This window comes from Tenacibaculum piscium (assembly GCF_021390755.1).
GTDB classification, from domain to species: Bacteria; Bacteroidota; Bacteroidia; order Flavobacteriales; family Flavobacteriaceae; genus Polaribacter; species Polaribacter piscius.
On record NZ_JAJGWR010000001.1, the window covers coordinates 172,652 to 230,322 of the forward strand.

Consider the following 57,671-nt stretch of genomic DNA (forward strand, 5'->3'; position numbering starts at 1 on the left):
ATTGTTGGAATTTTACTCGCCGTTTTAACCATCGTAACGCTAAAATTAAGATAGAAAATCAATAATGAAATCAAAAAAAATAAGTCAAAAAATAAGTCAAAAAATAAAATAAAATGAAAAGGTTGGTAATTCTTGGCGGTGGAGAAAGTGGCGTGGGAACAGCGTTGTTAGGCAAACAAAAAGGCTTCGATGTTTTTGTGTCTGATAAAGGAATTATTGCTCCAAAATATCAAAAAATATTGCTCGAAAATAACATCAATTTTGAGCAAAATAAACATACCGATTCTCTTATCTTTTCAGCGGATATTGTTATGAAAAGCCCTGGAATCCCCGATAATATAAGCTTAATACAAGCGTTAATTTCAAAAGAAATAAAAATAGTTTCTGAAATTGAATTTGCTAGTGAATTTACCAAAGCTAAAATAATAGGAATCACAGGTTCTAACGGGAAAACCACCACCACATTATTAATGGGACATCTACTGAAAAAAGCAGGTTTTGATGTCGGTATTGGTGGAAATATTGGCGATAGTTTTGCTCAATTAGTTGCCGAAAAATCACATGAAAATTATGTGTTGGAATTAAGTAGTTTTCAATTAGATGGAATTGTTGATTTTAAACCAAATATTGCCGTTATTACCAACATATCGCCAGATCATTTAGATAGATATCAATATAATTATGACAATTATATAAACTCAAAATTTCGCATCACAAAAAATCAAACAGCAACCGATTTTTTACTATACGATGCCGATGATAAAGCTATCGAAAATTGGCTGGATAATAACATTACAAAGGCTCAAAAAATTCCGTTTTCTATTCAAAAAGAATTGAAATATGGTGCTTTTTTAAGAGAAAATAAGATTATCTTAAAGCTAACTTCAGAAGAAGTTTTAATGACTGTTTCTGAACTGGCTCTAAAAGGAAAACATAATATCAAAAATGCCATGGCAGTAGCGATAACCGCAAAATTATTCGCCATAGCATCAAAAAATATAGCACAAAGTTTAGCGGATTTTAAACCCGTAGAACATCGCTTGGAATATGTGCGAAAAATTAATGGTGTACAATTTATTAACGATAGTAAAGCCACGAATATTGATGCCGTTTTTTATGCCTTAGATGCTATGGATAGCCCAACAATTTGGGTAGTAGGTGGTGTTGATAAAGGAAATGACTATCAAGTTTTAATGCCTTTGGTAAAAGAAAAAGTCAAAGCAATTGTTTGTTTAGGAATCGATAATGAAAAAATTATAGCAACTTTTGGAAACGTTGTACCTGTTTTAGTCGCAACAAACACAGCAAAAAAAGCGGTAAATATCGCCAATAAACTCGCCGAAAAAGGAGATACCGTATTGTTATCACCAGCTTGTGCTAGTTTCGATTTGTTTAAAAATTATCAGGATAGAGGTATTCAATTTAAAAAAGCAATTCAAGAGTTATAATAAAGTTTATAAAAATAAATAAAAAATAATCGAATTAATGAAAGTTATCTTTCAATATATAAAAGGAGATAAAGCTATTTGGGCTATCGTTACCATTTTGGCAATATTTTCATTTATGCCCATATATAGCGCAAGTACCAACCTAGTATATGTAGTTGGTAACGGCTCTACAATTGGACATTTAATAAAACACATGGTGTTGCTAATAACTGGTTTTGGAGTAATTTATGGCGTACATAAAGTTCCGTATAAATATTTTAGCGGTATGACGATTATTATGTTTCCAATCGTAGCGATATTGTTAGTTGTTACTCTAGCACAAGGTAGAGAAATAGGAGGTGCAAATGCAAGTAGATGGCTTAATATTCCATTTGTAGGGATTGGTTTTCAGACATCTACGTTGGCGGGTTTAGTTTTGATGGTTTTTGTATCGAGTTATTTAGCGAGAAATCAGCATGTGAAAAAAAACTTTAAACAAAGTCTGGTGAAATTATGGTTGCCAGTCTCTATTATATTATTATTGGTACTTCCTGCCAATTTTTCGACAACAGCTATTATTTTTTTAATGGTTTTACTACTTACTTTTATCGGTGGATATCCTGTGAAATATCTGAGTTATATTCTGGGAATTGGTGTTTTTTTACTCTTGTTTTTTGTACTGATAACAAAAGCTTTTCCTGAATTAATGCCCAACCGTGTAAGTACTTGGAAAAGTCGAATTGAAGGTTTTTCAAAATCAAACGGAACAGAAAATTATCAAGTAGAAAAAGCTAAAATAGCCATTGTAACAGGTGGAATGCTAGGAAGAGGTCCTGGTAAAAGTGTACAAAAAAACTTTTTACCACAATCTTCTTCGGATTTTATATATGCCATTATTATTGAAGAATATGGTCTTCTAGGTGCTGTTTTAGTTGCCTTTATTTATTTTTTCTTATTATTAAGAATTTTAGTTACAGCCAAGAAAGCAACTACTGTTTTTGGAACTTTATTGGTCATTGGTGTTGGAGTTCCAATTGTCTTTCAAGCCATGATAAACATGGCAGTAGCCGTAAATATATTACCCGTAACTGGGCAAACACTTCCCTTAATTAGTAGTGGTGGTACTTCTATTTGGATGACTTGTTTTGCTTTAGGAATTATATTAAGTGTGAGTGCTTCTGCAAATGAAGCATCAAAAACATTAGCGGTATTAGAAGATGAATTAGAAAACGAAATATCAGGAGAAATGACAGGCGAAATGCCAACAGATATAGAAGAAAACCCCTTAAATAAACTAGATGAAACCAACAATTAAGGTAATTATAAGTGGTGGCGGAACTGGTGGACATATTTATCCTGCTATCGCTATTGCAAACGAACTAAAAAACAGATATCCATTGGCAAGTATCTTGTTTGTAGGCGCAAAAGATAAAATGGAAATGGAAAAAGTTCCGCAAGCAGGATACCCAATTAAAGGTTTGTGGATTTCAGGAATCCAACGAAAAATAACCCTTAAAAATATGCTGTTTCCTATAAAATTAGTACACAGTTTATACAAAGCACACGTTATTATTAAAAATTTTAAGCCAGATGTCGCAATCGGTACAGGTGGGTTTGCTAGCGGACCAACCTTAATGATCGCTAATCAAAAAAAAATACCAACACTTATACAAGAACAAAATTCATATCCTGGAATTACTAATAAATTATTAAGCAAAAAAGCCAGCAAAATATGTGTCGCTTACGATAATTTAACACGCTTTTTTCCGAAAGATAAAATTATAAAAACAGGAAATCCTGTTCGCCAAGATTTATTGAATATTCAAACTAAAATATCCGAAGGAAAAACCTTTTTTAAACTAGATACAACTAAAAAAACAATCCTGATTTTAGGCGGAAGTTTAGGTGCCAGAAAAATAAATCAATTAATTGAAACAAATCTAGAACTCTTTGAACAAGAAAATGTTCAATTAATCTGGCAATGCGGTAAATTATATTTTGAAGAATATCAAAAATATAACCAAAAAATAAACGTACAAGTTTATCCCTTTATTACTAAAATGGACTTAGCATACGCATCCGCAGATTTTATAGTATCAAGAGCCGGAGCAAGTTCTGTGTCAGAATTGTGTATCGTAGGAAAACCAACCATTTTTATACCATCGCCAAATGTATCCGAAGATCATCAAACAAAAAATGCAACAGCAATCGTTGAAAAAAATGGCGCAATTCTAATCAAAGAAAATGAACTCGAAACTTTTCAAACAGTAATAAAAAAACTACTCAAAGACACCGAAAAACAAAAAAGTTTAAGCAAAAATATAAAAGCATTGGCATTGCCAAACGCAACAAAAGAAATCGTTAACGAAATAGCACAATTAATTAGTGAACTTAAAAGCAATACATAACGTCTATTTTATAGGAATTGGAGGAATCGGAATGAGTGCTATTGCACAATATTTTGCCGTAAACGGAAAAAACGTATTTGGATACGATAAAACACCAAGCCCAATAACACAAAAATTAGAAAATATTGGAGTGAAAATTCACTTTGAAGATGCCGTAGAAAATATCGAAACTTCTTGCTTAAATAAACAAGAAACATTCGTGGTGTACACTCCCGCAATACCTAAAACGCATCAAGAATTAAATTATTTTATTAATAATGGCTTCAAAGTGCTAAAAAGAGCCGAAATTTTAGGGGAAATAACCAAAAATACCAAATGTTTGGCTGTGGCAGGAACGCACGGAAAAACAACGACTTCTGCAATTTTAGGGCATATTATGCAACCTGTAAAAGCAACTTCTTTTTTAGGAGGAATCGCTGAAAATTATAACTCAAACCTGATTTTAGGTGAAGACAAAATTTCGGTCGTAGAAGCAGATGAATTTGATAGATCTTTCTTGAAATTATCACCAAATATCGCCTGTATTACTTCCATGGATGCCGATCATTTAGACATCTATGGTGAAAATGAAATGTTACAAGCCTCTTTTAACGAATTTGCAAATAAAGTTACCGATACACTAATTATCGCCAAAGGATTGCCTTTAAAAGGACTTACATACGCCATTGATGAAACTGCCGATTATCAGGCATATAATGTTAAAATAGGTACAGGAAATTATATATTTGATGTGAAAACGCCAACATCAGAAATAAAAAATATTGAATTTAATTTACCCGGAAAACACAACATGATGAATGCCTTAGCTGCATTAGCAATGGCAGATGTTTACGGGATTTCATTAGAAAATATTAAACATCAACTCAAAACTTTTAAAGGCGTTCAACGTAGGTTTTCCTACAAAATTAAAACCGAAAAAATAGTCCTGATTGATGATTATGCACATCATCCAACAGAAATAAATGCCGTGATTAATTCAGTACGAGAAATGTATCCGAATAAAAAAGTATTAGGCGTGTTTCAACCACACTTATTTACCAGAACAAAAGATTTTGTAGATGATTTTGCAAACGCACTTTCTAAATTCGATTCGCTGTTATTGTTAGACATTTATCCAGCAAGAGAATTGCCCATAAAAGGTGTCAATTCAACTTGGCTATTAGACAAAGTAATCATGGAAAATAAAATGTTGGTTGCTAAGGAGAATTTAAGTGACGAAATCTTGAAAAATGGGTCTAATATTGTAATAATGATTGGGGCAGGAGATATCGGGCTATTAGTGCCTCAAATAAAAGAAGATTTGAATAAAAAATACCAGTGTTAAAATGAAAACAATAACTACATATCTGTCTTTTTTGTTGTTGTTGCTTTTTTTTGCTTTTTTATACGGATTTACAACCAATAAAAATGGCACGAAAATCATTGAAAATACTGTCGTAGAATTCGAAGAAGGAGATAATAACTTCTTGACACACAGTATGGTTGATAAAATGTTAAGACAAAATAATGAATTTGTTAAAAATCAACCAAAAAGAATAGTAAATTTACATTTTCTGGAGAAAAATGTTTCCGAAAATCCGTATGTGGAAAAAGCAACCGTCTATTTAACCATTAACGGAGTGCTCAAAACATTGATAAAACAACGTACACCAATTGCCAGAATTGTAAATAAAAATGAATCATATTATATTGATAAATTTGGAGTAGAAATCCCGTTATCACAAAATTTTTCAGCAAGAGTGCCGTTTGTATCAGGAATTAAAAACCAAAAAGATATCAACGAATTACTAATTTTAATCAACAAAATTGAAGAATATAATTTTTTTAGTAAAGAAATTATAGGAATTCAAAAAAATATTGAAAATCAATATATATTTACAGTTCGTAGCGGAACATATCAAATTCTTTTTGGAAAACTAGAAAATGTATCCGTAAAGTTTAAAAAATTAATCGCATTTTATAATAAAGCATTAATTGATAAAACAATTAAAAATTATAAGACAATAAATGTAAAATACCACAATCAAGTTGTGTGCACAAAACAAAAGCAAGATGAAGAAAAATAAAATTGCAGTTGGTTTAGATATCGGTACTACCAAAATTGTTGCTATGATCGGACGTGAAAACGAACAAGGCAAATTAGAGGTTTTGGGTATTGGTAGAGCTAAAAGTTTAGGTGTAAAACGGGGTGTGGTAAATAATATTACCCAAACAATTATGTCCATTCAACAAGCTATTGAAGAGGCACAAAGTGTATCGGGACAATCCGTAGAAAATGTAGTCGTAGGCATTGCAGGACAACATATTAGAAGCCTACATCATAGCGATTATATTACACGTCAAAAATCAGATATCGTAATTAATGAACAAGATATTGAAAGCCTTGTTGGACAAGTACATAAATTAGGAATGCAACCCGGTGAAGAAATTATTCACGTCTTACCGCAAGAATATAAAGTAGATAGCCAATCCGATATTAAAGAACCTATCGGAATGTATGGTGGAAGATTAGAAGCCAATTTTCACGTAGTTGTTGGACAAGTTTCTTCTATCAGAAATATAACCAGATGTGTAAACAGCGCAGGATTAAACCTAGCAAGCATCACCCTAGAACCCTTATCTTCGGCATTAGCCGTATTAAGCCAAGAAGAAAAAGAAGCTGGAGTCGCTTTAATTGATATCGGAGGCGGTACAACCGATTTAGCAATATTTAAAGACGGCGTTATTAGACATACAGCCGTAATCCCATTTGGTGGAAATATTATTACAGAAGATATCAAAGAAGGATGCTCTATTATCGAAAAACAAGCGGAATTACTCAAAGTAAAATTCGGATCGGCATGGCCTGGAGAAAATACAGAAACTGAAATAGTTTCTATCCCCGGATTAAGAGGTAGAGAACCTAAAGAAATTAGCCTTAAAAATTTATCAAAAATAATTCATGCCAGAGTACAAGAAATTGTAAATCATGTGTATTTAGAAATAAAAAAATATGGGCATGAAACTCAAAAAGGAAAGCTAATTGCAGGAATCGTATTAACAGGTGGAGGGGCACAATTAAAACATTTACGACAATTAGTAGAATATATAACTGGAATGGACGTTCGTATAGGGTATCCTAATGAACATTTATCTGGAGATTCTTCAGATGCCTTAGCAAGCCCAGAATATGCAACCGCTGTAGGTTTATTAATGGAAGGTTTATACAAAGATGTAAAAACAATTCCTGTAGCTCCAAAAGTTGTTGCTAAAGAATCCGAAGAAAAAATAATTTTAGAAGCTCAAGCTGATAGCGATATCCAAAAAGAAGCGTTTCTGAAAGAACAAGAAAGAAAAAAAGAGCACGTATCAAAAGCGAATCCGTCTAAATCAAAATCTTTTTTTGATAAATTTGCAGATAGATTTAAAGAGTTTTTAGACAACGTAGAATAAAATAAAAAAGATAAGAAAAAAACAAGATATTACCGCTATTAATCCCCCGATAAATAAGTCGTGTAATTGAATAAAAATTATAAAAAGGAAAGTTATTATGAGTACAGAATTCAATAACATTTCATTCGACATGCCAAAAACACAATCGAATGCCATTAAAGTAATCGGTGTTGGTGGGGGAGGAAGTAATGCTGTAGATCACATGTTTAGTAAGCAAATTCACGGAGTTGATTTCGTAATTTGTAATACTGATGCACAAGCACTTGAAAGTAGCCCAATTCCTAATAAAATTCAACTAGGAGCACACTTAACCTCTGGATTAGGAGCTGGTGCAAATCCTGAAGTTGGTGCGCAAGCTGCTGCCGAAAGTATTCAAGAAATTCAGCAAATGTTAAGCACACATACTAAAATGGTATTTATTACCGCTGGTATGGGGGGAGGAACAGGTACTGGAGCAGCACCCATTATTGCTAAAATAGCAAAAGATATGGACATTCTAACGGTAGGAATCGTTACAATGCCGTTTCAGTTTGAAGGAAAAAGACGTAGCAAACAAGCACAAGATGGAATCGATGAACTTCGCAGAAATGTAGATTCTCTAATTGTTATCAATAATAATAAATTAAGAGAGGTTTACGGAAACTTAGGGTTTAAAGCTGGTTTCTCCAAAGCTGATGAAGTCTTAGCAACAGCAGCTAAAGGTATTGCTGAGGTTATAACACATCACTATAAACAAAATATTGATTTACACGATGCCAAAACAGTACTGTCCAACAGTGGAACAGCTATTATGGGTTCCGCAAAAGAAACAGGTGATAATCGTGCTAAAAACGCTATTATAAGAGCCTTAGATTCACCATTGTTAAACGATAATAAAATTACAGGTGCTAAAAATGTACTATTATTAATCGTTTCAGGAGTTAAGGAAGTAACACTAGATGAAATTGGAGAAATTAATGACTATATTCAAGATGAAGCTGGTTATGATGCCAATATTATCATGGGGGTTGGTGAAGATGAATCTTTAGAAGATGGTATTGCCGTAACCATTGTTGCTACTGGTTTTACAGCAGATCAACAAGGAACAATTAGCAACACCGAAGTACAAAAAATTATTCATACACTAGAGGATGAAAATAAAATAACAACCAACTTTACAGCTAGAAATATACAAACAGAATCTGCTGTAAATGAACCTATCTCTAAAACAATAACTCCTTTAAATCAGGAAAATCAAGAGCCAACTCTCAATAAAAATACGACAAATCATCATGATAACGTAAATAATAATAATTCAAATAATATTGGTAATATCAATGTTATATACGAGCAAGTTAGCCCAAATGAAAATGCTGATGACGATTTTATTATTACCAATATCTCTGAACAAAATAAAGAGCCTCAACAACCTGTAAATCAAAATATTCAAAACAATCAAAGTAATCAACAGAAACAAACAAACGAAGAACCAAGCATAGAAGCATCTCAAGTTCAAAAACGTCATGTTTTAGAAAATACTGATACGCATATAAATCCTAACAAAAATTCAAGACAAATTGTAAGACAAGAACAAGTCGATGAAGCACTGCAATTTGAACTCAAAACATCAGTAAAACATCAACCTGTTGCTGAAAAAAATGAAAGTAGTGAGGAAATATCGCCAGCAAATATGACCATCGCCGAATTAGAAGCGAGAACCAAAGAAAGACGTGAAAAATTAAAAGGATACAACTATAAATTTAGTAACACCACTAAAAATATAGATGAAATAGAACGTCAGCCAGCTTATAAACGCTTAGGTGTCGATATTAATACCGATACATCAATTAGTAAATCAAACACGATATTAAATACCGATAATAATAATTTATCACGCTCTAATAATTCGTTTTTACACGATAATGTAGATTAACTTAAAAACAAAAAAAATGGGATTGCAAAAACAAGTGATAGAACAAATGAAAGTAGCTATGAAAGCAAAAGATACCGTTGCGTTAACGGCGCTTAGAGCTTTAAAATCTGCTTTTATGATTGCAAATACCCAAACAGGAACAGCAACAGAAATATCCGAAGAAGAAGCGCTTAAAATTATTCAAAAACAAGTGAAACAACGTAAAGATAGTGCCGCTGTTTTTACCGAGCAAAAAAGAGATGATTTAGCAAAACCAGAACTCGAAGAAGCAACAGTTTTAGAACAGTTCTTACCAGAAGCTTTATCCGAAGAAGAAATTGCAAAAGTAGTGGCTGAGGTTATCGCCAAAACAAACGCAACAGGAATGAAAGATATGGGCAAAGTTATGGGAATCGTATCAAAAGAATTAGCAGGAAAAGCCGATGGCGCAACAATATCAACAATTGTTAAAAAAACATTGGCGTAAATTTTATCAATAATAAAATGGCTGCGTAGTTCAACTGGATAGAATATCAGATTTCGGCTCTGACGGTTGGGGGTTCGAATCCCTTCGCAGTCACAAAAAAATCAATAACCTAATTATTAGGTTATTGATTTTTTTTGTTTATTAAAATTATTAATTATTATAACTTTTTTAAATTTTCATTTAAAATTTTTTTAAGGTCAAAATAGTAAGGCAAGCAGGCAAGGGGTTGAAACCCCTTGTTGAAAAAAATAGTATCGAATCCGTCAAAGGGATTTTTATTTCAGTTTCACATCCTGATTTGCCGTAGTTCTTCACTTTGTGCGATACTGAAATAAATTCAGCATGACGAGAATTTAGTCTTATTTAACTTTTAAACAGGCTCTAAAAAAGATTTTAAAGCTCTAATATTTTTATTTGATTTCGATGTAATTCAATTTTTGATTTTTTTTCTAAAGCTTTTAAAAGTCTAGAAATCACGACTCTTGAAGTATGTAAATCGTTTGCTATTTCGAGATGCGTAACATTTAGTACATCATTTCCAACGACCATTGCTTTATCTTTTAGGTATTTAAGTAATCGTTCATTCATGTTTAAAAACGCAATAGAATCGACAGCTTCAATAAATTCATTTAATCGAGAATGATAGCTTTGTAAAATATATTCTTGCCAGCTTTTGTATTTGCTTAACCATTCCGACATTTTATTTTTAGGAATCATAAGTACGGTAACATCAGTTTCGGCAACGGCTTTAATTTTACTTTTGGTTTCTCCCATGCAGCAGGAAAGTGTCATGGCACAGGTATCGCCTTTTTCGATGTAGTATAGCACCAATTCATCACCGTCTTTATCCTCTCTTAAAACTTTAATTGCACCGCTTAAAATTAACGGAATCGAAAACATATAGCTATCGGCATCAATAATTACGGTATTTTCTTTAAATTCCTTATATACGCCTACGTTGGCTATTTCGTTGATTAATTTTTCTTCAAATATATAGCCGTAATGTTGTTGTAGTTCTTCTATCAATTTTTAATGAATTAGTGTAATTTAGTGTGAATATTCAAGGTTTTTTCAGGCGATAATTTACAAAAAAATAAAATAAAAAGAGCTGATTTTAATTAGCTTTTAAGTTGATTTAATTCCTGAAATTTATACTGATAAATCAAAATAGAAAACAAGAAATAACAAGAAATAAGATGAATAAAGATACTAGAGTTTCAGAGATAATGACTAAAAATGTAATAACATTAAAAAGTACTGATGATTTAATGACAGCAGAACGATTATTTAAAAGGGAGAAAATACGCCATATTCCTGTTGTTGCTGGTTCAAAAATTAAGGGAATGTTAAGTTATACGGATTTATTAAGAATCAGTTTTGCAGATGCTATTGATGATGATGAAAATGAGATTGATTCGGTAGTTTATAATATGTTTAGCATCGAGCAAGTGATGGCTAAAAATCTGGTTACCGTTCATGTCGATTCGACTGTAAAAGAGGTGGCAGAAGTTCTGGCAAAAAGAGAGTTTCATGCCTTGCCTGTGGTTGATAAAAATAAGTTAGTCGGAATTGTTACCACTACCGATTTAATAAATTTCTTGATAGCGCAGTTTTAAGGAGATTATTTGAGAAAGCAACAAGGGGTTTCAACCCCTTGTTTTTTTAATTTTTTAAAGATTTCAATAATTTTAGAACATAAAATGATTAATTAATCAAATTCTTTAAATTTTCGATAGTTTCCGTAGGATTTTCACTTTTGAAAATATAACTACCAGCAACTAAAACATCAGCACCAACTTCAATAAGTTGATTCGCATTTTTATCGGTTACGCCACCATCAATTTCAATTTTACATTCTGAATTTGAAAATTCGATTAAATGTCTTAATTGACTTACTTTTTTATAGGTGTTTTCAATAAATGATTGTCCTCCAAAACCAGGATTTACACTCATGATACAAACCATGTCTAAATCTTGAATAACATCTTCTAAAACCGAAATTGGTGTATGTGGGTTTAAGGCAACTCCAGCTTTCATTCCTGCGGCTTTTATTGCTTGAATAGTTCGGTGTAAATGTGGGCAAGCTTCGTAATGTACGGTTAAAATATTCGCTCCTAAATCAGCAAAAGTTTGAATATATTGGTCAGGATTTACAATCATTAAATGTACATCAATTGTTTTTTTAGCGTGTTTTGTAATCGCTTTTAAAACAGGCATTCCAAAAGAAATATTAGGAACAAATACACCATCCATAATATCAATATGAAACCAATCAGCTTCACTATTATTTATCATTTCGATGTCTCTTTGTAGATTCGCAAAATCTGCGGCTAAAACGGAAGGTGCAATTAAATTACTCATTAGTTTGTTGTTGTTTTGTTTGTTTTGTTGTCGCAAAGATAATTAATTCGTGTTTAAAACGGTTCTTACTGATTTTAAAAATGCTGTTGTTTACTAAGAGCCTGTTTAAATTTTATCTAAAAAAGTTTTGTAACGTAAAAATAAGAAATCGAATCCGTTAAACTGAATTTAGTTCAATTTCATATCCTGATTTGCCGTAGTTCTCCTGTTGATGCGATGCTGAAATAAATTCAGCATGACGAGAATTTAGTTTTAATTTAATTTTTAAAAATGCTGTTGTTTAGTAAGTTGTTTTGTTAGAATGTTTAGCCCTGATTGCAGCGGCATCCTTTTTTGAAGTATGAAAAAAAGATATAGCGGAAAGCAGGAATTAGCTCCAAAAAAAACTCTCGAAAATTAATTGGAGAGTTTTATTATTTTATCTAAAAAAAAATCTGTGATTGTTATCCTAAATAGGTCATTAAAATTTTACTACGAGAAGTATGTTTTAATCTGCGGATTGCTTTTTCTTTAATTTGACGAACACGTTCACGCGTTAAATCAAAAGTTTCTCCGATTTCCTCTAAAGTCATAGGTTGTTGTTCGCCCAATCCGAAGTATAATTTTACAACATCTGCCTCACGAGGTGTTAAGGTTTCTAAAGCACGGCTAATTTCGATGCGTAACGATTCGTGTAATAATGTTTTATCAGGATTTGGTGATTCACCAGAGTTTAAAACATCATATAAATTAGAATCTTCTCCTTCAATTAAAGGTGCGTCCATCGATACATGACGACCCGAATTTTTCATTGATTCTTTTACGTCATTTACGGTCATGTCTAACTTTTTGGCAATTTCTTCAGGACTTGGAGGTCTTTCATTTTCTTGCTCTAAAAAGGCGTACATTTTATTTATCTTGTTGATAGAACCAATTTTATTCAACGGTAAACGTACAATACGAGATTGTTCTGCTAACGCCTGTAATATTGATTGACGAATCCACCAAACGGCGTACGAAATGAATTTAAAACCACGAGTTTCATCAAAACGTTTTGCAGCTTTTATAAGTCCTAAATTCCCTTCATTAATTAAATCGGGTAAGGTTAATCCTTGGTTTTGATACTGCTTTGCTACCGAAACAACGAAACGTAAGTTGGCTTTGGTTAATTTCTCTAAAGCTCTTTGATCACCAGCTTTAATTCTTTGAGCTAATTCTACTTCTTCATCCGCAGTAATTAAATCTACTTTTCCTATTTCTTGTAAATATTTATCTAAAGAAGCGGTTTCTCTATTGGTAACCTGTTTGGTAATTTTAAGTTGTCTCATCTTAATTAAGTGGTATTTTTAATTCATCAATCATTCCCTACATTATAGTATACGTACGATGTAGGAGAAATGTTACAAAAAAAATCAAAAATTTTTATTTTGAGTGCAATTTTCGTTAAATTTGAAGAATTTTCGTTAAATTTGGTTGAGACATACTAAATACTTTTTAAGTAATTAGATATTAAACTTGAAATTTCAACTTTAGAAGTAGTATTGTAATTAGAGTTTGTATTAAAATGTGACTTTTTAAAAATAAAAGTGTCTAAAAAGTAGTAAACCTAACTATATTATAAATTAACAACTAAATTTAGCTATTGGAAAGTATTGATATTACAAAACTTAGCGATGAAGAACTGGTTGCTAAAATAGTTGAAAAAAATGATAGTCATTTATTCGCTGTTTTATACGACCGTTATGCTAGCGTTGTGTATAATAAATGTTATGGTTTTTCGAAGAACAAAGAAGAAGCACAAGATTTAACCCACGATGTTTTTATTCGATTATTCGTTAAGTTAAGAACTTTTAAAAATAAGTCCAAATTTTCGACGTGGTTATATTCTTTTACCTATAATTTCTGTGTAAATTATGTGCAGCGAAATAAAGAAAAAAAGAAAGAAAAAGTAACGATTGTAACCGATCAAATAAGAGAGAATAGTGATGAAGATGAAATTGACGATGCGACTTTATTTGAATTAAAATCCGATAAATTAGCCAAAGCACTTGAAATTATATCTGCCCCTGAAAAAATGATTCTATTAATGAAATATCAAGATGATATGACTATTAAAGAAATCTCAGACGTATTAAGCTTAGGGGATAGCGCCGTAAAAATGCGTTTAAAACGAGCAAAAGAAAAAGTTATAAAAGCATACAACGCACTGTAATAATTATGGAGAATCCATTCAAAAAAATGTTACATAATGAAGAATTGCCAGAGGTACTTAAAAATAAAGTACTTAAAGATGTGGCAATGATAAAATTATCAATAGATTTGGCAGATCTATTTATGGTAAAGTACCCGAGTACAATTACAGACCTATTAAGTGGAGGAGTATCTAAAAAAGAAACTGAAAAGAACTAAGTAAAATTTAATAATAAAAGAAAAATGAATGTATTACAAATGGATATTTTAGCACCTTTTAAAGATGTTTTTCAAAATATTATTGATTCGTTGCCAACTGCTTTAGGGTTTGTTGGTTTTGTAATTTTAACTTGGTTGATTGTTAAATTTTTCTTGTATATCGTAAGAAAAGGATTGGCTAAAACCAAGATTGATGAATTATCTAAAAAAATAAGTAAAACACCAATTTTTGGGAATTCGACCATAAAAATTTGCTTATCAACAATAATAACGACACTTTTAAAGTGGTTTTTAATATTAACTTTTGTGATGGCAGGTTCCAATATTTTTGGATTGGAAGTGGTATCCGAAGGAATAAAAACTTTTTTTGCGTATTTACCTAAACTATTAACAGCCGTAGGAATTTTTATAGCAGGTGTTTATTTAGGTACTGTTATTAAAAAATCAACACAAACGATGTTTAAATCGTTAGAGATATCTGGTGGAAATTTAGTCGGAAATATTGCTTTTTATTTAATTGTCGTTTTTTTATCGATAACCGCGCTAGATCAAGCAGGAGTTGATACTTCGATTATCAAAAGTAATTTAACACTTTTAATAGGTTCTATATTATTAGCCTTTACGTTAGCGTTTGGTTTTGGTGCAAAAGAGGTGGTAGTACGTTTATTATATGGATATTATTCAAGAAAAAATATAGGCATCGGTCAAAAAGTTATTATTGATGATGTGAAAGGTGTTGTTACAGCAATTGATAACATTTGTTTAACAGTTACAACAGCAGAAGGAAAAGTTGTTTTTCCTATTAATGATATTGTAAATGGTAAAATAGTTATTGAAAATTAGCAGTTTATCTAATTTTTATTTTATATTTGTCGTCAATTATTTAAAATAATTAAAAAAAATGATAGATTTCGGGGGACTTCTATTTTATAGGTAAAGATTTATCTTTACTATTATGACCACCGAAAGGTGGTCATTTTTTATTATAAGTGACTTTTAATAAAAAAGTGTGTCATAATTGTATGAAGTAGATTTTGGGGGACTTCTATTTCATATTTATAAAAATGACTTTCTTCAATGAAAGTCATTTTTCTATTACTTTAATTTATATACTTGTTTTTACTTTTGATATTTTATTTTTTAGAATTAAATAGTAAGTTTAAAGGTTTTAAATTAGTTGAACTATTCAAGGTAAAAAAGCGACTATTATAGTCGCTTTTTTTGTTGATGTTTTTTATTTTGATACTTTAATTTTTAGATATCTTTTTTTACTCAAAAGACAAGTGCAAAAAGACACCTCTTGTTCCTAAATAATCGATAGGATCTGTCCATTGACTTGGGCTGTTAGTGTCGGGTACTAATTCATTATTAATGGCGAAAACGCCTCTTATTGATGGTGAAAATTTAAAGTAACTTAAATAAAAATCGACACCAATACCAAGTTCATACATAAAGTTATTAGAAGTTGTTCTAAATTCTCCAACAGCATTATCATCTTTATTTTTTTCATTACTCGAAAAATTATAATCATAGGAAATACCGCCTAAAACATAGGGTCTAATATTATTCATTCTATTGGTACTTGCTTTTAAAATAAAGGGCAAGTGTAAATAGGTAGCACCAACTTCTCTGGTATTTAGGTTTTCGGAGCCTTCAATATGCTTAAAATGTAAGGTTTTTGTGTTTGACATTAAGCCAGGTTCAAAGCGTAGATTCAAATTATTATGTAATTTTATATCGGCAATTAACCCCACATTAAATCCAACAGAAGTTGAAACTTCTACTTCCGAATTATCAAAATAACTCGGTTTGTAAGCTACTTTATAGCCGTTATTATTTACGCCTAAGTAGAAACCATAATGAAAAATTGGTTTATCAAAACTAGGTAGATTTAATATTTTTTCGGTTTGTGCTTGTATCGAAATTGAAATCAATCCGAAAAATCCTAAAAAGAAAAGTTTTTTTAACATATTATTTTAAAGCGGTATAAATTGAAGCAACTCCAAAGGTTACTGGTAAATTAGTTACTTCTTTAAACCCATTTTTTTGTAAAATATTGTTAAACGCTTGCCCGAAAGGAAAAGAATTTGCACTTTCTGATAAATAAGAATAGGCAACTTTATCGTTTGAAAATAATTTTCCAATAATAGGAAGTATAAAATTGGTATGAAATTTATAGCCTTGTTTGAACGGAAATTTTGTAGGATTAGACGTTTCTAAGATGACTAATTTTCCGCCAGTTTTTAAAACTCGGCGTATTTCTGTCAATCCTTTGTCTAGGTTTTCAAAATTTCGAACTCCGAAAGAAACGGTAATTGCATCAAAAGTTTCGTTTTCGAAAGGCATATTTTCGCTATCGCCCACAATCATTTCTATTGTGTCGCTTAAATTTTCTTTGGATATTTTCTGTTTACCAACTTCGAGCATTCCTGCTGAAATATCCAAACCAACAATTTTTTGAGGATGTAAACTTGCCATCATTAGGGCTAAATCACCTGTACCTGTTGCGATGTCTAAAATTTGTTGCGGATTATTTTCACCAACTAATTTCACTACTTTTTTTCGCCAACTAACGTCAATTCCTAAAGAAATAACACGGTTTAATCCGTCATAATCTTCCGAAATATTGTCAAACATTTTTACTACTTGTTCTTTTTTTCCTAAGTCAGAATCTTTGTATGGTTTGATTGTTTTTGACATTCTTTTGATGTTGTTTTAGGTGTTGTTTTTGCTATTTATTTTAAAAAATTATCCGTTAATGGCAACGACTTCATTAATTTGATTAGGCAACATTTCTTTCAACATTGTTTCGATACCATTTTTTAAGGTTACTGTTGATGACGGACATCCGCTACATGCTCCTTGCAAAATTACATTGACTCTTTTTGTTTTTTCATCATAGGATTGAAATGCAATATTTCCTCCATCAGAAGCCACGGCAGGTTTAATATATTCGTCTAAAATATCGACAATTTTAGCTTCGGTATCGGTTAAATCTTCCTTTGGAATTTCTACATTTTCCGTTGTTTTTTGCTTAGGAAGTTCTTTGATAATTGTTTTTCCATCTTGAATATAGCTTCTGATAAAAGAGCGTATTTCTTGATGTACTTCATTCCATTCAATCATATCATATTTTGTGATTGACACATAATTTTCAGAAATAAAAATTTCTTTTACGAATGAAAACCCGAATAATTCTTGTGCTAATGGCGAAGATTTGCTTGCTTCTTCAATGTTTTTAAATTCGACATCGGTTTGCGTAAGTGCTTTGTTTGAACCAAATTTCATTACTGCAGGATTTGGTGTTACTTCGGCATATATTTCAACGGCTTCTTTTTTGGTATTTATTTCTTCTACCAATTTATTTCCTTGTTGCAAATAGTTTTCAATTTGCTCACGAAGTTCTTCTTCAACATCTTCCCACTGTACAATTTCATAGCGTTGAATTGCGATGAAATTGGCGGTAATTAATATTTTTTTCACAAATGGAAGGTGAAAAAGTTGTTGTGCTAAGGGCGAATTTTTAGCTTCGTCTATATTGTTAAATTCATAACTTCCACCGTTCACTAAAATTGAATTACTGATAAATTTCAGAATGGTTTCGTTATTTGTTTCTTGTATATTTATTTTGATTACGCTCATAATAAGGTATAAAATAGGGTGTAAAAATGAAGTACAAAATTACGGTAAAAAATTGAGATATGTATATATAATAAAATCCTGCAAAAGCAGGATTTTAGTGTTTAAAATTTGTTACGTTTTTGTTGATTTACAGGCTAAAAGTAATTGTTCCTAAAACGTTAGATGTTTTAGTATTACTATTGATATCTCCTAATTGATATGCGGTATAAAACTGTTTTTTTTCTCGTTTCGTATAGGCGATATCAAAGGTTATATTGCCAAAATTATAGCCTAAACCTGTTGAAAAACCGCTTGTATTATCTTTATTGGTGTTTGCACCTAAAACTAAATTAGGGTTTTTTTCATAATGATATCCTGCACGAATGCTCATTTTATCGACACGCCATTCTGTACCAATATTCAAGGTATGTGTATTTCGATAATCGTTTGCAAAACTGGCATTTTCTTTAGAGAAATCGCCGTCATTAAATTTGGTATTTGTGTAATCTTTGTAAGTGTAATCAATACTGATAAGTCCTTTTTTTCCGAAGATATACGCGCCACTTAGGGTTATTTTGCTGGGCGATTTAAAACGATATACATTCTCTGTAAAAGGATTATCACTTTCGTAATCATTTTCAATAACTGGAGTTGTTACATCAAAATAACCGATATAATTTTGATAAATCACATCATTTTCATCAAAAGGAATTAGGTTACTTTGTTCAAAAACTTCTGAATACCAAGTGGGCGTTTCGTAGGCTAATCCTGCTCGAATATACTGATTAAATTTATAAATAACACCAAAATTTAATGAAAATCCATTGGCATCAAAATAACTGTCTTGCACGTTAAATGCGTCGAGTGTATTTCCATTTTTATCATTATTAAATTCATTTATTTTTAGAAGTTGTTCAAATTCAAGATTATGAAAATTTAAGCTAGCTCCCACAAATAATTTCTGTTGATAGACGCTTGAAAATCCAACGCTAAAAACGCTACTTTTTCCTTTAGTTTTATTCTCGATATATTGTTCTTGTGGCGCATCAAAAATAATAGAAGCATCGTTTATGTGTTCGGTAAAATAAGCGTTATTGCTGTTTCCGTTTGCGGTATAAAGGCTGTTAAAATCTTTTTTAATTCGATAATTAAAGCTTAATGCAAACCGATTCCAATCAGAATCATAGGCGGTATCAAAAGTTAAAATTGCGCCTGCTTGGCTGATGTTAAATTCATTATTTTTAGTGTTATTTTTATTCCCATAATATTGGGTTGCGTAGTTGGTATTTTGATTTTTTAAAGTAGCGGAAAGCACACTTTTTGTACTCACAGATGCTCCTGCAGGATTAATTCCTACGGAAGAAATATCACTACCTAATGCTCCAAAAGCACCGCTCATGGCTTCAAAACGAGCTGTTCCGTAATTGGCATCTTCAGAAAATAAAACGCCTAATTCATTGTAATTTAAAGATTGAGAAAAACCTGTATAAGTGCTAGCGATAAGCATTGCTAAAGTTAAGAATTGTTTCATTTTGATTTTGTTTTTTTAAAATTAGCGTCTAATTAGCGTCTGCTAGAACTTGTATTGTTGCGCTGATTCCTAGAAGAAGAGGGTCTGGTATATGTTTTTGAACTTCTAGTAGCATTTCTTGTTGATGAACTTCTTGTTGATGAATTTCGGGTATTTCTAGATTCTCTAGAAGAATTATATGTTCTTCTAGGAGTACTTCTGTTATTTCTAGTCGATTTATTTCGATTTGAATTAGCGTTTCTTCTTGTTGATGAATTTCTGTTAGAATCTTCGTTATTATAATTTCTAGTGCTTCTTCTTGAGGGAGAATATTGTCTATTAGTACGAGAATTATTTTTTCTGTAGGTTTTGTAATTGTTGTAATTTCGGTTGTTTCTGCTATTTTTCAGTCTATTACCTCTGTAATGATTTCCGCCACTACGAGTTCTTGAATAATTGTTATTGTAGTAATTATTTCTATAATAATATGGTCTATTATAGTAGTGATTTCTGTAATAAGAATTTCCGTAATAGCTGTAATATGGATTATAATAAGGATTGTAATAATTGTTTATTCCAATATAAATTCCACTATTAAAATTGGTATAAACATCGTTGTAAAAACTGTTATTATAATAATTATTATATCGCCAATGATTGTAGTATCCCCAACGTGGTCGGGTGTTTATAACGATTACATTATTTATATTATTGTCGTAATTATCTTGATTGCGATATCCCCAAGGTTCATGGGATGTGTAATTTCTGTTATTTTGTTGATTATGATCGTAATAACGATCTTCAGGAGTATTATTATCATCATTTCTTTTAGAGCTATAATTTTCAATATCTGTAAAAATATCGGTATTATTTAAGTCATCTAAACGATTTATTTCTTTGGTAAAATAATTTTCTTGATTGTTATTTTTGGAAGCAAGTATTTCTCTTTTGCTTTGTTCTAGCTGTTTCTGTTGATATTCTTTTTGTTGTTTCTGACGTACTTCTTTTAAAGTAATATCATCGGCATAAATTCCATCATCATTACTGCTAACATATTGTGTTGTTCCACAGGAAACAAGCGTTATTATCATAAATAATGATGCTATATACATGGGAAGTTTAAATTTTTTATGGAATAACATCATGGTTTAAGTTTTAAGTTGTTTGTTGGGCTTGTCGCCTTTTTTAACGTAATTTTGCAGTGACAATTTACGCATAAAAAATAACAATATTTATGCCAAACTTTTGATTATGAGCAAACATTTAACAAAAAGAGACGAAGATTACTCGAAATGGTATAACGAATTAGTGGTAAAAGCTGATTTAGCTGAAAACTCGGCCGTTAGAGGCTGTATGGTGATTAAACCCTACGGATATGCTATTTGGGAAAATATGCAAAAAGAGTTAGATAGAATGTTTAAAGAAACAGGACATCAGAATGCTTATTTTCCGTTGCTTGTACCCAAAAGTTTATTTGAAGCAGAAGAGAAAAATGCGGAAGGATTTGCGAAAGAATGTGCTGTTGTAACGCATTATCGTTTAGAAAATGATCCTGATAACAAAGGGAAATTACGAGTTGATCCGAACGCAAAATTAGAAGAAGAATTAGTAATTCGTCCAACATCGGAAGCAATTATTTGGAATACTTATAAAGGTTGGATTCAATCACATAGAGATTTACCTTTATTGATAAATCAATGGGCAAATGTGGTTCGTTGGGAAATGCGTACCCGATTATTTTTGCGTACTGCAGAATTTTTATGGCAAGAAGGACATACGGCACACGCAACAAAATCCGAAGCTATTTTTGAAGCAACACAAATGCAAGAAATATATGCAACTTTTGCTGAAGAATTTATGGCGATGCCCGTCATAAAAGGGAAAAAATCGGAAAGTGAACGTTTTGCTGGTGCAGAGGATACGTTAACCATTGAAGCATTAATGCAAGATGGAAAGGCATTACAAGCGGGAACATCGCATTTTTTAGGGCAAAATTTCGCCAAAGCTTTTGATGTAAAATATACGTCAAAAGAAGGGAAAAAAGAATATGTTTGGGCAACTTCTTGGGGAGTTTCTACGCGTTTAATTGGAGGATTAATTATGACGCATTCCGATGATGCAGGTTTAGTTTTACCGCCAAAATTAGCTCCAATTCAGGTTGTAATTGTACCTATTTATAAAGGAGATGACCAATTAGAAGCAATTTCTGAAAAAGTAGACGTAATTGTAAAAGAGTTACGTAAAAAGGGAGTTTCTGTTAAATTTGATACCAGAGATACTTACAGACCAGGTGCTAAATTTGCAGAATACGAATTAAAAGGAGTTCCTGTAAGAGTAGCAATGGGAAATCGTGATTTAGAAAACGGTACGGTTGAAATTGCGCGTCGTGATACTTTTGAGAAACAAACTGTTGCTATTGATGGCGTTGTTGATTTTATCACTAATTTATTAGAAGAAATTCAGGAAAATTTATTTAAAAGAGCTTTAGATTATAGAGCAAATCATACCACGGAGGTTGAAACTTTTGAAGAATTTAAGGATGTTATTGAGCATAAAGGCGGTTTTGTTTTGGCACATTGGGACGGAACGGAAGCTACGGAAGATAAGATAAAAGAACTTACAAAAGCTACGATTAGATGTATTCCTAATGATTCGAAAGAGGAGATAGGGACGTGTATTTTCACGGGAAATCCTTCTACAAAAAGGGTTCTTTTTGCGAAAGCATATTAAATTACGTTTTTAATTTGGTAAGAATATTTTAAAAAATCCTGCATTTGCGGGATTTTTTTTTTGGAGCTATTTCCCGCTTTCCGCACTCGCTCTTTTTTTGAAGAAAAATCAAAAAAAGGAGCTCAAACAATTGCTTCAATCGGGGCTAAGCTTATTTACGATGATTATTTTTAGTTATTAGGTTTCGTTTTTTTTATAAAATTTTTGACAATTTGATTTTGTAGGCGTGAACCTATGTGTTCGCCCTTTTTATAGTAAAGAACCATTCGAATTAACAGGTTCTTTAATTGTTTTTTCGTGAATATTTATACGTAAAGTAATATTGAATAAAATTTTTGTAACATCAAAATAGTATGGCAAGGGGTTAAAATTCCTTGTTTTAAAATAAAAATGCGTCAAACTGAATTTATTTCAGTTTCTCATCCTAATTCGCCACAGTTTTTAGCTTTTTTTGTTATTTTTAGTGCCTTTTAACAAGGGGTTTTAACTCCTTGCGGTCATTTTTTTTAGATGAAATTTAAACAGGCTCTAAGAATATTTTAAAAAATCCTGCATTTGCGGGATTTTTTTTTGGGAGCTATTTCCCGCTTTCCGCACTCGCTCTTTTTTTGAAGAAAAATCAAAAAAAGGAGCTCAAACAATTGCTTCAATCGGGGCTAAGCTTATTTACGATGATTATTTTTAGTTATTACGTTTCGTTTTTTTTATAAAATTTTTGACAATTTTATTTTGTAGGGGCGAACACATAGGTTCGCCCTTTTTATAGTAAAGAACCATTCGAATTAACAGGTTCTTTAATTGTTTTTTCATGAATCTTTATACGTAAAGTAATATTGAATAAAAATTAAATAACTTTTTAGTATTTTTTATTTTAGGGTTTAAGTTGTTTTAAATCAGGTTTTTTTGATGTTTTTTGAGTTCGTTTTTTGAAATTTATAAATAAAAAAATAAAAAATACTTGTGTAAATAAAAAAGAGTTGTATATTTGCACCCGCAATCAGATAAATTGTTTGTCACGGTCCGTTCGTCTAGGGGTTAGGACGCATGGTTTTCATCCATGTAACACGGGTTCGATTCCCGTACGGACTACAATTTTAAACTGAGTTTATAAAAATTCATTGTTGTTTTTTTATTAAAGCAGAAGTTCAAAAATTAAAATTAAATTAATTGTAGATATGTAAAATTATTGTATATTTGCATTCTCAATCAGAAAGATTGTTTTGGTCCGTTCGTCTAGGGGTTAGGACGCATGGTTTTCATCCATGTAACACGGGTTCGATTCCCGTACGGACTACAAAGTTTTTTATAAACCTTTAAGAATTTAGTATAATGGCAAATCACAAGTCAGCAATAAAAAGAATCAGAAGTAACGACGCTAAGCGTTTAAGAAACAAATATCAGCATAAAACAACACGTAATGCTGTTAGGAGATTAAAAGCTTCAGAAGATAAAGCAGAAGCACAAGGGATGTTCTCTACAGTTGTATCTATGTTAGATAAATTAGCTAAGAACAACATTATTCACAAGAATAAAGCTTCTAACTTAAAATCAAAATTAGCTAAACATGTAGCTTCTTTATAAGAATTTAAGTTTTCTTAAAATTTAAAAAAAAACGCTTCGATTTATCGAAGCGTTTTTTCTTTTACAATTGTTTTTTAGAATAGTATAAAATCTTTTAAGAGTGATTTTAGGGATCAAGTATGATATTATTGAATAGTGTTCTTAAATTAGACTCTAAAAGCATCTATTTTCTACGTCTTATGAAGTAAAATTAATTTCCTTTGTAAAGGGAAATTTTTAATGCTTGTTTCGGGTAAAAATCTTTTGATTGTACTACTTCTGATTGATATTCTCTTCTTCTGAATAAAAATGAACTGAATTTATTTTAGTAGCAATACTATTAAAATAATCTAAAATTTCTTCCAGTAAAAAAGACTTGGCTAAAGTTAGAGCCTGTTTAAATTTCATCTAAAAAAATATCACAGAAAAATAAAAAATAGAATCTGTCAACCTGAATTTATTTCAGGTTATCATCCTGATTTGCTATATTTTTAGTTTTTTTTTAAGGAAAAAATCACTCGAACTGACAGTTTATATATTTTTAAACAAGCTCTTAAAATTAGTGCTATAAATTTCAGAAGGATTTCTTTTTAATGTTTTTATATAATTAGTTGTTTTTTACTGTCTTTATTTCAGGAACTATTATTTATGTCAAAATTAATAGTTAATTAACCTACAGATAATGAGCTTGTTCCATTTTTTGTTTTAAATTTAGTGTTTTTTTATTAAAAAAATTTGTGAAATATAAAAATAGCTTCTATATTTGCAACCGCTAAGGAGATAAATAATGACCTGGTAGCTCAGTTGGTAGAGCATCTCCCTTTTAAGGAGAGGGTCCTGGGTTCGAGCCCCAGCCCGGTCACTAAAAAGCTTCTCTTATTAATAAGAGAAGCTTTTATCTTTTTATAGCTTTGGGGAGATACCAAAGCGGCCAACTGGGACGGACTGTAACTCCGTTGTCTTACGACTTCGCAGGTTCGAATCCTGCTCTCCCCACAAAACCTCTATCCTTTTTGATAGAGGTTTTTTTGTGCTTAAAATTTCATCAATAAAACTTTATTTCAAAACTGATATAAATTATCATAAAAAGCTAACTAAAAATTTTGGCTAATAAGAATGCAAAACGGAACTAAATTCAGGTTGACGGATTCGATTTTCTACAATAAAACCGAATTGAATAAAATTTAAACAGTCTCTAAAAAAATAAATAACTTTTATTTGTTTAGTAAGTATAAAAAGATGTATCTTTGCACTCGAAATCGCGGGATAGAGCAGTAGGTAGCTCGTCGGGCTCATAACCCGAAGGTCACTGGTTCGAGTCCAGTTCCCGCTACTAAACAAAGAGTAATCAGAAATGATTACTCTTTTTTTTGTTAAAAAAAGTCTAAAACAGTAAATTTTATTTAATGTAACGTTATTTGATGTAGAAAGATGTTATTTTTACTAAAAATTGAATAAAAACGATTAATCATATAATAATGAGCAAATTAATACTACTATTTACTTTTATAATAAGTGTTACTTGTTATGGACAAATAGAAAATCCTGTAAAATGGAGTACCAAAGTCGAAAAAATTTCTGATAAAGAAAGTGAATTAATAGCCGTGGCAACACTAGAAAATCAATGGTATATTTATTCTCAAAAGATAGATAAAGGAGGACCGATACCAACCTTATTTTCGTTTACAGGAGATAAACGTTACATGAAAAAAGGAAATACTAAAGAAGGAAAAGGACTCGTGGCAAATGATGAAATATTTGAAATGCGTATTAAATATTTTGAAAATAAAGCCATTTTTACACAAAGAGTTCGCTTAAAAACGAATGAAAAATTTACCATAAAAGGTACCGTTGAATATATGGTATGCTCAAAAGAAAGCTGTTTGCCTCCAGAGGAAGTTGCTTTATCTTTTAAAATTAATTAATCAACCAAAAAACTTATTTCAAAATTAAATGAAAAATATATATATCATATTTCTAACGTTATTGATTAACGTATCTGTTTCAGGTCAAATATTTAACCCGATTCAATGGAGTACCAAAGTCGAAAAAATTTCTGATTCAAATTATAAATTAATAACGCAAGCTACCATCAAAGAAGGCTGGAGCTTATATTCGCAAGATGTACCCAAAGGAGGTCCTATTCCAACAACATTTACCTACGATGATAACGGTGGCGATTTAAAAATAATAGGAAATACTAAAGAACCAAAAGGAAAAGTAAAATTTACAAAACTCTTTAGTGACCAAGGAATGAATATTAAATCATTCGCTAATAAGGCTGTTTTCATACAAGAAATAACGATAAACAATGCCAATCAAAAAATAAAAACCGTAAATGCTTTTGTTGAATTTATTGCCTGTACAGACGAGCAATGTTTGCCTCCAAAAGAAATTGATTTAGTTTTTGATATCAGTAAAGCCGTTTTAAAAAAACAAAATACTACCGAAACAACAAAGTCCGTCAATAAAGAGGAAACTAAGAAAGATAAAAGAGGACTAATTGCTATATTTTTTATCGCTTTTTTATCAGGATTTGCCGCCTTATTAACGCCCTGTGTTTTTCCAATGATTCCAATGACCGTTAGTTTTTTTACCAAACAAAGTAAAAATAAAGCAAAAGGAATTAAAAATGCTATTATTTATGGAGTATCAATTATCGCCATATATGTTTTGCTAGGTACTGTTGTTACTTGGGTTTTTGGAGCAGATGCTTTAAATGCATTATCCACTAATGTTTGGTTTAATATTGCTTTCTTTTTAATTTTAGTGATTTTTGCCATTTCTTTTTTAGGTGCTTTTGAAATTACCTTGCCAAGTTCATGGGCAACCAAAGTAGATGCAAAAGCAGATAAAGGTGGTTTAATAGGTATCTTTTTTATGGCATTAGCCTTAGCGATTGTTACTTTTTCTTGCACAGGTCCTATTGTGGGAACATTATTGGTTGAAGCGGCATCAAAAGGAGGTGTAGCACCAATTGTAGGAATGTTAGGTTTTTCATCAGCAATAGCATTACCATTTGCTTTATTTGCCGCATTTCCTGGTTGGTTAAATTCATTGCCAAAATCGGGAGGTTGGTTAAATACCATAAAAGTTGTTTTAGGATTTTTAGAATTAGCCTTAGCTTTTAAATTTTTATCAAATGCCGATTTAGTATTACAAGCACATTTCTTAGAAAGAGAAGTATTTATCGCTATTTGGATTGCTATATTTGGAGCATTAACCTTATACTTATTAGGTAAAATTAAATTACCACACGATAGCCCAGAGCATCATATATCCGTAGGAAGATTGTGTTTTGGTTTGGTTGTAGGAACATTTACCTTATACATGTTGCCTGGTTTATGGGGAGCTCCTCTGAATTTAATAAGTGCTTTTCCACCACCACAATATTATAGTGAATCTCCGTATGGCGTTGGATATACCAAACAAAATGCCTTGATTGTTGGAAATAAAAATACAGATCCTCAACTTGATAAATTAGTTAATTTACCAGAAGGAGCGCATATAATGCCTCCACATGATATCATATCATTTCATGATTATGATACAGGTGTAGCGTATGCTAAAAAAGTAGGAAAACCTATAATGATCGATTTTACAGGACACGCTTGTGTAAACTGTCGCAAAATGGAACAAAATGTTTGGGTACAACCTAAAGTATTGGATATTTTAAAGAATAAAGTAGTGCTAATTTCGCTATATGTCGATGATAAAAGAAAATTAGAAGAAGATGAAATTGTAGTTTCTAAATTAAATCCGAACAAAAAATTAAAATATATCGGGCAAAAATGGAGCGAATTACAAACCATAAAATACAAGGCAAACTCACAACCTTTTTATGTATTGATGGGACACGATGAAGCAAATTTAATCGCTCCAGCATCTTACACACCAGATGCCAATGAATATTTTAATTGGTTAGAAAAAGGAATTTCAAACTTTAAGAAATAGTCAAATTAACGTTAAAAAGTCATGCTAAATTTATTGTAGCATCGCATAAAATAAAAAACACTTTAGATATATCTAAAGTGTTTTTTTGTGAATACTATTGCGTTCTAATTTTATTTATCAATATAAATAAAACACATATATAAGCTGATTTTAATTATTTTAAAGGATATAATTTTACATCCTTTCCTAACCAAGCTTGTAATTTTGCGTAAATTTTTTGTTGATCTTCTTTTGAAAAATCTTTAATTCTAGTCGCATGAGAACCACCTTCTAAAACCATTTTTAACGCATCAACACCTTGTTTTGGTGTTGGTCCACAAGCACCCCAAGGGTCATAAGCTCCCTGAATATATAAGATATTCGTTCCTTTTGTTTCAATATAATTTCTGATTTCTTTAATGTATTCAGGATTATACGTTAAATCTACATTTTTAGGAGCAAATCTACTATTACTAGAACTTTTAACAACTTTTAATAAATCTTTTACAGGTTCTAAATCGAAACCATAATATCCTAATTCTCTAATATGCTGATAAAAAGAAGGCAAAAGTTTATTGAATCCTGCATCATTATAAACATAAAAACCAGAAATTTTATTTAAATAGTTGAATAATTCTTCTGCTGAAGCATCTTTTGAAGGTAGATCTTCACATTTTCCGCTTCCCCATTGCCAGAAAGAAAAAGGAAATTCTAAAACAGCATATTCTAACGCTTCTTCTTGAGAAAGTTCCGTAAAGTTCATTTTTTTAGTTTCAGCATGTGTTGCTAATAAGGCTAAAACTTCTTTTCTGTTATTTAAAACGGCTCTTTGAAAAGTTTTAATATCAGCTCTACATTCGTCGCTACCAACTGAATTGATTAAATCATTGGTTCTTGGGTCTTCTAATCCGTTAATTAACGGTGCAACATACGGCACCGCAACATCAATATCTTTTGGATATTTAGCTTTATAAATTAAGGTCGTTTCTCCTCCTTTACTAATTCCTGATGATAACCATTTACCAGCATATACGCTTTTTAATTTGGTAACAATGTTATGATAATCTTCAATAGCATTGTCGTTGGTTAAATATTTCCAAGGAATAGAATCGGGTCTTGATTTTCCATACATTCTGTATTCTACAATTACTTGATTGGCTTTGAATACTTTACTTAATTCAGTTGTTCTATTTCTAGAATCATATCCATCGGTAATTAAAACCGTTGGACTGTTGTAATCGGCATGTGAAACATACATGTAATGGTCAAAAGTTCCTTCCGAAGGATTTTTAGGATTTAAATGTTGTTTCAAAACAACTCGGTAGGCTTCGGTAAAATGATCTTTGGCTTCAATAGAATCTATTTGAGCTTTTGGAAACGTTGTTTGTAATTGTTGTTTAAATGATACGATTTTTTTTTCTGTAGTTGTTTTACATGATGCAAAAACGACTAAAGATACAAGTAGGAATAATTGTAGTTTTTTCACTTTATTAATATTTTTTGATAAAAATACAGGCTTTATGGTGTTTGCTCTGATATTATTTTAACAAGTATATTGCTTATATTGGTATATATGTAGTTAATATGTGGTGGATTGTTTAAAAATAGCTATTTTTAGAAGATGAAAACAATTATCCAAATAGACAGTAATTTTATCGAAAACAACACTAATTTTTCAGAATTAGTTGCTGAATTAAGAACTTCTTTTTCATCAAAAGATACGATGGTTCCTATGCGTCATCATCATGATTTTGCGAATCCAAAAGTAAATGCGGATTCGACCTTATTATTGATGCCAGCTTGGAATCCGAGTAAAGATGCGGGGGTAAAAATAGTAACGGTAAGTCCAGAAAATCAGCAGTTTGATTTGCCTTCTATTAACGGAACGTATATTTATTTAGATGCCACAAAAGGAACTATCAAAGCAATTTTAGAAGCAAAAAGTTTAACAGCAAAACGTACGGCAGCAGCATCTGCTTTGGCATCTTCTTTTTTATCAAGAGAAAATTCATCATCATTATTGATGTTAGGAACAGGATCTTTATCAATCAACTTAATTAAAGCGCACGCTTCGGTTCGTCCAATTAAAAATGTATTTATTTGGGGACGTAATTTTAGCAAAGCACAAGCAATTTGTGAAACGCTTAAAAATGAAAGTTTTACAATTACTGCTGTTAAAACTATCGAAGAAAAAATATCCGAAGTTGATATTATATCATCTGCAACGTTGTCAAAAACACCGCTAGTTTTAGGGAAATATTTAAAGGCAGGGCAACATGTTGATTTAGTTGGAGCGTATAAAAAAGATATGCGTGAAGCTGATAATGAAGTAATTACGAAAGGTTCAGTTTATATTGATACCTATCAAGGAGGATTAAAAGAAAGTGGCGATATCTTAATTCCGTTACAAACAGGCGTTTTAAAAGAAGAAAACATTAATGCAGATTTATTTGAATTATGTTCTGGTGAAAAAACAGGGCGTAAAAATGAAGAAGAAATTACGGTTTTTAAATCGGTAGGACATGCTTTAGAAGATTTAGTAGCGGCGAGTTATTACTATAAAAAACATAAAAATCAGTAAAAATAGGTTGTCAAAATAAGTTATCAAAATGAGTAAAACATATCAAAATATACTTTCAAATACTGATTTTAAACCCAATAAAGATTGGTTACAAATCAAAACAATTGACATGCATACTGGTGGCGAACCGTTGCGTGTAATTATTGATGGATTTCCTGAGTTAAAAGGGAATTCGGTGTTAGATTATAGACGTTATTGTAAAGATAATTTCGATAATTTACGAACCGCTTTAATGTTTGAACCTCGTGGACATCCTGATATGTATGGTTGTATTTTATTGCCTCCCAATGATGATGAAGGAGATTTTGGAATTATATTTCTTCACAATGAAGGTTATTCGACCATGTGCGGTCATGCGATTATTGCCATTTCAACCTTAGCTGTTGAAATGAATTGGATTGATGCAAGAGAAGGTGAAAATATTTTAAAAATTGATGCTCCTTGCGGACGAATTACATCATTTACGAATGTAAGAGATGGCAAAGTAATAGGGGTTCGTTTTCATTGTGTGCCGAGTTTTGTGGTTGGTTTAGATAGAACAGTGGAAGTTGAAGGATTAGGAACTGTTACCTATGATTTAGCCTACGGAGGTGCTTTTTATGCGTATGTCGATATGGCAAAAAACAATTTTAATTTTGATTTAAGCACTGATTCTTATCGTGATTTAATTACTAACGGAATGAAAATCAAACACGCCGTTATGCAAAATGATACTGAAATTACACATCCTTTAGAACTTGATTTAAGTTTCTTATACGGAACTATTTTTGTTGATAACACCAAACAGCCTTCAGGAAATGATAGTAGAAACGTCTGTATTTTTGCAGAAGGAGAAGTTGATAGGTGTCCAACAGGTTCAGGGGTTTCAGGAAGAATGGCGATTCATAAAAAAAGAAACGAAATTGATTTTAATCAAACAATGAGTATTGAAAGTATTACAGATTCGGTATTTATAGGTTCTGTTGTTTCTGAACAAGATTACGGCTCTTTTAATGCGGTAATTCCGCAAGTAGAAGGTACAGCATATATTACAGGAATGCAAACTTTTGTAATCGACCCGAATGATCCAATGAAAGATGGGTTTATTCTTCGATAATATATTCTAAATAAAAAGGTTGTCAATATTAATTGACAACCTTTTTTGTGCTTTTTTTTAAAAATAATATAGTTTTCCTAAAAAGTGAAGTATATTTATTACTTCACTAAAAAACAATAATTAGCAATTAAAAATAAAATTTTCATCAAAATAAAACAATTAATACGTTGGTATAAATTGGTATAAAATGAATAATTTAAACAAAGTATGATTAAACAAACACAGATATTAGTAGTAAGCTTATTTATTATTTTGTTAAGTTGTAAACAGAAAGAAGATAAAAAACAAGTAGAAACAACTTTATACAGCAATATACTTAATTATGTTTTTACACCTAAACATAAATTTGACAAAAAGGGCCTAATGTTTTCTGACCAAGGAGCTTGGTTTGGATATAGTTTTCCTGAAACTACAAATATTATAGGTTTTTCAGGACCTTTTTTAATGACACAACAAAATGGTGTTTGGAGTAGTGCTTCATTAACGAACTTGATTGTTAAAAATACCGCATGGAAATTAAGCGATACGGAAAGTTACAGCAGTCATTTAGAACAAACTTTTTTATCAGAAAAATTAGAACTAAAACAACAATTGGTTTTTTCTTCTGGACATACAGCAATTATAAAATCAAGATTAAAAAATAAAAGCAATTCAGTACAAACGATTAATTATAGCTTTAAAAATAAAGACTTATTAGCTGACGGATTGAAGTTATCAGTAAAAGAAAATAATTTAACAATTAAATCAGCTTTAACAAATGCTGTAGGTCATATTATTTTTCCTAAAGATATACTTTTAACAGCATCAACAGACAGTATTTACACTTCAAATGAAATAGAAATTGTATTAAAGCCAAATGAAACAAAAGAATTTATAATTTCTCAATCATTTATTTTTAAAGAATATTCTTGGGGTAAAGAACGAAAGAATATCCAAAACATCAATTTTGATACTGTTTTAAAAGATAGAAAATTAGAAAAAAATACCGAATTACAGTCGTTAATAAAAAATAGAAAAACTCAATTTAATGATCATAAATACGCTGAAGTATTAGCAAAAACACAAGTAACTTTACAAAATAATTGGAGAATTCCTGCTGGAGAATTAAAAGATGAAGGTTTATTTCCTAGTTATCATTATAAATGGTTTCACGGTTTTTGGTCTTGGGATTCATGGAAACACGCTGTTGGTTTATCTTATTACAATACTGATTTAGCTAAAAAACAAATCAAAGCAATGTTTAATCTTCAAGGTGAAGATGGTTTTATTGTAGATTGTATTTACAGAGATACTTTAATTGAAAAACATAATTATCGTGATACAAAACCACCATTATCTGCATGGGCAATTACTAAAATTTATAAAAAAGATAAAGATATTTCTTTTGTAAAAGAATTTTATCCGAAGTTAAAAAAATATCATCAATGGTGGTATAATAAGCGTGATCATGATAAAGATGGTTTATGTGAATATGGTTCTACAGATGGAAGTTTAATTGCTGCAAAGTGGGAGAGCGGAATGGATAATGCCATTCGTTTTGACAATTCTGAAATTTTAAAAAATGGAGAAGGAGCTTATTCAATCAATCAAGAATCAGTAGATTTAAATGCTTATTTATATGCTGAGAAATTATTTTTATCAGAATTAGCCACTATTTTAGAAAACAAAAAAGAGGCTGACGATTTTAAAAAAGAAGCTAAAAAGTTGAAATTGATAATTCAATCACAATTTTACGACCCAATAGATGGTTGGTTTTACGATACTACTTTAGACGGAAAAACATTTATTAAAGGTGAAGGAAGTGAAGGATGGACAGCACTTTGGGCAAATGCAGCAACACAAGAACAAGCAAAAGCTGTTAAAAATAAAATGATGAATCCTAAGAAATTTTTCACAAAAGTACCTTTTCAAACTATGAGTGCCGATCATGAAAAATTCAATCCTTTAAAAGGATATTGGCGTGGTCCTAATTGGTTAGATCAGGCTTATTTTGGTGTAAAAGGTTTACGTAATTATGGTTTTGATAAAGAAGCCGATAAAGCAACTATTCAAATTTTAAAAGGAGCTGAAGGTGTACTTGGAAAAGGAAAATCTATTAGAGAAAATTATCATCCTTTAACAGGAGAAGGCTTAAATGCTGAAAATTTTAGCTGGAGTGCTGCACATATAATGATGTTATTACAAAAAGATTAATTTTTATGAAAATAAGACATTCTATTACTGATGATTTAAAAAATATAATGACTATCATTCATTATGCTCAACGATATTTAGCATCTTTAAATATTGATCAATGGCAAGATGGTTATCCTGATAAAGCCCAAATCAATAAGGATATCGAAAATAAAGAGAGCTATGTATTAGAAAATGAACAACAACAAATTGTAGCTACTTTTATGTTTACAAGCTCTAAAGAATCAACTTATAATTCAATTGATGGAACGTGGTTGACCACTACTGATGCTACTTATGGCGTTATTCATCGTGTTGCGGTGGCAGAAAATTGTACTCGTAAAGGAATTGCCGAAATGATTATAACTTATTGTGAAAAATTATTACAAAATCAAGCGATTAATTCAATGCGAATAGATACTCATACAGATAATTTAGGAATGCAATATATTTTAAAAAAATTAAATTACAGTTATTGTGGTATTATTACTTTAGATAGTGGTGCTACTAGACTCGGTTATGAAAAATTATTATCATAAGAAAAAATGGACTATACTCAAATAAAAATATCGACTGAACAAGCAGCGGAAATTCTTTTTAAAACCTATAATATTAAAGGAGTCGCTACAGAATTACCTGGGGAATTAGATTTTAATTTCCGAATAAAAACACCAAATTCAGAAGGATATATTTTAAAAATTTCTCGCCCAAATGAAGAAGAGAATTATTTGGATTTTCAACAGAAATTATTACAATATGTTGCCGAAAATAATGCTGAAATTATTGCTCCAAAAGTTATAAAAGATATTGAAGGAAACGTAATTTCAACGATAATTGACGCTTTCGGAAATGCTCGAAAAGTTCGTTTGTTAAGTTGGATTTCAGGTAGAGTTTGGTCATCTGTAAATCCGCAATTAGATAGTTTACGTTTTAGTTTAGGTGAACAATGCGGATTGTTAACTAAAGCTTTACATGGTTTTGAACATCCACAGGCAAAACGAGAATTTGTGTGGGATGTTGCACAATCACTTTGGACAAAAAAACATATCAATTTATTTGAAAACGAGCAAAAAGAAATTATTAGCTATTTTCAAAATCAGTTTGAAAACAATAAAACTAGCTACGATCTTTTACGTAAATCGGTGGTTCATAATGATGCGAATGATAACAATGTTATTGTATCAAAAGAGCTTGTAAATCCAACAGTAAAAGCAGCAATTGATTACGGCGATGCCATTTATACACAAATAATTAATGATGTTGCCATTGCGTGTGCCTATACGATTATGAATCATAACGAGCCGTTGGAAGCTTCGTTAGATATTGTGAAAGGCTATCATCAAAATTTTCCTTTACAAGAAAAAGAATTGATGCATTTATACGATGCGATTGCCATGCGATTGGTGATTTCGGTTACAAAATCGGCAATTAATAAAATTGAAGAACCGAACAATAAATATCTGCTGATAAGCGAAAAACCTGCTTGGGAAGTGCTTGAAAAATGGCGTGAAATTCATCCAGATTTTGCCGAATATAATTTTAGAATTGCTTGTGGTTTTACAGCGCATCCGAATGAAAAAAAGTTCGAAAATTGGAGTTTACAACATACTTTTTCTTTAAGAAATTTATTTCCAACAGTTCAAAAAAACAATCTTTTTCCAATTGATTTAAGTGTTTCAAGTACTTGGATTGGGCATGAAAAAGAAGCAAATAATCTATCACTTTTTCAGTTTAAAATTGATGAATTACAAAAAGAAAATCCTACAAAAATTATTGGCGGTGGTTATTTAGAACCTCGTATTTTTTATACTGCTGATGCGTATCAAAAAATAGGAAATAACGGAAAAGAAAGCCGAACAATTCATTTAGGAACCGATTTTTGGTTGCCAAAAAACACGCCTGTTCACGCTCTTTTAGATGGAGAAGTTGTTATTTCTTCGGATAATCAAGGCGATAAAAATTACGGTGGATTATTGGTGTTAAAACATCAAGCTGATAATTTTGAATTTTACACTTTATACGGACATAACACGCCCGAAAGTGTGCAAAAACATCAAGTAGGCAACCGAATTTTAAAAGGTGAGAAAATTGCCGAACTTGGAGATTATACAGAAAATGGAAACTGGGTTCCTCATTTACATTTTCAAGTATTATTATCACTTTTTGATTTAAATACAGATTTTCCAGGCGTGGCATATTTAAAAGAAATAGAGGTTTGGAAAAGTGTTTGCCCAAACCCGAATTTGCTTTTTAAATCTGATGAATTAGCCGAAAATAATACGATTTCAAACAACGATTTAATTAAGTATCGAAAACAACATTTAGGGAAAAGTTTAAGTTTGCAATATAAAACACCTATAAAAATGGTGCGTGGAGCGGGGCAATATTTAATCGACCAATTTGGAAATAAATATTTAGATACCGTAAATAATGTTGCGCACGTTGGGCATGAAAATTATAATGTTGTCAAAGCTGGGCAAAATCAGATGAGTTTAATTAACACAAACTCACGTTATTTGCATGAAAATATCAATAATTTAGCTAAAGAACTGATTGAAACTTTACCGCCAGAATTAAATGTGTTACATTTTGTAAACTCAGGAAGTGAAGCAAATGAATTAGCAATTCGAATGGCAAAAGCTGTTACAGGCGAAAAAGATATTATTGCAAGTGAAATCGGTTATCACGGAAACGCTAATATGTGTATTGATATTTCTTCGTATAAATTTGATGGAAAAGGAGGAAGTGGCGCTCCAGAATACACGCAAATATTTCCTTTAGCCGATAGTTTTAGAGGGAAGTATCGAGGTGAAAATACCGCAAAAAAATATGCTGACGAAGTTCAAAAATGTATCGACACGATTCAAGAAAAAGGACGAAATGTAGGTGCTTTTATCATCGAGCCGATTATTAGTTGTGGCGGTCAGGTAGAATTACCAAGAGGTTTTTTATCTGAAGCATATCAAAAAATAAGAAAAGTTGGTGGTGTTTGTATTTCTGATGAAGTTCAAACTGGTTGCGGAAGAATGGGGAAAACTTTTTGGGGTTTTCAATTGCATAATGTCGTTCCTGATATCGTAACGATCGGTAAACCCTTAGGAAATGGGCATCCAATTGCGGCGGTTGCTTGTACTCAAAAAGTTGCTGATGCTTTTGCAAACGGCATGGAATATTTTAATACTTTTGGCGGAAATCCTGTTTCTTGTGCCATTGCAACCGAAGTAATTCGTACGGTAAAGCGTGATAAATTACAAGAAAATGCGTTGGAAGTAGGCGAATATTTAAAATCGGAATTAAAAGAACTCTCTAAAGAATTTCCAATTATTGGCGATGTAAGAGGGCAGGGGCTTTTCTTAGGAATTGAATTTGTAGATTCTGCATTAAATCCGTTGGCTTCTCAAACCGATTATCTCGCAAATAGAATGAAAGATCATGGAATTTTAATGAGTACCGATGGTCCTGATTACAATGTTTTAAAAATTAAACCGCCTATTATTTTTTCTAAAGAAAATGCCGAAGAAGTACTTTTTTATCTGAATAAAATATTAAAAGAAGATTTTATGAAGACTATTTAATGCTCTAAAAACAAGAATTATTTGAAGCTATTTCCCGCTTTCCGCACTCGCTCTTTTTTGAAGAAAAATCAAAAAAGGAGCTCAAACAATTGCTACAATCGGGGCTAAGTCTATTTACTAAATTACTGCTTGTTTTTTAGATAGTTTTTATTTAAATAATTTTTAAAACTGTATAAAATTAAAAAACGCAACTTCTAAAGATAAAGAGTTGCGTTTTTTTTTATAAAATCAGTTAAATATCATTATAAATTTAGTGTAATTTTTTAAAATTTATTTTGAAATTCCAAAAGGATCTTCAATAGTATGCATTGGTTCTGTAAACCATTTTGGACCATTTTTTGTCATATAAATATGGTCTTCATGGCGGATTCCAAATTTATTAGGTACACAAATCATTGGTTCATTACTAAAGGTCATTCTTTCGACTAAAACGGTATTGTCATTTTTAACAATATACGGCCATTCATGAATATTTAAACCAATTCCATGTCCAGTTCTGTGAGGTAAACCTGGTAAAGTATATTTTGGTCCAAGCTGATGACTTTCTAACATTTTTCTGGCAGCAGCATCAATATCAGCACAAACATTCCCTAATTGAGCAGCATCAAAAGCCGCTTGTTGGGTTTCTTTTTCGATATTCCAAATAGATTTTTGTAAATCGTCCGCTTCTCCAAAAATATAGGTTCTTGTAATATCAGAAATATAATTGTGTAATACACAACCTGTATCTACTAATACAATTTCGTTTAATTCTAAATTTTTAGGCGTTTTTACACCATGAGGAAATGAAGAATCGACACCAAATAATACAATACAAAAATATGAACCAGCAGTTGCACCGTAACGAATATGTGCTTCGTGGATAAAATCTTCTACTTCTTTAGCTGAAATTCCGACTCTTAAAATACGTGCTGCTGCTTTTTGAACCTCTAAAGTGATGTTCATAGCATGTTGCATAATAGCAATTTCAGCATCCGATTTTATCATTCTACAACCTGCCGTAATTGGCGTTGCACTTTCTAAAGTAAAAGAAGTATTGCTTTTATTGATACCATCAACAATAAAGAAAGGCGTTGCTTCATCCATCAAAATAATACCTTCGGTTACGTTATTTTGAATTAGAATTTTAGTAAATAATTTATAAGGGCTTTTGTGTTCTTCCCAACAATTTACGTCGCCTTTTATCAGCATGAAATCTAAAATTGTTCCTTTTTCAAACTTTGGCGCGATAAAATGCAAATCGCCATTTTGAAATAAAATTGCACCCACCATTCGTTCGCTTGAACTCCATTTCATTCCTGTGAAATAGAATAAATTTGTTCCAGCGTGTAAATACATTGCTTGCTTATTTTGATCTTTCATCAATTGGCAAGCTTTGTTTATTCTTTCTTGAAATTCTTCTTTTTGAATCGGTTCAACTAAGTGAGCCGTTGGAGTTATTGCATTTAATTCTGCTTCTATGGTAGAACCTCCGATTCCAAATGTATTCATTCTAATTTTTTTTAGTATTCATTAATGCTTCAATATCCTTAATTTCGATAGGCATTTTAGCAGTTAAATTGATGTTTCCATTTTCTGTAATTAGGTAATCATCTTCTAATCGACAACCAATTCCTTCTTCGGCGATATAAATTCCAGGCTCGCAGGTTAAAATCATTCCTGCTTCAAAAGGACGAGAATATAAACCAACATCATGCACATCTAACCCTAAATAATGGGCTGTTCCGTGCATAAAATATTGTTTATATAAAGGTTTTTCAGGATCTTGATTTGCTACTTCATCAGCATTTAATAAGTTTAATTTTATCAATTCTGCTTCTACTAAACTTGCCATATTTTTCTCATAATCGGCAGGTAAAATTCCAGCTTTTAGAAGTTTGCTTCCTTCTTTTAAACAATGTAAAACAGCAGAATAAACAGCAGCTTGTCTTTCTGAAAATTTTCCATTTACAGGAAAACAACGGGTGGTGTCGCTATTGTAATTTGCATAGCAAACGCCAAAGTCAAGTAAAATCATTTCACCGTCTTTACAAACCGAATCATTGGTATTATAATGTAAAGCGCAAGCGTTTTGTCCTGAAGCAACAATCGGTTGAAAAGCGTGATGTGAAGCTCCAGATTTCACTAAATTATAGGTTAATTCTGCTTCTAATTCGTATTCATTTTTGCCAGGTTTACAGGCTTTTAAAATACGAGAAAAAGATTGTACACTAATATCCGCTGCTTTTTGCGTCAATTCGTGTTCTATTGTTGATTTTACAGGACGTAAATCACGGGTGATTTTTGCTGCTCTATAATAAGTGTGTAATGGATATTTTTCTTTACACCATTGAATCATTCTATCCTGTTGGGTTTGTTGATTACTAGTGGCACGTTTATAATGTTCGTTATGTCCTAAGTAAAAGGCATCGGCTTCAAAAGCCATTGCTTGTAAAACGTTTTCAAAATCTTTGTTCCAAATTACTCTTGAAATCCCTGAAATTTCAGTAGCTTTTTCTTGGGTTAATTTTTCACCGTCCCAAATTTTGATAAGTTCACTGGTTTCTTTTATAAATAAAATCGCGCGATTTTCTTTTTTATAAGCATCAGGATAAAGCACTAAAATAGTTTCTTCTTGGTCAATTCCCGAAAGGTAAAAAAGGTCATTATTTTGTGCAAATCCCATTACATCATCGGCATTGTTGTGTTTCACATCGTTTGATGTTAAAATAGCAATGCTGTTGGGTTGCATTTTGGCTGTAAAACGCTTTCTATTTTCTATAAATAACGAGTTATTAATTTGTTCGTAACGCATAGTATTATTGATTCAGGTGCTGTTAATTTATTGTGTAGCGTATTTTACGCGTATCTTTCTGTATGAAACGGGCTTAAATCGAGGCTTGTTTTTTTATCAGAAATTACTTCGGATATTAATTTTCCTGTTGCGGGTCCTAAACTCCATCCCATCATTGCGTGTCCTGTTGCTACGGTTACGTTTTTCACTTTTGATAAACGTCCGATATATGGCAATCCATCAGGCGAACACGGTCTTAATCCAGAGGCTACATCGTCAATTTCTTTTTGGCTAATTTTTAAATTCTGATAAAAGTGTTCACTTGCTTTTGCGATGGCATTTACACGTACTTTATTGATGTTGGTATTAATTTTATCAACTTCCATAGTTCCTGCAAAACGTGTAAAACCGTTCATTGGTGTTACGGCAACTTTTGCTTCCATTAAAATGGCAGGAATGGTAATTCCTGTTTCTTGAGATACATTAATTCGGTATCCTTTTCCAGCTTGAATAGGAATTGTAGTGTTCAATTTTTTCATTAGAATTTGCGACCAAGAGCCAGTTGCAACAACTATTTCATCAGGAGTAAATTCTTGTTTATTTGTTTTTAGAGAGGTTACTTTATCGCCAGTTACGTTGATGTCTAGTACTTCTTCATTGGCTAAAATTGTAACGCCATTTTTCTCTAAATATCGTTTTAATTGTGGCATAAATTCATTTGGAGTCATGTGTGAATCCGTGTGATAATAAATGGCACCTTTAATATTTAAACCTGCATTTGGTTCTAATTTCAGTACTTGTTCTTTGGATAAATTCTCAACATTTAAGCCTTCTTGAATGGCACGTTGTCCTGTAATCCATTCTTCTTCGCCTGTTTTATCGGTTTGATAACACATTAACAATCCTTTATGCTGATAAAAGAAATCAAAATCATTGGAAGCTTTTATTTCTTCGTATAATTCTCTACTTAATAAGTTGATATCTTTTATAGTTTTGATAGAACTTTCTACCTTTTCTTTGGTAGATGCTTTTTTAAAGAGCCATGACCATTTTACAAAGTCATAATCCAATCGAGGTTTTACAGAAAAAGGACTTTCTGAATCAAACATCCATTTAATTCCTTTGTTAATCATTCCTGGAGCCGCCAAAGAGATAATATGACTTGGCGTAATATATCCTGCATTTACATAAGAGGCACCGCTTGAAAAATCAGATTTATCAATAACGGTAACTTTATGTCCTTCCTTTTGAAGGTAATACGCTGAACATAAGCCTATAATTCCTCCACCAATAATTACTACTTCTTTTGACATTTATTTGAATCTATTGTTTAAGATATTTTTAAAATTTACTCTTTTTACTGATACTATTTACGGTAATAATTCTAAAAGTACTTGCGTTAATTGTAATGGTAATCAGATGTTTTTTGCTGGTTACGTAGAAATTTTTACCTATTTTTTCGTAGTATTCTAAAGGTGTATCTTCCAGCACTTTTTGAATAAGTGTTTCAATTTCAAATTTAGAAAATGCTGTACCGAGCTTTTTATTTATCCGTGGATAAACAAGCTCGGTATAGCAATGTTTTAGTACTATTTTATATTTGTTTATTTCCAAATTTAAAGTTCCAAATTTAAGATTGAAGCTATTTTTTTATATTACTTGAAATCCGTGTGCATACGGATCGTCTTGATCATCAATAATAATATTATTGTATCCAAAAACTTTAGCCCAACCTTGAATACTTGGTATAATTGCTGGTTTTCCGTTTAAGGTTGTTTCTTCTTCTACACGCCCAATAAATTTACTTCCGATAAAACTTTCGTGAATAAATTCTTCTTTTAGTTGAAGTTTTCCTTTGGCGTGTAATTGTGCTAATCTTGCTGAAGTTCCTGTTCCACAAGGGCTTCTATCGATGGCTTTATCACCATAAAATACGGCATTTCTACCAGAAGAAGTTGGGTCAATAGGATTTCCTGTCCATAACATGTGTGTTACATCTCTGATGGTATCATTTTCAGGATGAATAAACATATCAGGATATTTTTCATTGATTCGGTCTCTAACAACTTGCGAATATTGGATTATTTTACTTGCGGTAAAATCGTGTACTCCAGAGAAATTTTTCTGCGGATCAACAATAGCGTAATAATTTCCTCCGTAAGAAACATCAAAAGTAATCTCGCCTAATTCAGGGCAATCGATGGTTAAATTTTCGGCTGCTAAATAACTTTTTACGTTTGTTAAACGTACCCAATCTACTTTTTTACCTGTTTGACCGTATTCGATATTTACCAAACCAGCAGGTGCTTCCATTTTAATTTTTCCAGGAATTTTTGGAATAATTAAACCTTCTTCAATAGCGATGGTTATTGTACCGATAGTTCCATGTCCGCACATTGGCAAACATCCAGAGGTTTCAATAAATAAGATTCCAAAATCGTTTTCAGGATTGTGAGGTGGAAATAAAATACTTCCACTCATCATATCGTGTCCTCTTGGTTCGAACATTAAACCTTTGCGAATCCAGTCATATTCTTTTAAAAAATGCTGACGTTTTTCGCTCATATTTGCTCCAATTAAATTTGGACCTCCACCTGCTACAACTCTCACGGGATTTCCGCAAGTATGTGCATCAACGCAAAAAAATGTTTTTCTCATAGTAAAATTGAATAGCCAGCTTGTTTCCTTTCTTAGAAAAAACCCTTCAAATTTCTTTAATCAAGAAAACGAAGCTGGTATGTTTTTCAATTCTTTAAGATGTTTAAAAGTAAGTGTTTACTTGTTTTAACATCTAAAAAAAGTGTTAATTTATATTAATTTAAATGTTATTTTAATTCGCTAGGTAATAATTCGGTTGGCCAATCTTGAAAACTAAAAGGACGTACCCATCTTTTAATAGCTCCTAAACCTACGGCTGTAAATCTAGAATCTGAAGATGCTGGGTAAGGACCACCATGGGTCATTGATTCACAAACTTCTACACCAGTTGGCACTCCGTTGAAAATAATTCTTCCAACTTTAGCTTGTAATGCGTCCGTTACGGCTGGTAGAGCGTTAAAATCTTCTTTTTCGGCTAAAACGGTACCTGTTAATTGTCCTTCTAAACCGTCAATAACGGCTAATAATTCTTCTTGATCTTTTGCTTTAACCACTAAAGAGAAAGGACCAAAAACTTCGGTATGCATTTTAGGATTTGCTAAAAATTCAGCTCCTGATACGGCACATATTGTTGATGGAGCAAAGTTAGCTTGAAGATCTCCTTCAATTTTACCAACAACTTCTACACCAGGTTGTGAAGTTACGATTTCCGCATTTGAAACGAATCCTTCTTTAATATTAGGGTGCAACATACATTGTGATGCGATTGCGGTTGTTTTTTCTGCTAAATCTTTAACAAAAGCATCGGTATCTTCTCCTGCGATGGTTAATAATAATCCAGGATTGGTACAGAATTGACCTGTTCCAACGGTTATTGAACCTGCGTATGTAGTAGCGGTTTCTGCCGATTTATTTTTGATAACATTAGGCATTACAACTACTGGGTTGATACTTCCCATTTCAGCAAATACTGGAATTGGTTCGTCTCTTTGTGTTCCTAAATTGTAAAGTGCTCTACCACCAGCGATACTTCCTGTAAAACCTACTGCTTTTACCTTCGGATGTTTTACTAAGGCGCTTCCGACAACTCTTCCACTACCTGTAATGTTTGAAAATACACCGTTTGGCATTCCTGTTTTTTCGGCTGCTTTAATAATTGCCGATGCTACTAATTCACCAGTTCCAGAGTGCATTGCGTGCGATTTTACAATCACAGGACATCCTGAAGCTAAGGCACTAGCGGTATCTCCACCTGCGGTAGAAAATGCTAATGGAAAATTACTTGCTGCAAATACAACAACAGGTCCTAAAGGGATTGATGTTTTTCTAAGGTCTGATTTTGGTAATGGTTGTCTATCAGGAATTGCTTGGTCGATGGTTACATTTCTCCATTGATCTTTGGCAACTAAATCAGCAAAGGCTCTTAATTGTCCAACGGTTCTTCCTCTTTCTCCTTGTGCTCTTCCTTCTGGCAAACCAGATTCTAACATATACATATCTGTAAGTTCAGTATCTAAGGCTAAAATTTCATCGGCAATTGCGTTTAAAAATTCGGCTCTTTTTTCTCCTGAAACTTTACGATATACTTTAAAGGCTTTATCAGCTAATTCAACAGCTTCATTAACTTCTTCTAAAGTTGCTTGATAAAAATCTGTTGGATTTTGTACATTTAACTTTGGGTTTACGGTTTTATGCGTCGTTGTTCCTGATGCTTTTAATTGATTTCCTATATAATTTTTTCCTGTAATCATTTTATTTTAGTTTTTTTTAAAATGTGTGGTAACATTTTATGGTTTACTATTTTTTATGATGGCTCAAAATGTTCTTTTAAGCATTTAAAGGTACATAAAATATTTATAAATTTGTCGTTACTTTTTTGTTAAAAAAGATATTTCAAAGACATTTCAAAGATGTTTTAAAAGATATTGAAAACGACAAATCATTGCCTTATAAATAAGGCAATGATTTGTTAAAGGGTACTATAATTATCTAACATTTTATAATTTTATATTAAAAATATTAAAATGATGATGTTCTTTTATGATTAAGCTTTTGCTAAGCTTTTATATTCTGGTAATGTTGGTCTAGTTCTTAAACCTTCGGCAATAATTGCTAATACATTTTCTCTTTCTTTACCGATTAAAGGTAAACGAGGTTCACGTACATTTTCAGTTCCGATTCCAGTAGCAACTTCTGCTAATTTAATATTTTGCACTAATCTACTTGTAATATCTAATTCTAATAAAGGTAAGAACCAACGGTAAATTTCTCTAGCTTCTTCGCCTCTTCCTGCGTTTGCTAAGTTAAAGATAGCAACTGTTTCTGCTGGGAAAGCACATACTAAACCTGCAACCCAACCGTCAGCACCCATAAAGATACTTTCTAAGGCTAAGGTATCAACTCCTGATAAAATTTGTAATCTATCACCGAAACGGTTTTTGATACGTGTAATATTTGATAAATCTCTTGTAGATTCTTTTACAGCTTCGATATTTGGACAGTCACGTAATAACTCTTCAAACATATCTAAAGTAACTTCGATACCGTAATCAACAGGGTTATTATATACCATAATTGGTAAAGAAGTACTATTTGCTACTTTTTTAAAGTATGTTATAGTTTCTCTATCATCTGCTTTATAACGCATTGGAGGCAACATCATTAATGCAGATGCTCCATCTTCTTTTGCTTTTCTAGCAGCATCAATTGCAGCTACAGTAGTTTGTTCAGCAACGTTCATTATAATTGGCACTTGACCATCTACAATTTCCACTGCTTTTCGTACGATAACTCTTTTTTCGTCATCAGTAAGTGTGCTTGCTTCTCCTAAGGTTCCTCCTAAGATAATTCCAACAACTCCTGCTTCTAATTGTGCTTTAATATTTACTTCAAAGTTAACTAAATCTAATGTGTCTTGATCTGTAAATTTAGTGGTAACTGCTGGCATTACGCCTTTCCAATTTATGCTCATGTGTGTTTTTTAAGGCAAATTTATAATTGATTTATAAAGCATAATGCTTGTTTTTTAACAGTATAGTATATTATTTTATCTTTTTTTGTAGTTTTAGTGCTTTTTTAGGGGAATATTTTATAGATTTATACAAATATTTTACACATATTATGAAGGTTTTACCATTTAAAATACCAAAAACTAAGAACTTAGGGTTAATTTATCAGCAAGATGAAGGTACTTTATTTTATGATAAGTTTCATCAACATGAAGAAATTCAGTTGTGTTATGTTGTTAAAGGCGAGGGAACTTTAATTGTTGGTGATACTGTTAATGAGTATCAATCGAATGATATTTTGGTTATTGCAGGAAATCAGCCTCATGTTTTTAAGAGTGATGCTTCAAGGATTAAGGAATCGTTTATGGTTTCGCTTTTTTTTACACAAAAATCATTTGGAGAAACTTTTTTTGAGTTAGATGATTTTAAACAGATTGCTACTTTTTTTACGGTTGCTAAAAACAGTTTTCGTGTAAAATCGCATCAGAAAAAGTTACAAAAGCTTTTTTTAAAGTTACATGAAAGTAGGGATTTGTATAAGTTCATCATTTTTCTTAAAATGATTGATATTATTTTAAAATCGGAAACGGAATCTCTTTCGTCGTTTGTTTATGAGAAAAAATATACGGATAATGAGGGGAAACGTATGCGAGATATTATGGATTATACCTTAAAAAATTACAATAAAAAGATAGAATTAGATGATATTGCGGGCGTTGCGAATATGACTTCAAATGCTTTTTGCCGTTATTTCAAGCAACGAACAAACAAAACATTTTTCACTTTTTTAAATGAATTACGCATTGAAACTGCGTGTAAATTATTACAAAATAAAGATTATTCGATTATTGAAGTTTCAGAAAAATCAGGATTTAAGAACATTTCAAATTTCAACAGAAAATTTAAAGAGCTGAAAGGACAAACGCCTTCGAGTTATCGTTTAAGTTTTTAGGTTTTAAAGTTTTTTTTATTGAGTTTTAAGCTTTTAAAAATCTAAAAATTGAATTGTTGTATTTTGATATTCTTTTAAAATAGCATCTAGAACATTTTTATTTTTATTGTTATAAAAAATGGAATTTCCTTTTTTTTCTGATGTTGAGATTAAGTTATTTTCGATTAAAATATGTTTGGTTTGTTTTGCTACGGCTTGTCCTGCATCAATAATTTTGATATTATTTCCAGTAATTTTTTTTATTTGTGGAATTAGGTACGGGTAGTGGGTACATCCTAAAACGATGCAATCACATTTTAAATCGATCATTGGTTGTACATATTTTTGCAATAAAACGGTCATTTCTAAAGATTCCATATTTCCATTTTCAATAAGTTCGACTAAACCATTTCCAACTTGTTCGATAATTTTAATTTTGGTATCAATACGTGCGGTTGTTTTTTCAAATAGGCTACTATTGAGCGTTCCTTTGGTGGCTAAAATTCCAATAACTCCTGTTTTTGTTTGAATAGAAGCAGTTTTGATAGCGGGTTCAATACCGATAATTGGAATGGTATAATTTTTCCTTAGATAATCGATGGCATTTGTGGTTGCGGTATTACAGGCAACTACGATTATTTTGCATCCTTTTTTGATTAAAAACTCGGTATTTTTAACCGATAATTGAATAATTTCTTCTGTTGATTTTTGTCCGTAGGGAGCGTTTTTACTATCGGATAAATAAATAGTATTTTCAAGAGGGAGTAGGGCATTAATTTCTTTCCAGATGGAAGTTCCACCAATTCCAGAATCAAAAATACCGATAGCTTGTTTATTTTTTTGGGGTGTCATAGTCTTTAAAAGTACGAAATTACAAAAATATAGAAACACAAAATTATAAAAATAAAAATCCTGCTTTATAGAGCAGGATTTTTATAGAATAGTTCTTGTTATTCGGTAAATATTTACGGAATATTTAAGAAGTATTTGGTAGCTATGTTTTGGTTTTTTTAGAAACCTAATTTTGCTTTTACGGCACTATAAATATCATTTCCTTTATCATATACGATTAATCCTTTACCAGGAGCAGCGTCATATACGTAAATAATTCCTTTAGCAGCGGCAACATCTTTAATCGCTTGTTCTGCTTTCTTTAAGATAGGAAGTGTTTTTTCTTGATATTTTTTTTGCATTTCTTGCCCAGCAGATTGTTCAGCTTTACTAATACGTTGTCTATCTTGATTTACTTCAATAGCTCTTTGCTGATTTACTTCTTGTGTTTGGCTTTTCCCTTCTGCTTCGTATTTTTTAATTTTAGCTTCAAGTCTTTTGTACATTGCCTCAATATCGTCACGGTAGGTCTTGTTTAATTTCTCTAGCTCAGCTTTCATAGATTTTGTTGCTGGCATTTCAGATAATAATTTATCAGTATTTATATGTGCTGTTTTTTGTGCGTTTGCGATACTACCGAATCCAATTGTAAAAATTGCAACTAATAATAAGGTTTTAAAATGTTTCATCTTTTTAATTTAATTTTGATTTATTGTTTTTTATTCTTGATTTATTTAACTTTTGATATTGTGCCTAATTTTAATAGTTTCTTGCTTATTCTTTTTTCTTAGCGTCTTCTATTTTTTTTCTTAGGGCTTCTTTTTTATCTTTTAGAAGTTGTCTTTTTTGATTTCGTTCTAATAGTTTTGCTTTTCTTTTTTCTTCGATTAGTTTAATTTTAGCTAATCGATCGTTTTGTTTTTTTGTTTTTAAAAGCTCTTTTTTCTTTAATTTTTCTTTTCGATGATCGCTTAAACTTTCTTTATTTAGAAGTTCTTTTTTCTGTGCGATTTTATCATTTTTTTGTTGTTTTTTCTGATCGATATTAATCATTTTTACAACAAGGTCGCTAATATCGTGTTTTTTGTTGGAATACAACATTACTAAATCGCCTGATTTATCAAAAACAAAATCATATTTTTTTCGAGAAGCAATAGCTTGTATGGCGTTATAAACTTGATCTTGAATCGGTTTTATTAATTGTTTTCTCAAGTTATACATATCTCCTCTAGGACCAAAATATAAGGTTTCTAATCGTCGTATGGCTTCTTCTTTGATAACAATATCTTCTTCTCGTTCTACAATTAAGTCTTTTGTTAAAATAACTTTTTCGTTTGCTAAGTCGGTTTTTAAAACTTGAATAGCGTTATTTTGTTCGGTTATTTTTGTTTTCCATTTTTCAACTTTTGCATCCAAGGCGTTTTGAGCTTGTAAATATGCGGGAATATTCTCCAGAATATACTGCATATCAATATAGGCTAAACGCTGGCTTTTTTGAGCAACAGTAATGCTTGTAATAAGTAAAAGAACGATAGATACAATGTTTTTTTTCATCTTGCTATAATGTTTTTAGAAAAAACCATGCCAAAAAGCCAGTTACATTACAAATGTACTCTTTTTTTAGAATTGTCTTCCAATAATAAAATGCGTTTGCCATCCTGATTTTTGAGTTTGACCAGGTAAAGGGTCAAATCCGTGTGCAAAATCAATTCCTAACAAACCAAAAGCTGGCATAAATATACGAACTCCTAGTCCTGCAGAACGCTTCAATTTAAACGGGTTAAATTCGTTAAAATTGTTATATGAATTTCCTGCTTCTAAAAACCCTAAGGTATAAATTGATGCCGATGGTTTATCGGTTATAGAATAGCGTACTTCCATTTGAAATTTGTTATAAATAGCGCCTCCATCGGTTGATGAAATTCTGTTATTTTCGTATCCTCTTAATCCGATAGTTTCTCGACCATCTAATTGTCCTTGAGCAATTCCATCACCACCAACAAAGTATCTTTCTACAGGAGTTAATCCTAAGTCATCATTATAAGATCCTAAATATCCTATTTCAAAATTAGACATTAACACTAATTTATTATTTTGAGATAATGAGGTATACCATTTTCCTTTTGCTGAAATTTTATAATATTCTAGCCATTTATATTTGTCGGCTAAATAGGCTTCTCTTTCCTGATTTGTAGGATATGCTGGTTCTGTATAATCTTTTCCGTTTACTAATGAGTATGGAAAAGTTGCTTTTGCTTTAATGGTAAATTCAGAACCATAACTAGGATAAATCAAACTAGGACCTGTAGAATTACGGCTAAAAGCTACGGTATAGGCTAAGTTGTTTAAATCACCTTGACTAATAACATCATTAGAAGATCCAACACGATATCCATAATTTTTCAAATGTATTTTTTGATAACTAATATTTTGTGATAAAGAGAAATAATCATCAGGCCAATTTAAACGTTTTCCAAGTCCGATAGAAGCTCCAATAATGCTTAAACTTTGATCTTTATCTACTGAATTAGAATTGTAGTCATATCGATATTGATTCGATAAATACACCGAAAAAGATAATGATTGTGGTTTTTTACCGCCAAGCCAAGGTTCTGTAAATGAAAAACTATAGGTATTATAGGTTCTACTAGCTTGTAAACGCAGCGCTAATTTTTGACCATCTCCCATTGGCAATGGTTTATAGGCATCTTTATTAAAGATGTTTCGTAATGAAAAGTTATTAAACGACAGTCCTAAAGTACCGATAAATGAGCCACCACCATAACCACCTTGTAGTTCGATTTGACTTCCTCCTTTTTCTACTACAGCGAAATCAATATTGGCTGTTTTATTTTGATAATCTGGTTTTACATCTGGAGTTACGTTGGCGTCAAAAAAACCTAATTGACCGATTTCACGAATAGAACGAATAATATTTTCACGGCTAAATAAATCGCCTGGTTTCACTCTTAATTCTCTATAAATAACGTGGTCATTTGTTTTTTCATTTCCAGTTACGGTTACTTTTTGAATGGTTGCTTGTTCGTCTTCACGGATGCGAACCTCTACGGTAATCGAATCATTTTTAACGCTTGTTTCCACGGCATTTATTTGAGAAAATAAGTATCCGTTGTTATGATATAGTGTTTGAATATCTTGTGAATTAGGCGTTCCATCACCAGAGATACGTTCTTTTAACACTTTTCCGTTATACACATCACCTTTATCGATTCTTAAAAAGTTACGTAAAAAATCATCGGAATAGTTTTTATTTCCGATAAATTTAATGTCTTGAAAACGGTACTGACGACCTTCTTCTAATTTGATTGAAAGATTAATGGTATTGTCATCATTCCAGGTTACGTTGTCGGATAAAATACGAGCATCACGATATCCTTTTTCGCTATATTTTTCAAGAATATTTTCTAAATCTTTTTTATAATCATCTAAAATATATTTTGATGATTTCCAAAAACGTCCAAAAGCTTTACGTTTGGTGTTTTTCATAGCGCTTCTTAACGCGTTTCCTGTGAGTGCGTTATTTCCGTTAAAGCTGATTTTTTTAATTTTAACACGTTTTCCTTTATCAACAAAAATAGCCATGCTAACGCTGTTAACATCTGTGGTATCTTTTTTGGTTGATAAAGAAACTTTTGTTTTTAAAAATCCTTTATCGGTATATTTTTTTTGGATATAATTTCGTGTGGTTACGATTAGATTTTCGGTAACCATCATTCCTTTTTTAAGTTCCGTTTCTTTTCGAATATCTTTGATTTCACCTTTTCGAACTCCTGTGATGTTAATATTGGTTACTTGAGGCAATTCTGTTACATCAAATAAAAGATATACTGTTTCGCCGTCTTTTTTAGAAAGATAGACATCAACTTGGCTAAATTGTTTGCTTTCGTACAATTTTTTGATAGCACTTGTAAGTTTATCGCCAGGTAATTTTACAGATTGTCCATCGACCAATCCTGTATATACACGAATGGTTTGTTCGCTAAATTTTTGCAGTCCCGTAACGGTTATTCCGCCAAGAATGTAGGAAGTTCCTTTTTTATAAGGAATAGCGTTTTGTGTATTATTTTCTTTATCTACGATTTTTTGTGCTTGTATATTCGCCGATAAAAAGGCGATTAAAAATACGGCTACATAAGAATATTTATTCATTGATTTCAATCTGTTCGCTTGTTTTTCCAAATCTTCTTTCTCTATTTTGATAATCTATTACGGCATCAAAAAGATGTTCTCTTCTAAAGTCAGGCCATAATATATCGGTAAAATATAGTTCGGCATAGGCTATTTGCCAAAGTAAAAAATTACTGATTCGTTGTTCACCACTTGTGCGTATTAATAAATCAACGTTGGGCAAATTAAATGTATATAAATGGTTATTTATAATTTTTTCGTCTATTTTTTCAATATCTAATTGGTTATTAACAACTTTTTTAGATATATTTTTGATAGCATTAACAATTTCTTCTCTAGCTCCGTAGCTTAATGCGAATGTCAGTGTTATTTTGGTATTATTTTTGGTTTCTTCGATAACGGTTGCTAAAATTTTTTGTGCATTTTTGGGCAAGTTATCAATATTTCCGATGGCATTTACACGTACATTTTTGCGTTGAAAATCGGGTAATTCTTTTTTCAAAGTACTCACTAATAGGCTCATTAAAGCATCGACTTCTAATTTTGGTCTGCTCCAATTTTCGGTAGAAAAGGCGTAAAGTGTTACAAATTTAACACCTATTTCAGAGGCAGTATCTGCGGTTTCTCTGATGGCAGTTAAGGCATTTCGGTGTCCAAAAATACGTTGCATTCCTTTTCCTTTCGCCCATCGCCCATTTCCGTCCATAATAACGGCGATATGATTCGGTACTTTTTGCAAATCAATGCGGTGTCGTTTTTCTCCCATATTTATTCTGCTAATCCTTTATAACAAGGTGGTCTTCCAAAGCTATAAACTATAGAAATACCTGTAAACATATAGGTGTCGTTTCCGTTTCCACCAAAGTTTAAACTTTTTATTTTATCTGTTGAGTAATCAATATCATCGACAAAGGCAAAGCGAACTCCTGCTTCAAAGGCAATTGCGAAATTTCTAGTTAAACGACCTTTCACGCCAATTCCTACTGGTAGGGCGAATGAAGATTTATTTTTTAAACTAATTTCTTCTGATGAGATTCTTTCTTTAGGGCTTGCGTAATTAAAAACGGCAATTTCGGCGAGTATATATGGCGAAAATCGTGTTTTATAATTGCTGATATTGTAATCGAAAAAATTAAATTCGATACCTAGCGCCAATTCGTGCAAGTTATTTGAGAATTTAAAGCCTCTATTTTTTCGAAATGAATTGCTTGATTTTTCATCTTTTCCTTCAACAGGAAGATAGGTGTACGTTCCCCGCAAGGCAATTCGTGGATTTAAATTGTATTTATAAATGAATCCCGCCCCAACTTTATTTGGGTTGATATAGGTTGTATTTCCAATATCGCCCACATAATTTGTACCCCCAACGAGAATACCTACTTCGTGAGTTTGTGATTGTAATGTAATTGCTATCAAAGCAAATAATATGAGTAAAAATCTTTTTTTCATTATAAAAATGGCTCGCAAATATAGTTAAATGAATTTGCTTTAAAAAGTTAATAATATGCTTTTGATTAACTTTTTTTTAAAGCATTTATTGTAAACAAGCCTTATTTATTCTGAATTATAAGGAATCATTGCGAGTATCTTCGCCCCATAAAAGTTTTCCTCGAAGTGTTTTTAAATGCGATTGTCCTGTTAATAAAATACTTTTAATGGTAAAATCGGCTTTTTGTATGCTAATTTTAGTGCCTTCACAAACGGTTGTAATTCGGGAATCTAAGGAAATTAAATAATCTTTTTCACGAGAACTTACTTCTAATTCGATAAACGTATCATCAGGAATTACCATGGGTCTGGCGTTTAAATTATGCGGTGCAATAGGCGTAATTACAAAGCTTTTCGAATTTGGTAATATTACAGGGCCGTTGCAACTTAATGAATAGCCTGTCGAGCCTGTTGGTGTTGAGATAATTAAACCATCTGCCCAATAATTGGTTAGATATTCGTTGTTTAAGTAGGTTTTTACGCCAATCATCGACGTGGTATTTCTTCGTGCAATGGTGATTTCATTTAAGGCAAAATCTAATTCTATAAATTCTGATGCCTGCGGACTTGTTGTTATTTGCAATAATGACCGTTCTTGAATGGTATATTCTTTGGTTAATAATAAGGTGACCGCTTCTTGAATTTGGTCTTTTTGAACGGTTGCTAAGAAGCCTAATCTTCCTGTATTAATTCCTAAAATCGGGATGTCTAAATCTCGAACATAGGTTACGGCTCTTAAAATTGTTCCATCGCCACCAATTGAAAATAGCAAATCGAAAGTATTCGATAAATCGTTAAAATGTGCGTACGTTGGATATTTTTTTGATAAAGAATTATTCTCTAGTAGTAAGTTATAAAAATCTTTTTCAAAAAACACCACAATATTATTTTTCTCTAATATCGATAGCAAAATTTTAATTTCTTTTTCTGCTGAAATGGTATAAGATTGACCGTAAATAGCTACTTTTTTCAAATGGAATTCGGTTTTATTAAAAATATAAACGTTAGAAAATAAAAAATTACATATCTAAATATTTTCTTAAATAAGAGGCTCTATCTTTTAATTCTTCGAGATAAAAATCATCTTGATGTTGGGTTATAATTTGATAATCATAGCGTCTAAAAGTCTGGATAATTTCATTAATATCTTCTGTGATTACTTTTAAGGTAACTTGTACGGTATCGTTTGTATTATCTTGTGAAGAAATATAAAGTCCGAGTAATTTTCCACCGCTAGCCTCTACAATTTGAGCAATTTGACTCATTGAATAATCACTTTTATTTTTGCTGACAATTAAAGTTTCGCTTTCATTATGTAAGAAAGGACTGTCGGCAAAGGCATCTAAAATATCGCTTAATTCGTAGTATCCGATATAGGTCATTTCTTGATTTAACACGGGAATTACATTGCAATCATTATCGGCAAAAAGGACGATTAAATCGAGTAACGTATCTTTTTCTCTTGCATGAAATTGGGCTAATAAATATGAATATTCACGAAGTTCTTGATTTTTATCTTGAATTGTTTGAATGTCGCTTTCGGGAAAACAGCCAAGTAACCGTCCGTTTTCAACAATCGGAATATGTGTTATTGGTAATTTTGCACAAACTTTTTGCGCCTTTTTCACGGTGCTTTTTAAAGTAAGTGCTTTAATTTCGTCTAGTATAAAGTCGTTGATATTCATCACTACGAATATAGTTTAAAAAGTTTTAATGATTTATCTTTGTAACTTAATTTTATGAGATGACAAAGTTAAGTGTAAATATTAATAAAATTGCAACATTGCGTAATTCTAGAGGAGGAAATACGCCAAATTTATTGCAAGTAGCCACTGATATTGAAAGTTTTGGAGCACAAGGAATTACGATTCATCCAAGACCTGATGAGCGTCATATTCGCTATCAAGATGCGTATGATTTAAAAGCTATCGTTACCACGGAATATAATATTGAAGGAAATCCTATTGATAAATTTATGAAAATGGTATTGGAAATAAAGCCAACGCAAGTAACTTTAGTGCCTGATGCTATTGATAATTTAACGTCAAATGCGGGTTGGGATACGGTTTCAAATCAATCGTATTTGCAGGAAGTGATTACGGAATTTAAAAACAATGGCATAAGAACCTCTATTTTTATTGATACTGATGCCAAATTGATTGAGGCGGCCGCAAAAACAGGTGCCGATAGAATTGAATTATATACCGAAGAATTTGCAACGCAATATGCTTTGGGAAATAAAAATGCGATACAACCTTATACCGATGCTGCAATTTTAGCGCATAAATTGGGTTTAGGAATTAATGCAGGACACGATTTAAGTTTGGAAAATATCAAATTTTTCAAAGAAAACATTCCGAATTTAGCGGAAGTTTCTATTGGTCATGCGCTTATTTCGGAATCTTTATATTTAGGATTGGAAAATGTGGTGAATATGTATCTTGATAAATTAAAATAATATGCAAATTCTACATTCTAAAATACTAGGAGCGGGGAAGCCGTTGTTGATTTTACACGGATATTTTGGTATGGGCGATAATTGGAAAAGTCACGCCAATAAATTTGCCGAAGATGGTTTTGAAGTTCATTTAATTGACCAGCGAAATCATGGTCGTAGTTTTCATTCTGATGCTTTTGATTATGAATTAATGGTCGAAGATTTACAGCATTATATTGCTCATTATCATTTAGAAAATGTTGTTTTATTAGGGCATTCGATGGGTGGAAAAACAGCCATGTTATTTGCTACTCAATATCCTGATTTGGTACATAAATTAATTGTTGCTGATATTTCACCAAAAATGTATCCGCCACATCATCACGATATTTTAGAGGCTTTAAACTCTATTGATTTTACGGTACAAAATTCTCGAAATTTGATTGATGAGAAATTAAAAATATTAATTCCTGAACTTGGCATTCGACAATTTTTACTGAAAAACGTTTATCGAAAAACAAAAGAAGAATTTGCCTTTCGTTTTAATTTAACGTCATTAACTGAAAATAATAATGAAGTTGGCGAAGCATTGCCTTCATTTACTGTTTTTGAAGGCGATACGTTATTTTTAAAAGGCGAAAATTCTGGCTATATTTCCCAAAATGAAACGCCACTTATTGAAGCACATTTTCCAAAAGCAATTATCAAAACAATTGCAAATGCTGGACATTGGTTACATGCCGAAAATCCAACCGATTTCTATCAAGAAGCTATTGATTTTATAAGAGTTTAAATTTTATTCCAAAAATTTTTGTGACGTCAAAATAGGCATGACAAGGGGTTAAAACCCCTTGTTTTAAAAATAAAAATGCGTCAAAGGGATTTTATTTCAGTTTCTCATCCTGATTTGCCACATTTTTTAGCTTTTTTTGTGATTTTCAGCTCCTTTTAACAAGGGGTTTTAACCCCTTGCCGTCATTTTTTGCCACTATATTTTTTTCAGATGAAATTTAAACAGGCTCTTAAAATTATATCGAGAATTTGAGTTATTTTTTTAATCTCATTTCTAAATAAGGAGTTGCAAAACCTACTTTTTCATAAAGATATTTTGCAGGATTCTCCGGAGCTACATGTAATGCGATATCCCCTTTTGTATGTTTAATTACTTCCTTCATTAATTTTTCACCCAAACCTTTACCTCTAAAATTTTTATTGATAGCAATATAAACTAAAATATTTTCAGGAATATAACTTCCCATTCCTGTTTGATTTATAACGGCAATTCCTTTAATAATGGTATCGATTTTTAGAATCATTACAAAACCACCAAATGATTTGAAATTTTTTAAAGAATAATCAATCGCTTTTTCGATGTCTTTTTTTGAATCGCCATATTGCTCAAGATTATCGTATAGAAAATCGACTATTGCTGATTTTTCAAAGCTACTAGGTTTGTTTTCTGGGCTTAAAATGATTGTTTCTAACATATAAAAAAGCTTAATTAAATCTGAAATTTAGGCGTATATTACTATATTTTATACAATTCAAGATGATTTCTGACTGTTTTAACAGTTTTTAATCAGGAAAAAACTAAAAACCTGCCAAAATTACAGTATTTTTAAAATTGGTATAATTATCGCCCTAAAACTAACATCTAAAAAAGAATCACTTAAAAATCACTCAAAATGAATATATTTTTAAAAATTTTATTAACCGCCTTAGCCGTTTTTTTATTAGCCGAATTTTTACCAGGCGTATCGGTAACCGATTATTACACCGCGATAATTGTAGGATTAGTAATTTCATTATTAAATATGTTTGTACGTCCGTTATTGGTATTTTTTACCTTGCCAGCAACCATTGTAACGCTCGGATTATTTCTGTTTGTAATTAACGCAATTGTTATTTTATTAGCAGATAATTTAGTTACAGGATTTGCCGTAAACGGATTTTTTACCGCACTTTTATTTAGTGTGCTATTATCAATATTTCGTTCTGCCTTATTTTCGGTATTAAAAGAAGACTAAAAAGAAACCTAAAAATAACTGAAAACGAAACATTTAAACCCTTTGTGAAAAAGGTAAAAATAACCTAATTTTGCACCCGATTTTAAAGAAATATATTTAAAGATGAACATAACAAAACAAGACATAGACGCGTTAAACGCTGTTGTAAAAATAGATATCGTTGCTGAAGATTATCAAGCAAACGTAACAAGACAATTAGAAGAAAAACGTAAAAAAACAGACATTCCTGGATTCAGAAAAGGGCAAGTGCCAATGGG

The 57,671-nt window shown here is 31.5% G+C and carries 52 protein-coding genes and 6 tRNA genes (2 of these 58 running past the window's edge); 33 read left to right on the forward strand and 25 right to left on the reverse strand.

What is annotated here, in order from left to right; genetic code table 11:
* The 10 genes from mraY to L0U72_RS00875 form a co-directional block, all read left to right on the forward strand.
* Positions 1 to 54, forward strand: the final stretch of a protein-coding gene (gene mraY, locus L0U72_RS00830; RefSeq protein ID WP_233898162.1) for a phospho-N-acetylmuramoyl-pentapeptide-transferase. It extends 1,173 nt beyond the left edge of the window; 54 of the gene's 1,227 nt are visible here — the last part of the coding sequence; its start codon lies beyond the left edge, outside the window; it ends in the stop codon at positions 52 to 54.
* 59 nt (positions 55 to 113) lie between these two features.
* Positions 114 to 1,448, forward strand: coding sequence for a UDP-N-acetylmuramoyl-L-alanine--D-glutamate ligase (gene murD / locus L0U72_RS00835; protein ID WP_101918097.1), 1,335 nt, complete (start codon positions 114 to 116; stop codon positions 1,446 to 1,448).
* 37 nt (positions 1,449 to 1,485) lie between these two features.
* On the forward strand, positions 1,486 to 2,742 hold the full coding sequence (locus L0U72_RS00840; protein ID WP_101918096.1) for an FtsW/RodA/SpoVE family cell cycle protein: 1,257 nt from the start codon (positions 1,486 to 1,488) through the stop codon (positions 2,740 to 2,742).
* Entirely contained in the window at positions 2,726 to 3,835 is a 1,110-nt protein-coding gene (gene murG / locus L0U72_RS00845) for an undecaprenyldiphospho-muramoylpentapeptide beta-N-acetylglucosaminyltransferase (protein WP_193699597.1), read from the forward strand. The genes L0U72_RS00840 and murG overlap by 17 nt, the downstream gene beginning before the upstream one ends.
* Positions 3,813 to 5,159 carry a UDP-N-acetylmuramate--L-alanine ligase gene (murC, locus tag L0U72_RS00850; protein ID WP_193706266.1) on the forward strand — a complete coding sequence of 449 codons (1,347 nt, stop codon included), beginning with the start codon at positions 3,813 to 3,815 and terminating at the stop codon, positions 5,157 to 5,159. Before murG ends, murC begins: the two co-directional genes overlap by 23 nt.
* Before the next feature lies 1 nt (position 5,160).
* Complete coding sequence (locus L0U72_RS00855; protein WP_101918093.1) at positions 5,161 to 5,901, forward strand: cell division protein FtsQ/DivIB; 741 nt, start codon at positions 5,161 to 5,163, stop codon at positions 5,899 to 5,901.
* Complete coding sequence (ftsA, locus tag L0U72_RS00860) at positions 5,888 to 7,267, forward strand: cell division protein FtsA (protein ID WP_233898163.1); 1,380 nt, start codon at positions 5,888 to 5,890, stop codon at positions 7,265 to 7,267. The genes L0U72_RS00855 and ftsA overlap by 14 nt, the downstream gene beginning before the upstream one ends.
* A gap of 97 nt (positions 7,268 to 7,364) precedes the next feature.
* Positions 7,365 to 9,179: a cell division protein FtsZ gene (gene ftsZ / locus L0U72_RS00865; RefSeq protein ID WP_233898164.1), complete on the forward strand. Its 1,815-nt coding sequence runs from the start codon at positions 7,365 to 7,367 to the stop codon at positions 9,177 to 9,179.
* Positions 9,180 to 9,195: 16 nt separating this feature from the next.
* On the forward strand, positions 9,196 to 9,645 hold the full coding sequence (locus tag L0U72_RS00870) for a GatB/YqeY domain-containing protein (protein WP_101918090.1): 450 nt from the start codon (positions 9,196 to 9,198) through the stop codon (positions 9,643 to 9,645).
* Positions 9,646 to 9,664: 19 nt separating this feature from the next.
* Positions 9,665 to 9,738: transfer RNA gene (locus L0U72_RS00875), tRNA-Arg, on the forward strand.
* A 300-nt stretch (positions 9,739 to 10,038) separates the two neighbouring features.
* On the opposite strand, the gene L0U72_RS00880 is transcribed toward L0U72_RS00875, so the two are convergent.
* Entirely contained in the window at positions 10,039 to 10,671 is a 633-nt protein-coding gene (locus L0U72_RS00880; protein WP_101918089.1) for a Crp/Fnr family transcriptional regulator, read from the reverse strand.
* 170 nt (positions 10,672 to 10,841) lie between these two features.
* On the opposite strand from L0U72_RS00880, the gene L0U72_RS00885 reads away from it, so the two are divergent.
* Positions 10,842 to 11,261 carry a CBS domain-containing protein gene (locus tag L0U72_RS00885; protein WP_101918088.1) on the forward strand — a complete coding sequence of 140 codons (420 nt, stop codon included), beginning with the start codon at positions 10,842 to 10,844 and terminating at the stop codon, positions 11,259 to 11,261.
* A gap of 88 nt (positions 11,262 to 11,349) precedes the next feature.
* Here L0U72_RS00885 and rpe read toward each other — a convergent pair whose 3' ends face one another.
* Both rpe and L0U72_RS00895 read right to left on the reverse strand, forming a co-directional pair.
* Positions 11,350 to 12,006, reverse strand: a complete 657-nt coding sequence (rpe, locus tag L0U72_RS00890) for a ribulose-phosphate 3-epimerase (protein WP_233898165.1) — start codon at positions 12,004 to 12,006, stop codon at positions 11,350 to 11,352.
* 443 nt (positions 12,007 to 12,449) lie between these two features.
* Positions 12,450 to 13,313: a sigma-70 family RNA polymerase sigma factor gene (locus tag L0U72_RS00895; protein WP_101918086.1), complete on the reverse strand. Its 864-nt coding sequence runs from the start codon at positions 13,311 to 13,313 to the stop codon at positions 12,450 to 12,452.
* A 314-nt stretch (positions 13,314 to 13,627) separates the two neighbouring features.
* Between L0U72_RS00895 and L0U72_RS00900 the strand changes: the two genes are divergently transcribed.
* The 3 genes from L0U72_RS00900 to L0U72_RS00910 are packed head-to-tail and all read left to right on the forward strand — an operon-like array spanning position 13,628 to position 15,237.
* Positions 13,628 to 14,197, forward strand: a complete 570-nt coding sequence (locus L0U72_RS00900; protein WP_101918085.1) for an RNA polymerase sigma factor — start codon at positions 13,628 to 13,630, stop codon at positions 14,195 to 14,197.
* Positions 14,198 to 14,202: 5 nt separating this feature from the next.
* Positions 14,203 to 14,394 carry a hypothetical protein gene (locus L0U72_RS00905; protein ID WP_101918084.1) on the forward strand — a complete coding sequence of 64 codons (192 nt, stop codon included), beginning with the start codon at positions 14,203 to 14,205 and terminating at the stop codon, positions 14,392 to 14,394.
* A 24-nt stretch (positions 14,395 to 14,418) separates the two neighbouring features.
* Positions 14,419 to 15,237 carry a mechanosensitive ion channel family protein gene (locus L0U72_RS00910; RefSeq protein WP_233883762.1) on the forward strand — a complete coding sequence of 273 codons (819 nt, stop codon included), beginning with the start codon at positions 14,419 to 14,421 and terminating at the stop codon, positions 15,235 to 15,237.
* Positions 15,238 to 15,662: 425 nt separating this feature from the next.
* Here L0U72_RS00910 and porT read toward each other — a convergent pair whose 3' ends face one another.
* The 5 genes from porT to L0U72_RS00935 form a co-directional block, all read right to left on the reverse strand.
* Positions 15,663 to 16,364, reverse strand: a complete 702-nt coding sequence (porT, locus tag L0U72_RS00915) for a type IX secretion/gliding motility protein PorT/SprT (RefSeq protein ID WP_233898166.1) — start codon at positions 16,362 to 16,364, stop codon at positions 15,663 to 15,665.
* A gap of 1 nt (position 16,365) precedes the next feature.
* Positions 16,366 to 17,094 (reverse strand): bifunctional demethylmenaquinone methyltransferase/2-methoxy-6-polyprenyl-1,4-benzoquinol methylase UbiE, encoded by a 729-nt coding sequence (gene ubiE, locus L0U72_RS00920; protein WP_233898167.1) that lies wholly within the window; start codon positions 17,092 to 17,094, stop codon positions 16,366 to 16,368.
* 48 nt (positions 17,095 to 17,142) lie between these two features.
* Entirely contained in the window at positions 17,143 to 18,036 is an 894-nt protein-coding gene (locus tag L0U72_RS00925; RefSeq protein ID WP_101918080.1) for a NifU family protein, read from the reverse strand.
* A 127-nt stretch (positions 18,037 to 18,163) separates the two neighbouring features.
* Positions 18,164 to 19,546: an OmpP1/FadL family transporter gene (locus tag L0U72_RS00930; RefSeq protein ID WP_233898168.1), complete on the reverse strand. Its 1,383-nt coding sequence runs from the start codon at positions 19,544 to 19,546 to the stop codon at positions 18,164 to 18,166.
* 32 nt (positions 19,547 to 19,578) lie between these two features.
* Positions 19,579 to 20,670 carry a hypothetical protein gene (locus L0U72_RS00935; protein ID WP_233898169.1) on the reverse strand — a complete coding sequence of 364 codons (1,092 nt, stop codon included), beginning with the start codon at positions 20,668 to 20,670 and terminating at the stop codon, positions 19,579 to 19,581.
* Positions 20,671 to 20,776: 106 nt separating this feature from the next.
* Here L0U72_RS00935 and proS point away from each other — a divergent pair, with 106 nt between their 5' ends.
* The 9 genes from proS (at position 20,777) to L0U72_RS00980 (ending at position 27,769) form a co-directional block, all read left to right on the forward strand.
* A complete protein-coding gene (gene proS, locus L0U72_RS00940; RefSeq protein WP_101918077.1) occupies positions 20,777 to 22,255 on the forward strand; it encodes a proline--tRNA ligase in 1,479 nt (492 codons plus the stop codon).
* 1,017 nt (positions 22,256 to 23,272) lie between these two features.
* A tRNA-Glu gene (locus L0U72_RS00945) sits at positions 23,273 to 23,344 on the forward strand.
* A gap of 133 nt (positions 23,345 to 23,477) precedes the next feature.
* Positions 23,478 to 23,549 (forward strand) — tRNA-Glu (locus L0U72_RS00950).
* A 35-nt stretch (positions 23,550 to 23,584) separates the two neighbouring features.
* Positions 23,585 to 23,836 carry a 30S ribosomal protein S20 gene (gene rpsT, locus L0U72_RS00955; RefSeq protein WP_101918076.1) on the forward strand — a complete coding sequence of 84 codons (252 nt, stop codon included), beginning with the start codon at positions 23,585 to 23,587 and terminating at the stop codon, positions 23,834 to 23,836.
* Between the two features lie 768 nt (positions 23,837 to 24,604).
* Positions 24,605 to 24,677 (forward strand) — tRNA-Lys (locus L0U72_RS00960).
* 51 nt (positions 24,678 to 24,728) lie between these two features.
* Positions 24,729 to 24,811 (forward strand) — tRNA-Tyr (locus L0U72_RS00965).
* Positions 24,812 to 25,075: 264 nt separating this feature from the next.
* Positions 25,076 to 25,148: transfer RNA gene (locus L0U72_RS00970), tRNA-Met, on the forward strand.
* 145 nt (positions 25,149 to 25,293) lie between these two features.
* Positions 25,294 to 25,740, forward strand: coding sequence for a protein-disulfide reductase DsbD domain-containing protein (locus L0U72_RS00975; RefSeq protein WP_233883775.1), 447 nt, complete (start codon positions 25,294 to 25,296; stop codon positions 25,738 to 25,740).
* A gap of 28 nt (positions 25,741 to 25,768) precedes the next feature.
* On the forward strand, positions 25,769 to 27,769 hold the full coding sequence (locus L0U72_RS00980) for a protein-disulfide reductase DsbD family protein (RefSeq protein WP_233898170.1): 2,001 nt from the start codon (positions 25,769 to 25,771) through the stop codon (positions 27,767 to 27,769).
* 154 nt (positions 27,770 to 27,923) lie between these two features.
* On the opposite strand, the gene L0U72_RS00985 is transcribed toward L0U72_RS00980, so the two are convergent.
* Entirely contained in the window at positions 27,924 to 29,234 is a 1,311-nt protein-coding gene (locus tag L0U72_RS00985; RefSeq protein ID WP_233883778.1) for a S28 family serine protease, read from the reverse strand.
* A gap of 135 nt (positions 29,235 to 29,369) precedes the next feature.
* Between L0U72_RS00985 and L0U72_RS00990 the strand changes: the two genes are divergently transcribed.
* The 5 genes from L0U72_RS00990 (at position 29,370) to L0U72_RS01010 (ending at position 37,172) form a co-directional block, all read left to right on the forward strand.
* Positions 29,370 to 30,329: an ornithine cyclodeaminase family protein gene (locus L0U72_RS00990; RefSeq protein ID WP_233883779.1), complete on the forward strand. Its 960-nt coding sequence runs from the start codon at positions 29,370 to 29,372 to the stop codon at positions 30,327 to 30,329.
* A gap of 28 nt (positions 30,330 to 30,357) precedes the next feature.
* Complete coding sequence (locus L0U72_RS00995; RefSeq protein WP_233898171.1) at positions 30,358 to 31,425, forward strand: proline racemase family protein; 1,068 nt, start codon at positions 30,358 to 30,360, stop codon at positions 31,423 to 31,425.
* 207 nt (positions 31,426 to 31,632) lie between these two features.
* A complete protein-coding gene (locus L0U72_RS01000; protein ID WP_233898172.1) occupies positions 31,633 to 33,618 on the forward strand; it encodes an MGH1-like glycoside hydrolase domain-containing protein in 1,986 nt (661 codons plus the stop codon).
* Between the two features lie 5 nt (positions 33,619 to 33,623).
* Complete coding sequence (locus L0U72_RS01005; protein ID WP_233898173.1) at positions 33,624 to 34,136, forward strand: GNAT family N-acetyltransferase; 513 nt, start codon at positions 33,624 to 33,626, stop codon at positions 34,134 to 34,136.
* A gap of 6 nt (positions 34,137 to 34,142) precedes the next feature.
* On the forward strand, positions 34,143 to 37,172 hold the full coding sequence (locus L0U72_RS01010) for an aminotransferase class III-fold pyridoxal phosphate-dependent enzyme (protein ID WP_233898174.1): 3,030 nt from the start codon (positions 34,143 to 34,145) through the stop codon (positions 37,170 to 37,172).
* Between the two features lie 270 nt (positions 37,173 to 37,442).
* On the opposite strand, the gene L0U72_RS01015 is transcribed toward L0U72_RS01010, so the two are convergent.
* The 7 genes from L0U72_RS01015 to L0U72_RS01045 all read right to left on the reverse strand — a co-directional run bounded on the left by L0U72_RS01015 (position 37,443) and on the right by L0U72_RS01045 (position 45,514).
* Positions 37,443 to 38,663 carry a M24 family metallopeptidase gene (locus L0U72_RS01015; protein WP_233898175.1) on the reverse strand — a complete coding sequence of 407 codons (1,221 nt, stop codon included), beginning with the start codon at positions 38,661 to 38,663 and terminating at the stop codon, positions 37,443 to 37,445.
* Between the two features lies 1 nt (position 38,664).
* Complete coding sequence (locus tag L0U72_RS01020; protein ID WP_233898176.1) at positions 38,665 to 39,966, reverse strand: aminopeptidase P N-terminal domain-containing protein; 1,302 nt, start codon at positions 39,964 to 39,966, stop codon at positions 38,665 to 38,667.
* 44 nt (positions 39,967 to 40,010) lie between these two features.
* Positions 40,011 to 41,258, reverse strand: coding sequence for an NAD(P)/FAD-dependent oxidoreductase (locus L0U72_RS01025; protein ID WP_233898177.1), 1,248 nt, complete (start codon positions 41,256 to 41,258; stop codon positions 40,011 to 40,013).
* 28 nt (positions 41,259 to 41,286) lie between these two features.
* Positions 41,287 to 41,559, reverse strand: coding sequence for a DUF3781 domain-containing protein (locus L0U72_RS01030; RefSeq protein WP_198912825.1), 273 nt, complete (start codon positions 41,557 to 41,559; stop codon positions 41,287 to 41,289).
* Positions 41,560 to 41,595: 36 nt separating this feature from the next.
* Positions 41,596 to 42,603 carry a 4-hydroxyproline epimerase gene (locus L0U72_RS01035; protein WP_193699611.1) on the reverse strand — a complete coding sequence of 336 codons (1,008 nt, stop codon included), beginning with the start codon at positions 42,601 to 42,603 and terminating at the stop codon, positions 41,596 to 41,598.
* 167 nt (positions 42,604 to 42,770) lie between these two features.
* Positions 42,771 to 44,294 carry an aldehyde dehydrogenase (NADP(+)) gene (locus tag L0U72_RS01040; protein ID WP_233898178.1) on the reverse strand — a complete coding sequence of 508 codons (1,524 nt, stop codon included), beginning with the start codon at positions 44,292 to 44,294 and terminating at the stop codon, positions 42,771 to 42,773.
* Positions 44,295 to 44,587: 293 nt separating this feature from the next.
* A complete protein-coding gene (locus L0U72_RS01045; RefSeq protein ID WP_233896872.1) occupies positions 44,588 to 45,514 on the reverse strand; it encodes a dihydrodipicolinate synthase family protein in 927 nt (308 codons plus the stop codon).
* A 149-nt stretch (positions 45,515 to 45,663) separates the two neighbouring features.
* On the opposite strand from L0U72_RS01045, the gene L0U72_RS01050 reads away from it, so the two are divergent.
* A complete protein-coding gene (locus L0U72_RS01050; RefSeq protein WP_233883796.1) occupies positions 45,664 to 46,503 on the forward strand; it encodes an AraC family transcriptional regulator in 840 nt (279 codons plus the stop codon).
* Positions 46,504 to 46,536: 33 nt separating this feature from the next.
* On the opposite strand, the gene murI is transcribed toward L0U72_RS01050, so the two are convergent.
* The 8 genes from murI to L0U72_RS01090 form a co-directional block, all read right to left on the reverse strand.
* Positions 46,537 to 47,334, reverse strand: coding sequence for a glutamate racemase (gene murI / locus L0U72_RS01055; RefSeq protein WP_233898179.1), 798 nt, complete (start codon positions 47,332 to 47,334; stop codon positions 46,537 to 46,539).
* Between the two features lie 158 nt (positions 47,335 to 47,492).
* Positions 47,493 to 48,002 carry an OmpH family outer membrane protein gene (locus L0U72_RS01060; protein ID WP_101918058.1) on the reverse strand — a complete coding sequence of 170 codons (510 nt, stop codon included), beginning with the start codon at positions 48,000 to 48,002 and terminating at the stop codon, positions 47,493 to 47,495.
* 85 nt (positions 48,003 to 48,087) lie between these two features.
* Entirely contained in the window at positions 48,088 to 48,867 is a 780-nt protein-coding gene (locus tag L0U72_RS01065) for an OmpH family outer membrane protein (RefSeq protein ID WP_233898180.1), read from the reverse strand.
* 66 nt (positions 48,868 to 48,933) lie between these two features.
* Positions 48,934 to 51,483 carry an outer membrane protein assembly factor BamA gene (gene bamA / locus L0U72_RS01070; RefSeq protein ID WP_101918056.1) on the reverse strand — a complete coding sequence of 850 codons (2,550 nt, stop codon included), beginning with the start codon at positions 51,481 to 51,483 and terminating at the stop codon, positions 48,934 to 48,936.
* Entirely contained in the window at positions 51,476 to 52,228 is a 753-nt protein-coding gene (locus tag L0U72_RS01075; protein ID WP_101918055.1) for an isoprenyl transferase, read from the reverse strand. The genes bamA and L0U72_RS01075 overlap by 8 nt, the downstream gene beginning before the upstream one ends.
* Before the next feature lie 2 nt (positions 52,229 to 52,230).
* Positions 52,231 to 52,911, reverse strand: coding sequence for a type IX secretion system protein PorG (gene porG / locus L0U72_RS01080; RefSeq protein ID WP_233898181.1), 681 nt, complete (start codon positions 52,909 to 52,911; stop codon positions 52,231 to 52,233).
* A gap of 115 nt (positions 52,912 to 53,026) precedes the next feature.
* Complete coding sequence (locus L0U72_RS01085) at positions 53,027 to 53,923, reverse strand: NAD kinase (RefSeq protein ID WP_233898182.1); 897 nt, start codon at positions 53,921 to 53,923, stop codon at positions 53,027 to 53,029.
* Positions 53,924 to 53,969: 46 nt separating this feature from the next.
* Positions 53,970 to 54,635, reverse strand: a complete 666-nt coding sequence (locus L0U72_RS01090; RefSeq protein ID WP_233898183.1) for a CBS domain-containing protein — start codon at positions 54,633 to 54,635, stop codon at positions 53,970 to 53,972.
* Positions 54,636 to 54,694: 59 nt separating this feature from the next.
* Between L0U72_RS01090 and L0U72_RS01095 the strand changes: the two genes are divergently transcribed.
* Positions 54,695 to 55,408 (forward strand): pyridoxine 5'-phosphate synthase, encoded by a 714-nt coding sequence (locus L0U72_RS01095; protein ID WP_233898184.1) that lies wholly within the window; start codon positions 54,695 to 54,697, stop codon positions 55,406 to 55,408.
* A 1-nt stretch (position 55,409) separates the two neighbouring features.
* Positions 55,410 to 56,180, forward strand: a complete 771-nt coding sequence (locus tag L0U72_RS01100) for an alpha/beta fold hydrolase (RefSeq protein ID WP_233898185.1) — start codon at positions 55,410 to 55,412, stop codon at positions 56,178 to 56,180.
* 253 nt (positions 56,181 to 56,433) lie between these two features.
* Here the strand turns inward: L0U72_RS01100 and L0U72_RS01105 are convergent, their stop codons facing one another.
* Complete coding sequence (locus L0U72_RS01105; RefSeq protein ID WP_101918049.1) at positions 56,434 to 56,874, reverse strand: GNAT family N-acetyltransferase; 441 nt, start codon at positions 56,872 to 56,874, stop codon at positions 56,434 to 56,436.
* Positions 56,875 to 57,072: 198 nt separating this feature from the next.
* Between L0U72_RS01105 and L0U72_RS01110 the strand changes: the two genes are divergently transcribed.
* Both L0U72_RS01110 and L0U72_RS01115 read left to right on the forward strand, forming a co-directional pair.
* Entirely contained in the window at positions 57,073 to 57,414 is a 342-nt protein-coding gene (locus L0U72_RS01110) for a phage holin family protein (RefSeq protein ID WP_101918048.1), read from the forward strand.
* 102 nt (positions 57,415 to 57,516) lie between these two features.
* A protein-coding gene (locus tag L0U72_RS01115; protein ID WP_101918047.1) for a trigger factor crosses the window boundary here: on the forward strand, positions 57,517 to 57,671 show its start. 1,168 nt of this gene lie beyond the right edge of the window; the window shows 155 of its 1,323 coding nt (coding positions 1–155); its start codon is at positions 57,517 to 57,519; the stop codon falls past the right edge of the window.

What these genes read in the sequence shown, in the direction of transcription:
- bamA (WP_101918056.1), bottom strand. Translation starts at nt 51,483, where the DNA reads ATGAATAAATATTCTTATGTAGCCGTATTTTTAATCGCCTTTTTATCG.
- murI (WP_233898179.1), bottom strand. Translation starts at nt 47,334, where the DNA reads ATGACACCCCAAAAAAATAAACAAGCTATCGGTATTTTTGATTCTGGA.
- rpsT (WP_101918076.1), top strand. Translation starts at nt 23,585, where the DNA reads ATGGCAAATCACAAGTCAGCAATAAAAAGAATCAGAAGTAACGACGCT.
- porG (WP_233898181.1), bottom strand. Translation starts at nt 52,911, where the DNA reads ATGAAAAAAAGATTTTTACTCATATTATTTGCTTTGATAGCAATTACA.
- L0U72_RS00870 (WP_101918090.1), top strand. Translation starts at nt 9,196, where the DNA reads ATGGGATTGCAAAAACAAGTGATAGAACAAATGAAAGTAGCTATGAAA.
- L0U72_RS01045 (WP_233896872.1), bottom strand. Translation starts at nt 45,514, where the DNA reads ATGAGCATAAATTGGAAAGGCGTAATGCCAGCAGTTACCACTAAATTT.
- L0U72_RS01090 (WP_233898183.1), bottom strand. Translation starts at nt 54,635, where the DNA reads ATGAATATCAACGACTTTATACTAGACGAAATTAAAGCACTTACTTTA.
- L0U72_RS00935 (WP_233898169.1), bottom strand. Translation starts at nt 20,670, where the DNA reads ATGATGTTATTCCATAAAAAATTTAAACTTCCCATGTATATAGCATCA.
- L0U72_RS01015 (WP_233898175.1), bottom strand. Translation starts at nt 38,663, where the DNA reads ATGAATACATTTGGAATCGGAGGTTCTACCATAGAAGCAGAATTAAAT.
- murD (WP_101918097.1), top strand. Translation starts at nt 114, where the DNA reads ATGAAAAGGTTGGTAATTCTTGGCGGTGGAGAAAGTGGCGTGGGAACA.
- murG (WP_193699597.1), top strand. Translation starts at nt 2,726, where the DNA reads ATGAAACCAACAATTAAGGTAATTATAAGTGGTGGCGGAACTGGTGGA.
- L0U72_RS00995 (WP_233898171.1), top strand. Translation starts at nt 30,358, where the DNA reads ATGAGTAAAACATATCAAAATATACTTTCAAATACTGATTTTAAACCC.
- ftsA (WP_233898163.1), top strand. Translation starts at nt 5,888, where the DNA reads ATGAAGAAAAATAAAATTGCAGTTGGTTTAGATATCGGTACTACCAAA.
- L0U72_RS00930 (WP_233898168.1), bottom strand. Translation starts at nt 19,546, where the DNA reads ATGAAACAATTCTTAACTTTAGCAATGCTTATCGCTAGCACTTATACA.
- L0U72_RS00840 (WP_101918096.1), top strand. Translation starts at nt 1,486, where the DNA reads ATGAAAGTTATCTTTCAATATATAAAAGGAGATAAAGCTATTTGGGCT.
- L0U72_RS01040 (WP_233898178.1), bottom strand. Translation starts at nt 44,294, where the DNA reads ATGATTACAGGAAAAAATTATATAGGAAATCAATTAAAAGCATCAGGA.
- ftsZ (WP_233898164.1), top strand. Translation starts at nt 7,365, where the DNA reads ATGAGTACAGAATTCAATAACATTTCATTCGACATGCCAAAAACACAA.
- L0U72_RS01095 (WP_233898184.1), top strand. Translation starts at nt 54,695, where the DNA reads ATGACAAAGTTAAGTGTAAATATTAATAAAATTGCAACATTGCGTAAT.
- L0U72_RS00885 (WP_101918088.1), top strand. Translation starts at nt 10,842, where the DNA reads ATGAATAAAGATACTAGAGTTTCAGAGATAATGACTAAAAATGTAATA.
- L0U72_RS01050 (WP_233883796.1), top strand. Translation starts at nt 45,664, where the DNA reads ATGAAGGTTTTACCATTTAAAATACCAAAAACTAAGAACTTAGGGTTA.
- porT (WP_233898166.1), bottom strand. Translation starts at nt 16,364, where the DNA reads ATGTTAAAAAAACTTTTCTTTTTAGGATTTTTCGGATTGATTTCAATT.
- L0U72_RS01010 (WP_233898174.1), top strand. Translation starts at nt 34,143, where the DNA reads ATGGACTATACTCAAATAAAAATATCGACTGAACAAGCAGCGGAAATT.
- L0U72_RS00895 (WP_101918086.1), bottom strand. Translation starts at nt 13,313, where the DNA reads ATGAGACAACTTAAAATTACCAAACAGGTTACCAATAGAGAAACCGCT.
- L0U72_RS01035 (WP_193699611.1), bottom strand. Translation starts at nt 42,603, where the DNA reads ATGAGAAAAACATTTTTTTGCGTTGATGCACATACTTGCGGAAATCCC.
- proS (WP_101918077.1), top strand. Translation starts at nt 20,777, where the DNA reads ATGAGCAAACATTTAACAAAAAGAGACGAAGATTACTCGAAATGGTAT.
- L0U72_RS00980 (WP_233898170.1), top strand. Translation starts at nt 25,769, where the DNA reads ATGAAAAATATATATATCATATTTCTAACGTTATTGATTAACGTATCT.
- L0U72_RS01065 (WP_233898180.1), bottom strand. Translation starts at nt 48,867, where the DNA reads ATGAAAAAAAACATTGTATCTATCGTTCTTTTACTTATTACAAGCATT.
- L0U72_RS01100 (WP_233898185.1), top strand. Translation starts at nt 55,410, where the DNA reads ATGCAAATTCTACATTCTAAAATACTAGGAGCGGGGAAGCCGTTGTTG.
- L0U72_RS01060 (WP_101918058.1), bottom strand. Translation starts at nt 48,002, where the DNA reads ATGAAACATTTTAAAACCTTATTATTAGTTGCAATTTTTACAATTGGA.
- L0U72_RS01110 (WP_101918048.1), top strand. Translation starts at nt 57,073, where the DNA reads ATGAATATATTTTTAAAAATTTTATTAACCGCCTTAGCCGTTTTTTTA.
- L0U72_RS01005 (WP_233898173.1), top strand. Translation starts at nt 33,624, where the DNA reads ATGAAAATAAGACATTCTATTACTGATGATTTAAAAAATATAATGACT.
- L0U72_RS00905 (WP_101918084.1), top strand. Translation starts at nt 14,203, where the DNA reads ATGGAGAATCCATTCAAAAAAATGTTACATAATGAAGAATTGCCAGAG.
- L0U72_RS00925 (WP_101918080.1), bottom strand. Translation starts at nt 18,036, where the DNA reads ATGAGCGTAATCAAAATAAATATACAAGAAACAAATAACGAAACCATT.
- rpe (WP_233898165.1), bottom strand. Translation starts at nt 12,006, where the DNA reads ATGAGTAATTTAATTGCACCTTCCGTTTTAGCCGCAGATTTTGCGAAT.
- L0U72_RS00975 (WP_233883775.1), top strand. Translation starts at nt 25,294, where the DNA reads ATGAGCAAATTAATACTACTATTTACTTTTATAATAAGTGTTACTTGT.
- L0U72_RS01020 (WP_233898176.1), bottom strand. Translation starts at nt 39,966, where the DNA reads ATGCGTTACGAACAAATTAATAACTCGTTATTTATAGAAAATAGAAAG.
- L0U72_RS00855 (WP_101918093.1), top strand. Translation starts at nt 5,161, where the DNA reads ATGAAAACAATAACTACATATCTGTCTTTTTTGTTGTTGTTGCTTTTT.
- ubiE (WP_233898167.1), bottom strand. Translation starts at nt 17,094, where the DNA reads ATGTCAAAAACAATCAAACCATACAAAGATTCTGACTTAGGAAAAAAA.
- L0U72_RS01075 (WP_101918055.1), bottom strand. Translation starts at nt 52,228, where the DNA reads ATGGGAGAAAAACGACACCGCATTGATTTGCAAAAAGTACCGAATCAT.
- L0U72_RS01105 (WP_101918049.1), bottom strand. Translation starts at nt 56,874, where the DNA reads ATGTTAGAAACAATCATTTTAAGCCCAGAAAACAAACCTAGTAGCTTT.
- L0U72_RS00990 (WP_233883779.1), top strand. Translation starts at nt 29,370, where the DNA reads ATGAAAACAATTATCCAAATAGACAGTAATTTTATCGAAAACAACACT.
- L0U72_RS01025 (WP_233898177.1), bottom strand. Translation starts at nt 41,258, where the DNA reads ATGTCAAAAGAAGTAGTAATTATTGGTGGAGGAATTATAGGCTTATGT.
- L0U72_RS01000 (WP_233898172.1), top strand. Translation starts at nt 31,633, where the DNA reads ATGATTAAACAAACACAGATATTAGTAGTAAGCTTATTTATTATTTTG.
- L0U72_RS00910 (WP_233883762.1), top strand. Translation starts at nt 14,419, where the DNA reads ATGAATGTATTACAAATGGATATTTTAGCACCTTTTAAAGATGTTTTT.